The following is a 47,767-nucleotide window of genomic DNA, read 5'->3' as shown; positions in this document are numbered from 1 at the left end:
TGTCGCCTACGGCGTGTCGCGCGGAGATGGCGGACCGATCGCACGACCATCAAGCCGTCCTCCGCGGGCCATGTCCCACTTTGTCGGGACACCCAGAGGGCTGAGCCGCCCTACTGGTTGCCGATGTGCTTGTCGACGTTGTCGCGCGTCTCGTCGACTTTCGCGTGGTGCTCTTCGGGCACGACCTTCTTGATGGCATCGGCCGCGCCCGCGAGGAGCTTGTCGCTGACGTCCTCGGCCTTCTCGCTCTTCAACGCCTCTTCGATCTTGTCGCGGTTCTGCTCGAACATCTGCTTGCCCTTGTTCACGATGTCGTCAACGCCCACGGTGTCCTCCTCCGGCGCCCGATGGACGCATCACTCCCCCATTCTGCCCCCGGGGAACCCGGCCCGCGAAGCCTCGATGAAACCCGCCGAAACACGACCCTTGTAACATGAGCACATGCTGGGGGCATCTGGGGACACGAACGACCGCGCGAGAGACGAGAACGAGGACTCGACCGTTCCGCATCGATGGCGACGACCATGGCTGTTGCCCGCTGCCGTCCTCCTGTGCGGCAGCGCCATCGTGGCCGGGGGGATCTGGGTGCTCTCGCCGCTCGCCGTGCAGGCGCAATCAGACCCGGCGCCCACCGTCACCTCGATCGTGCCCCTGATCACCTCCACCGTTCCCGCGGGCACGTCGGCGGTGCTCGCGGGCCCGGGCATCGACCCCACCGGAGAAACGGTGTCAACGGACGGGGTGCGCGCCTTCATCGCCGGACTTCCCGCCGAAGGTGTGCGGGCGATAGAGGTTCCGGCGGGCAGCATCATCCAGCTGGACGGGACGATCGAGATCCCGGCCGACACGATCCTGCGCGGGGGCGGGGAGTTGCGCTTCACCGCCGGCATCGCCAACTCTGCCGCCATCAGCGTGATCGGCGACAACGTCGAGATCTCCGGCGTCACGCTGACGAACCCGAACGAGCTGGGGACCGCCGAGGGTGACCGCAATTACGGCATCGAGATCAAGGCGTCCGACGTGCGGGTCATCGGGAACCACATCGAACTGTTCCAGAACGGGATCGCCGTACGTTATGGCGGCGAGTTCCACGACATCGTGATCGCCAACAACAGGGTGAAGGATGTCGTCGGCGTGGGTGGCGGTCCCGCTTCCTCTCAGAATCTCGGTGAGGACCGCGGCGACGGGATCGTCGTCTGGGGTGCTCAGGCGACCGTCACCGGCAACATCGTCAACGCGAAGGAGGGCACCGACGCCCGGGTCGGCATCCATACCGAGAGCATCACACTCGGGAACGCGCAGGACGCCCCCCACTCCGCATCGATGGTGACGATCTCGGGCAACGTCGTGTACGGGACGTTCCGTCGCTCGATCGTGAGTGAGAACGTCGCGCACACCACCATCACGGGCAATACGGTCGCGGATGCCACGTGGTGGAACATCGCCGTGATCCTGCAGTCCCACGACAGCATCGTCAGCGGCAACACGATCCTGTACACCCGAACGGCAGACGACGAGCAGGGCCAGAACTACAGCCCGCGTCGCGCGCCCATCATGATTTACGGCGGGGTCCAGCGGGCACAGGTGACGGACAACTCGCTCGTCGTCAAGCCGAATGCCGTCGCGCGTGCTTTCGTCGTGGTCCAGGGCGAGGGCGATCAGGTGCCCACCGACATCACGATCGATGGCAACACCGGATACAACGAGGGCGGGTCCGTCGCGGACGGCCTCGCGACGGTGGGGCGTGTGGAAGGGCTGCGTGCCACGGACAACCGATTCCACGGCTTCGATGCCGTCGGGATCGCCATCGGGAATCTCGCCTCGTTCCTCATCGATCGGAACGAGCTGCGAGGCTCCGGTGCCGAGGTCGGCATCCGCGTGGGCGCTGACGCCGGTGCCGGGCGCGTGACGGACAACACGATCTCGGGCACCGAATCGGCGGTCGACGCGCCCGGCACCACGCAGGTGGATGGCAACACGGGCCCCTAGGCGCCGTCTACGACGCAGAGGTCGGACCCGAAGGTCCGACCCCGTGTACAACGAAGGGGTCGGACCCGAAGGTCCGACCCCTTGTCAGTGCGTTGCGAAGACTACTTCAGGATCTTCGTGACCGTGCCGGCGCCGACGGTGCGGCCACCCTCACGGATCGCGAAGCCGAGGCCATCCTCCAGGGCGATCGGCTGGATGAGCTCGACCGTCATGTCGGTGGTGTCACCGGGCATAACCATCTCGGTGCCCTCGGGCAGCGAGATGACGCCGGTGACGTCGGTGGTGCGGAAGTAGAACTGCGGGCGGTAGTTCGTGTAGAAGGGGTTGTGACGGCCACCCTCCTCCTTGGACAGGATGTACGCCGTGCCCTCGAAGTTGGTGTGGGGCGTAACCGAACCCGGCTTCACGATGACCTGGCCACGCTCGACGTCGTCACGCTTGGTGCCGCGCAGGAGCAGACCACAGTTCTCGCCGGCCCAGGCCTCGTCGAGCTGCTTGTGGAACATCTCGATACCGGTGACGATCGTCTTCTGCGTCGGGCGCAGACCCACGATCTCGACCTCGGAGTTGATCGCGAGGGTACCGCGCTCGGCGCGACCCGTCACAACCGTGCCACGGCCGGTGATGGTGAAGACGTCCTCGACGGGCATGAGGAACGGCTTGTCCTTGTCACGCACCGGGTCGGGGATCGACTCGTCGACGGCTTCCATGAGCTCGACGATCGCGTCGACCCACTTCTCGTCACCCTCGAGAGCCTTCAGGCCCGAGACGCGGACGACGGGAGCGTTGTCGCCATCGAAGTCCTGGCTCGAGAGCAGCTCGCGAACCTCGAGCTCGACGAGCTCCAGGATCTCTTCGTCGTCGACCATGTCCGACTTGTTCAGCGCGACCATGAGGTACGGCACGCCGACCTGCTTGGCGAGCAGAACGTGCTCACGCGTCTGGGCCATCGGGCCGTCGGTTGCGGCGACCACGAGGATTGCGCCGTCCATCTGGGCAGCACCCGTGATCATGTTCTTGATGTAGTCGGCGTGACCGGGGGCGTCGACGTGCGCGTAGTGACGCTTCGGGGTCTCGTACTCGACGTGCGAGATGTTGATCGTGATGCCGCGCTGGCGCTCCTCGGGAGCGGAGTCGATCGACGCGAAGTCACGCTGCACGTTGGTGGCCGACGGGTACTTGTCGGCGAGCACCTTCGAGATTGCGGCGGTGAGCGTGGTCTTGCCGTGGTCGACGTGACCGATCGTTCCGATGTTCACGTGCGGCTTGGTCCGCTCGAACTTGGCCTTAGCCACTGGGTCCTCCTAGGACATTCGTGTAGATCCTCCGGGCGCTGGATTGCGACCGGTTCTCTACGGGGATTGGTTCTCAGCTTAGTAGAGAGAGTTGAAGTGATTCTGTGTGAAGTTGTGGTCCGGCCCCTTCGCCCGCCGAGGGCTTGCCCTGAGCTTGTCGAAGGGACCGGAAATCGAGCTACTCGCCCTTGTTCTTCTGGACGATCTCGTCGGCCACCGCGCGGGGGACCTCGGCGTAGCTGTCGAACTCCATGGAGTAGACGGCGCGACCGGAGGTCTTCGAGCGCAGGTCACCGATGTAGCCGAACATCTCGGACAGCGGGACGTTCGCCCGCACGACCTTGACACCCGCGGCATCCTCCATCGACTGGATCTGACCACGGCGGCTGTTGAGGTCGCCGATGACGTCGCCCATGTACTCCTCGGGAGTACGCACCTCGACCGACATGATCGGCTCGAGGATGACGGGGTTCGCCTTGCGGACGGCCTCCTTGAAGCCCATCGAACCGGCGATCTTGAACGCCATTTCCGACGAGTCGACATCGTGCGACGCACCATCGAGCAGGCTCGCCTTGACACCCACCATGGGGTATCCGGCCAGTACACCGACGTTCATGGCGTCCTGGAAGCCCTGGTCGACCGGCGCGATGTACTCGCGCGGGATGCGTCCACCCGAGACCTTGTTCACGAACTCGTACGTCGTCTCGGCCGTGACCTCGAGCGGCTCGATCGCGAACTGGATCTTGGCGAACTGACCCGAACCACCGGTCTGCTTCTTGTGCGTGTAGTCGTGACGCTCGACGGCCTTCTTGATCGTCTCGCGGTACGCGACCTGCGGCTTGCCGACGTTGGCCTCGACCTTGAACTCGCGCTTCATGCGGTCGACGAGGATGTCGAGGTGGAGCTCGCCCATGCCCCGGATCACGGTCTGGCCGGTGTCGGAGTTCTGCTCGACGCGGAACGTCGGGTCCTCTTCGGCCAGCTTCTGGATCGCGGTGCCCAGCTTCTCCTGGTCGGCCTTGGTCTTCGGCTCGATGGCCACCTCGATGACCGGCTCGGGGAACGTCATCGACTCGAGCACGACCTGGTGCTGCGCGTCCGAGAGCGTGTCGCCCGTCGTCGTGTCCTTGAGGCCGATGACCGCGTAGATGTGCCCGGCGGTGACAGCGTCGACCGGGTTCTCCTTGTTCGCGTACATCTGGAAGATCTTGCCGATGCGCTCTTTCTTGCTCTTGGTCGAGTTGACCACCTGGCTACCCGAGTCGAGGTGACCCGAGTAGACGCGGATGTAGGTCAGACGACCGAAGAAGGGGTGCGTGACGATCTTGAACGCGAGGGCCGTGAAGGGCTCTTCGCGGTCGGCGTGGCGCTCGATGACGATCTCTTCGTTCTTCGGGTCGTGCGCCTCGATGGCGGGGACGTCCAGAGGAGACGGGAGGTAGTCGATCACGGCGTCGAGCATCGGCTGGACACCGCGGTTCTTGAACGCCGAACCGCAGAGCACGGGGTAGAGCTCCGAGTTGACGGTCATCTTGCGGATCGCGGCCTTGACCTCGGCGACCGTGAGCTCTTCGCCACCGAAGTACTTCTCGAGCAGCGCCTCGTCGGACTCGGCCACCGTCTCGAGCAGCATCTCGCGGTACTTCGCGACGACCTCGGCCATGTCGGCCGGGATCTCCTGCACGTCGTACTTGGCGCCCATGGTGACGTCACCCTTGGAGTCGCCGGCCCAGACGAGGGCGCGCATCTCGACGAGGTCGATCACGCCGACGAAGTCGTTCTCCGTGCCGATGGGCAGCTGGATGACGAGCGGCTTGGCCTTCAGCTTGTTGATGATCGTGTCGACCGTGAAGTAGAAGTCGGCACCGAGCTTGTCCATCTTGTTGACGAAGCAGATGCGCGGGACGTCGTACTTGTCGGCCTGGCGCCAGACCGTCTCGGACTGGGGCTCGACGCCCTCCTTGCCATCGAAGACGGCGACGGCGCCATCGAGGACGCGGAGCGAACGCTCGACCTCGACCGTGAAGTCGACGTGGCCGGGGGTGTCGATGATGTTGATCTGGTTGTTGTTCCAGAAGCAGGTCACGGCGGCGGAGGTGATCGTGATGCCACGCTCCTGCTCCTGCTCCATCCAGTCGGTCGTGGACGCACCATCGTGCGTCTCACCGATCTTGTGGTTGGTTCCCGTGTAGTACAGGATGCGCTCGGTCGTCGTCGTCTTGCCGGCATCGATGTGAGCCATGATGCCGATGTTGCGGACCTTCGTGAGGTCGGTGAGCACGTCTTGTGCCACGGGGATGTCCTTACTTCTCGACTCGGTCGGTCGGGGTGCTTGTCGCTCGGCCGAGCGACCAGGTACAGGGCCGAAGCCCGGGGACGGGCTCGGGGATCGCGGCTTTCGCCCCGGTCCCCGAGCCTGTCGAGGGGTTTACCAGCGGTAGTGCGCGAAGGCGCGGTTCGACTCGGCCATCTTGTGGGTGTCTTCGCGGCGCTTGACCGCGGCACCCAGGCCGTTCGATGCGTCCAGGATCTCGTTCTGCAGACGCTCGGTCATCGTCTTCTCACGACGACCCTTCGCGTAGCTGACGAGCCAGCGCAGCGCCAGGGTGTTGGCGCGGTGCGGCTTGACCTCGACCGGCACCTGGTAGGTCGAGCCACCGACGCGGCGGCTGCGGACCTCAAGGGTGGGACGGACGTTGTCGAGCGCCTTCTTGAGCGTCGCGACGGCGTCCTGGCTGTTCTTCGACTCGACGCCGGCGAGGGCGTTGTAGACGATCGATTCAGCGAGGGACTTCTTGCCATCGACGAGGATCTTGTTCACGAGCTGCGTGACGATCGGAGCGCCGTATACCGGGTCGTTGACGACGGGGCGCTTCGGGGCGGGGCCTTTACGAGGCATGGTGCTTAACCCTTCTTCGCGCCGTAGCGGCTACGAGCCTGCTTACGGTTCTTGACGGCCTGCGTGTCGAGAGCGCCACGCACGATCTTGTAACGCACACCGGGGAGGTCCTTCACACGACCGCCGCGCACGAGCACCATCGAGTGCTCCTGGAGGTTGTGGCCCTCGCCGGGGATGTACGCCGTGACCTCGGTGCCGTTCGACAGCTTCACACGGGCGACCTTGCGCATCGCCGAGTTGGGCTTCTTGGGGGTGGTCGTGTACACGCGCGTACAGACGCCGCGCTGCTGCGGGTTCGCCTTCAGGGCGGGAGCCTTGGTCTTTACGACCTTCGGCGTCCGTCCCTTGCGAACCAACTGCTGAATAGTTGGCACTTCTTCTCCTTGATGGTGCTGCACGGTGACAGCGAGCGTGTTCTCCGCCCGATGCGATCCGGGGATCTTCTCGGGTTCACGTCGACCCTCCGACGCGCCAGATGACTGTCACGTGTGGTGGGGGTATGCCGTGGGGGTGACCTGTTTGCAGGCCCGTCCCTGAGATGTGGCGTCGCGACCCATCACGGACCCGTGGACACGAAGCGGAGAACCGCTTCACACCCGAGGCACGTCACATGGCGCGCGCGAACGCACACCCATCCATGATACGCCCGGCGTCGGCGTGCGGTCAAACGAGGGCGACGGCACTCACACGCCGGCAGCGAACACCAGGGCGACGAGGGCGACGAGCAGCACGGCGACGAGCGCGATGATCGTCGCGACGAGGGTGACGAGCCGTCGGCGCGCGCGCGTGCGCAGCGAGCGGCGGATGCCCGAGGCATCCGGAATCGGATCGTGGATCGTCCGCTGGCCGCCCTCGGCGCGCTCTCTGATCGCCTCGGGGTGTCCTTTGCGAGATCCTCGTACGGGGGCGGCGACACGGCTGGGGAAGGCGACGACCGCACCGGCGACGGCGATCGGGGTGGGGCCGGGGGATCCTGCCGCGGTTTTCCGAGGGTGCGAAATCCGCCGGACGATGACGGTGTCGTCCGCGTGGTCCGCGGCGGCGAGGGCGACCGGATCGGGCGGTGCCGGCACGCGCGGGCGGCGCACGGTCGTGTCGACCCCGGGGATGTCCTCGGCCGATGCGCCCGACGCGTCCGGCGTGCCCGGCTCGCCGTTTGCGGTCACTCGCCCTCCCGGCGCAGTCCGAACTCGGCATCGCCGAGCAGGAACCGCGGGGTCAGCTGCTCGGGACAGCCCGCCGCGGCGTCCTTCTCGGCACCGTCCTCACCGATCAGGATCACGCCGTTGGTCGAGTCGAGATCGACGATCATCCATCCGTCGGGCGTCAGCTCCATGCGCGCGTGCGTCTTCGAGACCGTCCGTGTCTCATCCGGGATCGCGACGAGTTGCACATCGCCGTCATCGGGCTCGCGGTGCGGTCGACGTCCGATGATGACGACGTCCGCCGTCAGCGGGATCGGCGCGCCCAGGGTGGGCACGAGCGTCCAGACCGTCCGACGACGCGCGACGACGATCGTCTCGTCGAACGATTCGTCGAGCTCTTCGTTCCCGGGGATCTCCGGGCGCTTGTGCTGGGCGGACACCGACGTTCGCGCCGAACGAGGTGCACCCGATGTCGGCGCCCCCTGGACCGCGGAAACCTCCGCGGAGGACTCGTAGGTGAGTTCGGTCGATCCGAGGAACGGCTGGAAGGCGGGCGAGCGGACCGCGGCCGACGCGGGGGGAGCCCAGGTTTCATCCGTCGACCTCGCCGAGACGGGCGGCTCGGCCTGCGGTCGCGAGCCCTCGGTGTCGTCGATGTCCTCGGGAGAGAACGAGGGCCGCGGTCCCGGTACTCCGTTCGACGCGGAGGTCCCGTGCAGGAACCCCCGCGTCGGGACATCCCCGACCGCCGTGTCCGTCGGCTGCGCGAAGGCGGCGGGAGTCGTCTGCATCGTGGATCGGAAGGTGGGCACCGGGGGCGGCGGCGCGGCCTCCCGTGCGCCCTGGGCGGGCATCAGGAGCGCCCCACCCCGTCCCACCGGCGCCGGGACGACGGAGGGATACCCGTCGATCGTCGGGGGCGCGGGGCGCGGGGGCAGATCGGGGCCGCCCGCCGGCCCGTGGGCTCCGAACACCGAGCCGAGCGTGGCGCCGCCCGCGGGAGTGGCCGGCGGCGCGGGGGCCGGTGCCTCCGGTGCGCGCGAACCGTCGTCCGCCGCGGAGCGACGTCGCGCCGGGGTCGCAGCGTTTCCGGGCAGCCAACGTGCGGATCCCCAGCCGAGGATGCTCGACCACACAGGGAAGAGGAGCGCGCCGAGCACCGTCATGCCCGCGCCCAGCCCGAACGACCTGTTGATGCGATGCAGGGCGATCACCGCCACGACGAAGAACGCCAGCGTCCCGAGCACGGGCACCACCAGCAGAAGCACGAGCCAGCCGGAGAGGCCACCGAGGCGCAGGAGGACGACGGTGTTGAGGATCGGTACCCAGGCCTGCCAGGACGGCTCCCCTGCCTTGCGAAAGACGGCGGAGAGGCTCAGAGCCACCCAGACATAGAGAACAAGGGTGACGACCAGAGAGGTCGTGATGAGTTCGGTGGTGTTCATGATGAGCGCGAGTCGCCGTCGCGGCGTCGCGTTCTCCTCTCCTGACGACGTGGAGCGCCCGGAGGCGCACTCTTCGGCGAGATCTCCCGGGTGAACGATCTCAACGATACGGCTGCGATGACGGAACGCCATACGGTCTCTCGCGTCGAGAAGAAGCGGCGCTCTTCCTCGACGATGCGCCAGAACTCGTCCGACTCCGCCGGCGTGACGGCACCGGCGGCGAAAACGGCTCGATCCGCGCGATCAGCGAGCGAAAGTGCGCGGGGTGTGGCGTACTCGGCCGCCGTCTCCTCGCGCGTCTGCGTGCGGGGTGCGGGACGGCCATGGTCCACGGCCGCATCGACATATTCCTCCCAGCCCGCGACCACGCGGGCTGTCGGGTCGTCCCCGTGGCGGCGGCTTCGGCGGCGGAGTGCCTTCGCCGCCAGGACGACGACGAACGGACCGAGAAGCAGCGCCGCGATCACCACGACGATGCCGGAGACCCGCAGCACCGCCCACAATCCGCTGAGGTCCACGGGGGTCCCGTCGTCGCGGTCGTCGTTCGCCGGTGCGTCCTGCTGGACGGGATCCGGCGGGACGACCTCCTCGGCGTTCTCGGGCCGCACCTCGGTCTCGTTCTGGGGATCACGCTGACGGGTCAGATCGGTCTGGGGCGCCACCGTGCTCTGCGGCGTGACGTCGATCGCAACCCAGTCACCCGCGTCCGACTGCACCTCGGTCCAGGCGACGATGTCGCCCCCGCGACACGCGCCGGCGTCGCAGGTGCGCAGCCCGTCGTCCGAGGCCAGCCGCGCCCCCACGACAACGCGCGCCGGGAATCCGAGTTCTCGTGCGATGAGCGCCACCGCCACCGAGAACTGCTCGTCGTCGCCGACGGCCGCAACGAGGGGCAGGTCGTCCTCGCCCACCTCCGCCTCACGGTCCAGGAGGGCGCGAAAGAGGGCATCGATCCGAGCGAGCGAATGCCCCGAGGCGCTCGACTCGAACGCGTATCCCGGGATCTCCGTCAACCACGTCGGTGGCGACTCGGGATCGACCGATACGGCGTGCGAGAGATAGCCCCGCTCGCGGAGCAGTTCGACGAGACCCGCGAGGGCGGCGCCGCCGCTTCCCTCGACGTGCTCGGCTACCCAGCGCTGCAGGGACTCGGGTGATTCGACAGCGCCCGCCGGTCCCCCGGGAGCGGCGATGAGAGTCAGATCGACGGTCTGGGGCGCGACCGCGGTGATCGTGTAGACGTCACCCGCCCGCACACCACCCTCGGAGACCTGGACGCCGCCCCACGCGTCGCTGCTGTAGTAGAACGAATCGGCGAGCCCGCTCGCGCGCGTGCTCCCGAAGTCGATCGATTGCACCCGTCCGAGCGTGGGCAACCAGATCCCCGTGAGCTGGCCGATACGGATGTCCGCATTCAGCGGCGTGCCCTCGCCCGCGTCCAGACGCGCGGGCACCCGCACATAGCGGCCGGCGTCGACCTCGCCGCGAGGGTCGACGGCGCGGAACGTTTCGCCGTCGTAGTGGGACAGCGTCGCCAGTCGCACCCTCGTCGCGCCGCTTCCGCCATCGCTTGCGGAGACACCGTCACCGGTGTCCACGCGGAACAGGACCGCGTTCGAGCGAGGCTCGGTGAAGTTCGTGCGGTACTCGGTGAGCGGGCTGATGGCGCTCGTCAGGGCGGTCTCGGGACCGACGCCCGAGCGCAGGACAGTGCGCTCGGCGCCCTGAGCGACGGCGGGCACGATGGCCGCCGCAGCAGCAACGGACACCGCGATCATGCCGGCCCCGAGAGCCATTCGGCGGGCATCGGATGCTCCGCGCGAACGCGACATACGTACACCGCTCGCGGACGCCGCACGACGAAGCGCCCGCGAGCGCTCGGCATACGTCTGCCAGGAGAGCCACACGAGGCTGGCGACCAGGCTGAGCGCGCCGATCGCGGTTTCGAGGGGGGCGGCGAGTGTCAGGGGCCCGAGCTCGACCGTCGCGCTGACGTTCGTGCGACCGAAGAGAAGACCGAAGGCCACCATCCCCAACCCCACGAGCACGGCGAGAGCCGACATCGGTGGACGCCGCCACGCCAGCAGCAGCGCCGCGGTGACGCCGAACAGGAAGACGATCAGGGCCGGGACGAGCAGGTTCCGATACGCGCCGGCGGGAAGTTCGACCGTGAGCAGGTCCTTCCACGCGGTGATGCTCCCGAACAGCACTTCGCCGAGCCCGGCGACGGCATCGGGGAGGGAGGTCATCCGCGACGGCACGGCGACAGGGACGCCGAGCACCATCAGGCTGCCGAAAGCCACGAGACCCGTGAGCCATCCGGGCCAGCGGAGCGCGCGCGCCGTCGCGGCGATCGCCGCACCGGCCACGACGGCGGCGATCACGAGGATCAGGAACGCCAGTGAGCGATAGATCGGCCACGCGGCGAGGGCGGCCAGCGTCGTGATGGTGGCGACGTACAGGCTGCCCGCCGCGATCCGGGCACCGGATCGCGATACGCTCCGCCGCCGCAGCGGCCTACCCACGCTTGCCGTCATGATCCGGCTCCGCGCAGCATCAGACTCGCGAGATCGTCGAGCACGCCGATGGTGAGGACGGTGACACCGCCGACGCTCTGCATCCGCGGGTGCGCGCGCTCGTCACACACCACGGTGATCACGGCGGTGTCGGCGGCGAAGGCCAGGGCCGCGCGACGTAGCGTCGACGTGGTGACGCGTGACCCGCAGACGATGATGGCGATCGACAGGTCGTTCTTGGTCTCCGCCGTCAACCGACAGATACCCTCGATCGGCATCGTGTTCTCGAGGGCTTCGACGCTGCAGAATCCGTCCAGCAGGGCGCGCGGCGATGCCGCCGAGATGTCACGGATGGCCCGCAACCGGCCCCGCACGACGCGCGGGATCTCCGCGCCCGTCACCACGTCGAGGTCGCGTCCGTCGCGCACCGCCTGCACGCCCAGCGATGCGGCGGCACCGACGGCGAGCTCGAACTCGTCGGCGTCGGCGAACTCCTTCTCGGAGAGGCCGAGCATCACCGCCATCCGCGATCGACGCGACTCCTCGAATTGCCTCACCATGAGTTGCCCGGTCTTGGCCGTGGACTTCCAGTGGATCTGCCGGCGCGCGTCACCCGGCGCGTACTCGCGGATCGCGTGGAACGACATGTCCGCGTCCACGAGGCGGCGGGTCGGCTGGCCTTCGAGGTCGCGCACGAAACCCGCGCTCGTGGACGGCACCGGGACGGTTCGGGGGTGCACGTACACGCGACGGATGTCGTCCCAGGCGCGCTCACGGCGCAAGAGTCCGACGGGATCCGTGCGAACGGCGGTGGGCGGGCCGACCGTGATGATCCCCCGACGCAGGGCGGGAATCGTCAACGGCTGGGCGACGAAGTGTCCGGCGCGCATGAGGGGAACGCCCAGCTCCACAAGCCCGTCCCCCACGGGCAGATCGAGGCGCCCGGGCAGCGCCGTCGAGCGACCGCGATTTCGGATGACGATCTCGCCCGTCAGCTCGCCGCCCACGACAACCCGCTCGTGGGCGAGGCGCACCACGACGTCGTAGGCGCGCGCGCCGAACAGGAAGGGCACGCAGAGCACGAGCATCACGAGGGATGCGACGCCGGCGACCAGCCACTCGACCCACCCGAAAGCGGAGCCGAGAGCGAGGCCGAGGGTCGCCGCCGCCAGCACGAGCCAGCCCGCGGGCATGACCGCGCCGCCCGCGCGGTCCGCCACGGCGCGGACGCCTGCCGCGACGGCGCGGGCGGCCGTCACGATCCATACGCCGGCGCGCGCCCCGCGCTCACCCCGCGCCGTCGTCGTGACGCGCGTGCGCTCCGCAGACCCGGACGACGCCGACGTCCGGGTCACAGGTGCCTCGTTGCTCACGCTCATCCGGGCTCACGCTGGGTCGGTGGGGCGACGTCGAGCAGTACCTGCCCGATCACGGCTTCGGGGCTGACCCCGTCGAACTCGGCCTCGGGATGCAGGATCAGACGGTGCGAGAGCACCGCGACCGCGAGCGACTTGACGTCGTCGGGTGTGACGTAGGTGCGCCCGCGAGATGCCGCGCGTGTCTTGCTGACATGCGTCAACCCGAGTGCGCCGCGGATGCTGACGCCGAGGCGAACCTGGTCGGCCGTGCGGGTCGCTTCGACGAGACGCGCGATGTAGTCGAGCACGAGCGCGTCGATGTACACCTCTTTGGCGATGTCGGCCATCCCGATGAGTGCCTGCGGAGCGACGATCGCCGTCAGCTCGGAGGTCGGGACGGCGGCGCCACTCAGGATGCGCACGGTCGAGGCGTGGTCGGGGTACCCGAGGGACGTCTTCAGCAGGAACCGGTCGAGCTGCGCCTCGGGGAGGCGGTACGTCCCCGCCTGCTCGACGGGGTTCTGCGTCGCGATCACGAGGAAGGGATCGCCGACCGGGCGGCTGATGCCATCGATCGTGACACTGCCCTCTTCCATCACTTCGAGCAGTGCTGACTGGGTCTTGGGGCTCGCGCGGTTGATCTCGTCGGCCAGCACGATGTTGGCGAACACGGGGCCGGCGTGGAATTCGAAGGCGCCCGTCTTCTGGTCGTAGACCGTGATGCCCGTGATGTCGCCCGGAAGCAGGTCCGGGGTGAACTGGATGCGGGTGTTGGTGCCCTGCACCGATTGACCGAGGGCCCGCGCGAGCGACGTCTTACCGGTGCCCGGGACATCCTCGAGCAGAACGTGACCGTCGCTGATCATCGCGGTGAGCACGAGCTCGACGACGTGGCGCTTGCCGAGCACAGCGCGCTCGACGTTGTCGGCGAGCTGCGAGAAGGTCTGCGCGAACCATGTCGCCTGGTCCTGGGTCACGCTCATGAGAACGACTCTTTCGTCGGGGATCGGGTGTCGAGGATCATTGCGCGGGCACCACGGGTTCGGGATCGGCGGGTGGCGGGTCAACGGGGGCTTCGGGGACCGGGATGGGGTTGTTCGGCGTGCACGCGCCGCCGAAGGCCGCGGAAGCGGGGTCCAGGCCCCAGCCCTGCCCGTTCCACGAAGCGGTGACGCCGATGTCCCGGACCGAAACCGCACCGAAGGGGACGACTCCGACGTCGGGATCGAACACCAGGGCATTCCCGCCCGCGTCCTCGAACACGGCGGTGCGCGTGTCGAAGGTGATCCCGGCGCGCCCCTCGGTCGACGAGCCGGAGAGTTGCAACTGCTCGCCCCCGACGCAGGACACGACCTGCCAGGCGGCCTGCACCTGGAAGGGCGCGCTGCCCGAGGCGGGAGCGACGGCAGCCCACTCGCTGGATGTACCCCACTGCGTATGCGTGTACCGCACGCGGATGCCGGGGTCGGCATCGAAGACCGGGTTCGGCGGCGCGCCCTCGAACTGCGGCACGTTGAGCGTCGGCGCGTCCTCGTTCGACGTCGGCAGATCCCGGATGACCCAGCGAGCGCCGTTCGTCTCGACATCCGGTGTCGGCGACACGACGAAGGTATAGCCCTGCGGCGGCGCGGTGCTCTGCACGGCGCGCACCGACTGCTGCACGGACGCCGATCCGAAGGTCTCGCCCGCGAAGCGCGACACGGCGCAGGCGGTGAAGGCGTACTCGAGCCCGTCCGGCACGGTGAAGCTCGCCGACCCGTCGGGGCTGGTCGGCGAGCACGTCCGGTCGGCGCGCGAAACGCCCAGTCGCAGCGCGGAGCCGTCGCCACCGGAAGCCGCGGCGGCCTGTGCGCTGATCGTCGAGGTGCCGTCGCCGTTCGCGCTCGAAGTCAGCGACAGCGAGATGCCGGTCGGCGCCCCGATGCCGTTCGCCTGGATCGCGACGGACGTTCCCGATGTGGTGCCGGTGAGCCCGGGCGGCAATGGGAAGCGGGACTGCGGGGTGACGACGACGGTCGTCGAGGTGTTCGCGCCCACGCGAAAGGACGGAACCGTGAGCGTGCCACGTCCGCTCGGCAGGTTGACCACGACCGTTTCGCCTGCCGCACTGGTGATCTGCACCGAACCTGTCTTGTCCTGGTCGATCCCCTCGATCGTGAGACTGATCAGACCGCCCTCTCCCCCGGTGAGGACCGGGGCCCACGTGACCGATGCCGGGGCCGCGGGGGTGTCATACGCCCATGCGACCGTGCTGACGCTGGTACGAGACTCGCCCGTCGCGTTGACGGCGACGACCTCGTAGGTCCGTTCGACGCCGTTCGGCGCGGGGATGCTGGGGCATATCCCCTCGACCGAGCATGTCGCGACGACCGATCCGGTTCCCGATCCGGATGCCGAGGATCGGACGACGAACTCGGCGAGCGCCGGATACGCCTGGCTCGCGGCGCCCGGATCGACGCGCAGCGTCACGGCCCCGTCGGCGTAGGCCACCTGGCGGACGCTCGCCGCGGCTTGCGGATACCCCTGGAGCTCGAGCGACAGAGCACCGTCGCGCCCGCCGCCGGTTGTGCGCCCCTGGGCGTCGCGCAGGGTGAAGGAGGCTGTGCACGTCGCACCCGGGGCGTCCTCGGTCCACTCGGCGAGGACGGTTGCAGCGGACGCGACCGAGAACGTGACACCCACGCACGCACCCGTCGCCGCGACCCCGACGACCTCGAGCGGCGTGCGCGGCAGCGGATTGACCTCGCCGGCCGCCCCGACGACGGGAATCACACACGATGAACCACCCGATTGGGAGCACTGCTGGACGAGCGTCCCCCCGACCGGCAGCGACGACGGCACCGGGCCGACCCGCAGCAGCAAGCGCACGGGCTCGACACCCGTGTGGCTCGTGATCGAGACGGTGACCGCCTCCTGCGTGCCGGGCACGGCACGGTCGGTGCCCGTGATCGTCAGCCGTCCGTCTTGCGCGTCGATCGCGAACGACGAACCGGTGTAGTCGATGGCGTAGGCGATCCGGTCCCATTCATCGCGCCCCTGCCAGCTCGTCAGCGTGCGCAGATCGAAGTCGGCGCTGGCTCCGGGCGCGATCGTGAGCGCACCGCCGCGCAACTGCGGCTGGGGCGCGACCGCCAGCACGCGGATCGGGATGGCGACGACGCTCCACTCCTGCGTCCCCGCCAGACGCACCGGCACATAACACGCATCCGCCCACGGCGCAGCCAACCCCGCCTCGTAGCGGACGGTCGTGCCCGAGACGAGTTCGCAGGATCCCTGCGGACGCGCGCCCGAGGCCGCAACGTCGGGCGACACCTGCAGCCTCGTGCCATCCGGGACGGGAACGAGTGCGGCCACATCGATGTTCTTCGAGCGTCCCTCGGTCACCTCTTGGGCGCTCGCACCGCCGCGCAGGGCGAGCTTGACGTCGCGCTCGCCGGGGATGCGGAGGAATCCGTAGGTGGTGACGGGGCCGGATGAGCCCTCACCGGTGAGTTCGAACGCGACGATCCGACTCGTCACCGGAAGGGGCCCCGAGATGGTCGTGCCGTCGACCTCGAGATCGGCAGGTGCCCCCCACAGGGAGAGGGTCAGCCCGGAGATGTCCCCACCGGTCCAGCGCACCTTGCCCGAGACCACGTCGACGCCCTGCACGAAATCGTCGCGGGTCTCTGCGGTGAGCACGGTGTCGGCGACGATCGGGTAGTCGGGCACGGCCTCACGCACGACTCGGACCACGACCAGACCGCGCGCGGTGTTGCCGGAGTCGCTCTCGACGTCGTACAGGTACGACATCGTGCCCGGCTCGGAGCTTGCCGTCACGGCGATCGTGGTTTCGTCGACGGTCCGGACGAGACTTTCGAGCCGCTCGTACTCCTCGCTCGCCGTCCCGTTCTCGAGCGTGGGCGGCAGGTCGGGCTGAACGCCCGTCAGACGGAGCGTGCCGCCGGTCGGATCGATGTCGTTGGCGAGCGGGCTCACCTCGATGACGTTCTGCGTTCCCGCCTGCACCTGGACGTAGTCGGTGAAAGTGACGGGGCCCGGGTTGGACTGGCCGTCGAGGACCCCGACGCGGACAGTCCCGACCCCCGTCGCGCCCGCGGCATCCACGATCCGGTATCGGAACGAGACCTGGCCGCGGAACCCGGCGACGCTGGAGTACACGATCGACGACCCATCCGCCGAAATGGAGGCAGCGCCGGAATCCGGCTGGCTGAGGACCGCGTCCAGGGCGACCGCGTCGCCGTCGGGATCGACGCCGAAGGAGTCGAACGGGATGGTCGTGGTCTGGCCGCTCAGCACGCGCCCCTCGAGGGTCTCGGGGAGCGGATCGCGGTTGGCATCGTCGGACTGGACGGTTATGCGCACCTCGGCCGTGTCGACCAGCGCGGGTGATCCGGTCGCGTACACGCCGTACTGCACGACGTACTCGCCAGGGGCTTCGGGGGCGAGATAGCGCAGCACGCCGCCCGAGGCGAAGGCGAGCCCCTCGGCGGTCGATGACACGACCGCCGCCGGGTTCAGCGTCAGGCCTGATCCCGACGGGGCGACATCGTTCGCGAGCACCGGGATGTCGACCTGCGCGCCCTGCCGGACGACGACCGAATCGCCGACCGCGATCGGGGCGAGCTCGGGCGCCGGAGGCAACAGATAGATCGTCGCCTCACCGACGACGCGGGCCCCGGCATCCGCCGTTCCATCGCTCACGACGTACGAGACGGTGCCGAGCCGGCCAGAACCTCCCGTGGCGGTCGTCCCTGAGACGCGCATCGAGTTCTGCCCGACGACGTCGACGCTGAGCGTCGCCCCGGCCTCGATGCGCGGGACCGCGTCGCTCAGCAGCAGCACCCGACGCGTGGGGTTCGAGACCGCCGCGAAGAGATCGACGGTCACGTCCTCGCGGGGGTGCACGAACGCCACGACGGGCGCCGTCGCGAGCTGCGCGGCCGCGTCGTCGGCGAGCAGGGTGATGCGGGCCGTACCCGTGGCCTCGCTCGTCCCATCGCCGACCGAGAAGCTCACCCGGTAGGTCCCGGGCTGTTCGGCCGTGATGTCGAACGCGGTGCCGCCGGGGGTCGCGACGACACTGGCGGGCGCGTCGTCGAGGACGCGCACCGCGGTGAGCGTCAGCTGCCCCGCCGTACCGGTGACGTGCGGTGCGACATCGACCGTGAGTCCTGCGCCCACCGTGTCGACGACGGCGAAGGACTGGACCTGCAGGCGCGGCTGCGTCGAGACGCGGACCGTCAGCGGCTTCGTCGCGACCGCCCCACGCGTGTCGGCGACGGTGACCTGGAGGTCGATGAGCTGCGCGGCACCCGAGCCATCGTCCGCGTGCTGGTAGACGACCTCGCCGGAAGGGGAAGCCGTCACCACGCCCACTCCGGAGGGATTCTCGACGGACAGCAGGAGCAGCGGATCCCCGTCGGGATCGACCCAACCGGTCAGCACGGGCACCGACACCGTGCCGCCCGTCGCAACCTCGGGCGCCGGCCATTCGGTCAGGCACCCGTCGGTCCCGCACCACTCCGGTGCGGCGTTCGACGCCTCGGGCTCGACGGTGAGCGTGACGCTCGTCGGCTCGGAATACAGACCGTCGACGGCCGTGCCGTCACTGACGCGGTACGTGAACGAACCCGAGCCCCGCGCGCCGTCGGCGACCCGGACCGCGAGCCGCTGACCGCTGTCGATGATCGTGACCCCGCCGAACCCGGGGTCGAGCCCGCTGATCGATGCGGGATCGATGCTCAGCACGTCTTCATTGGGATCGTGATCGTTCAGCAGCACGGGCAGCACGACGAGCGCTCCCGAACGCACGCCGAAGGCGTCCGGCTCAGCGACGGGGGGCTTCGGGTCGAGGACGACCGGGGCCTCTTCCTGCGCGTCTTCGATCGTCGGATCGACGCGATCATCCAGCGACCAGTCCTGGCTCGTCGCCACCAGTTGACCGTCGGGGAGGGTCCACACCCATCCGGAGCGTGTCTCATTCAACGCGACGACGCCCTCGCCGAGGAGGAAGGACGGTCGACGTTGGTCATCGAGTTCGAGGCCGGCGTAGTCGAGCACGGACTCCCCCGCGCTCGAGTCCCACAGCACGCCCCCGCCCGAGGGCGCCAGCCATGCGGCGTAGGTCGTACCATCGACCGTCACGGGTCGCGCGGGAGTACCGAGCACTTCCTGTCCGGTGCCGAGCTCCCGGATCGCCGGCGCGCCGTTCACGTCCAGCCGTACCAGACGCGTCTCGTCCGCGAGGTACACGGCGTCCGCGGACGTCGACGGCCGGCTGAGCACCCGACCGCTGAGGGTGTCGGTCTCGATCGGGTCGGCCGCGTCCTTCCGCCAGGCCACCCCTGTGTCGAGGTCGACGACGAACCACACCCCCGACGCCGCCGAGATCGCCGGATCCACCGCGTCGATCACGGCATCATCGACCCCGCGAACCGTTCGCGTACCGATGTCGTAACGCAGGACGGCGCCGTCGACCTCCGAATAGCTGTACAGGATGCCGGCATCATCGACCGCGATGGCATCGGCCGCGTATTGCGGCCCCTCCTCGGACCCATCGCCCGAGCTGTCGTCCGGATCGACCTGCGTGGGCGAAGCGTCGCTCAGGCGTCCGGCCCACACCGCGCCCGTGTCGGTGAGGTACGCCACGAAGTCCCCTGCGACCGAGACATCCGTCGTCCCCTCCGGGGTTGACGGCGATTCACGCAGAGCCTCGTCGTCGAGGTCGACGGGAAGCGCCTCGTCGACCCGGGTCACCTTGCCGTAGCTTTCGGAGAAGAGATACGGCCCCGAGCCGCCTCCCTGCGCGACCAGGGTCGGATCCGTCACGGTCCGCACCGTGTCGAGCTCGCCGATCGCCGTGTTCACTCGCGCATACCGACGTCCATCGCCCGTCTGCAGCGCCCAGACGGACGTGTCGATCGACGGGGTCTCTCGGGCATCGAGTCCGGGCCAGACGATGCCGATCCCGATGACGGTCGTGAGGGCGGCGACCGCGGCGAGGCCCGTGATCAGCCTGCGCCGGCGCGCCATCAGAAGCCTCCCGCCCCGAACAGCGCACCGAGCGCGCCCGCGATGACCGCGACCGCCACGACGACCGCCGCACCCACGATCCAGGGCCACTTACGCGCGGGCGCCGCGCTGCCCGAGAAGTTCGTGCTCGAGATATCGGCGTCCTCGTCACGCGCGAGCGCCGCGACGCCGCGCCGGGACGGCGCCTTGCGCGTGGTGTCCTGGGGCACCCACGGCCGCGCGGGCCCGCGCAAACCCGCATCCGCGAAGTCGACGGATGTCGTGGGCGCCGCCCACTCGTCCACGGCGACCTCGAGCGGGGTCTGGTCGATGCCCAGCTCGGCTTGGACCGCGCGCAGCGCCTCGCCGAACGAGAGCGCGCCCGCATACCGCCGGTCGGGGTCGCGGTTCATCGCGGTCGCGAGCACCTCTTGCAAGGACCCGGGAACGTCGGCGCGGGTGAGCGGGGGGTAGTTGGCGTGCGCGATGCGGCGGCGCAGGTGCTCACGCGTGTTCTGGCCCTTCTCCCGCCGCTCGAACGGGCTGTGCCCGGCGAGCAGCGAATAGACCGTCGCGCCCAGTCCCCACACCTCGCTCGCGATCGTGCCCGAGGTCTTCTCGGTGATCACCTCGGGCGCACTCCAGGGCACACTCATCGCCAGCATCTCGTCGGCCTGGCTGCGGGCGAGCGACGACGAGATACCGAAGTCGGCCAGGACGGGTGCCCCGAAGCTCGTGACGAGGATGTTGCTCGGCTTGATGTCGCGGTGCACGAGCCCGGCGCGGTGCGCGGACTCCAGCGCGCTCGCCATCTTCACCCCGATCGCCAGAGCCTCGGCGACCGGGATCCGCTCGACGCGGTAGCGCTGCGAGAGCGAACCCGGGCAGTACTCCATCACGATGTACGGACGGCCCTCGGCCGAGACGCCCGCCTGGTAGACCGTCACGATCGACGGATGCGCGGACAGGTGCGCCAAGACATCCGCTTCCGAATTGAACATGCGCAGCAAATCGGCGTCGCGCACGTCGCTCGGAAGCACCTTGACCGCGACGTTGCGACGCGGCATGTCCTGCTCGTACAGGAACACGTCGGCGAAACCGCCCGAGCCCAACGGCCGCACGTAGGTCAGGCCGGGCAGGGTGGGGGGCGCAGACGGCAGCCTTTTGGCCACGTGCTGTCCCCCAGACTGCTCTACCCGGCGGCACTCCCGAAAGGATGCGCGCGCCGATGCCCTCAACCAACTGAGACGTTCACTGCCCCCGCACCGATGAACGCCGCCCCTGCGACCGCGAGGGTTCCACACATGCTAACAAAGTGCGACGGTGGGCCGCCCCGCCGATCCACAGCTTCCGGCTGCGACTCCAGATGGCCTAAGCGTCTGGTCCCGGCGTCGGAAACGGCGGCATACCGGGATCGAAAGGCGCATCGAGCGACTGCGACAGCTCGGCGAGCAGGGCATCGACCTGCGGTTCGACGTAGCGGGTGACAGCCGCCTGGATCCGCAGGCGATGGTGGAGCAGGATGGCGCAGACCTCACGGCCGATCAGGTTGGCGTAATCGTCGGCCAGTCCGACCTCTTGGCGCAGCGCCGCTTTCGCCGCATCGGTCAGGGCGGGCAGAGCGGGAACCTCCGCGTCGACCTCCTGCGCGAGCCCCGAGATCGTGAAGAGGAAGGGTGCGCCCGCGACGGGATCCGGATCCATCGGAAGACCCTCGTACTCGGGTTCGAGCCCTTCGGCCGGCCGGTAGCTGCGCGCCCGATTGCGGGCGGCCTGCTGGTCGAGTTCGGCCTGCAGCATCGGCAGGTTGAGGGATGTGTAGAGGGCCACAGCCTGGTCGACGATCGCCTTGATGCGGGTCGACAGTCCGTGCTGAACGGCGTGCGGAACATCCGAGCCGAGGCCCGCCGCAGACAGCACAGGGGATCCGAAACAGCGTCGACAGGGGGCGACCCTGCCGCGATGGGTGGAAGGTTCCCAGCGCGGAAGCCAGCGCAGCCAGGCATCGACCGCCCCACTGACCTGCGTCTCCAAAGACCGCTCCACGGGACCAACGGTAGTACCGGGATGCCGCGACAGGACAGACATCCGCGTATCGGCGCGCTCGTGGCGCCCTTCGACCCGCGGGTTCAGCCCTCGTCCGGCTCGTCCCGCTCCCAGGGCCAGCGTGCCCCGCCCGGGCCGGCACGCACCGCCACGAGGGCGATCGCCGCCGACACGACGCCGGCCACCACGATGACCGGCATCGGCCACGACACCGCGATTCCCGCGGCCACGCCGAATGCGCGCAGGGGATCTATGCCCGAGATGAGAGCGCCGATCGCGACGCCGACCACGTACCCGAGGGCCGCGGCAAGGCCGGCGAGCAGCGCCATCCCGATGCTCGCGCGTCGCAGGAGCGCAGGATAGGTGACGGCCATGAAGCCGATGATCGCCGTCACGGTGCCGAGGATGCCGGGAAGCTGCGTCAGACCGCGCTCCGCGATCACGGCCTCGTCGAGGGCGAGTCCGATGACGCCGAGCCCGAAGATCAGGAGCGCGACGAAGCCGACGGCTGCGAACGCCAGGATCGTGAGCGAGCGCGGCCGATCGGCCCCGCTCGCGTCCGTCATGACAGCGCCTATCTGCTCTTAACCCTGGGAGGAACGCGCCAGCGTGGGGCCCGCCTCGAGGGTCCGCTCGTACTCACGCTGCGCCTCGAGGTTCAACTCGCTCACGCGGCGACCGCGCGCTGCGACCCACGCCCCGAACCAGATCGTGAGCTCGCGCCCGATGACGAAGGCGGCAAAGGCCAGAGGTGCGACCAGCTGCGCCTCGACGAGGTCCGCGCCCTCACTCCGGGTGAGCTGCCAGAACGGTGCCTGGAAGAGCTGACCGACCACGTGTGCGCCGTAGGCGACGAACCCGATGAGCAGCCCCCAGACAACCCAATGCGCCCAGCGTCCGCGGTTGATAATCGCGCCCAGCAACCAGAAACCGATGAAGAAGACGGCGGTGGTGATCCACAGCCACCACGAGGTGAGGGCGTCAATCGCAAAATCGACGACGGTATCGAACGTGAGCGAGCGATCGATCAGGCCGATGGCGAGGGCCGCGGCCAGGTACAGCACCGCGAAGCTGACGGCCGCGAGCAGACCGATCAAACCGGCCGCGGCGCGGTTGCCACGCGGGCGGGGCGGCTCGGGAGCCTGCACGAAGATCGGCTGAGGGCTGGCGAAGGCCGCCGGGGCTGCGGCGGCCGGGGCAACGCGAGCGTCGGTTGCGGGCTCGCTCGGCGTCACCGGAGCGGGCGGGGCGAGGGGGGCAGCGAGGCCGGAGGATGTGTAGGCCGTCGTCGGAGCGTCGGAGCCGGACGCGTAGGCCGTGGTCGGCGCATCCGAGTCGGCCCTGGCTGCGTCTTCGGGCTTGGCGGACGAAGCGTCGGACGGCTCGTTCGTCGCGGCGGCTTCGTACATCGCATAGTCGATGTCCTCGCCGCGCGATGTCGTCGATTCGCCGCGCGATGTCGTCGATTCGCCACGCGATGTCGTCGGGGTGATGTCGCGCTGAGCGGCTTCGGCGTCTGCCAGGCCCTCGTGCGCGCGGCCCACGACGTCATCCACCGGCCGCGGGTCCTCGACGGGTGCGCCGGGCTCCTTGCTGGCGTCGCTCATGGGTGTGCTCCTCACGCGGGGACGGTCTGGCCGCCCAGTCTGTGCGGGGCGCTCCCCGCGGGCCTCAGGCTACCCCGGCGTCGCGGCGAGGCCGGGCAGGCATGCCGCCGTGTGTCGGATGCTTCGTAGATCAGGGCCACACGCGCTCCTCGGCGCTCGCCTGATCGAACGGGGGTCCCGGAAAAGTCCGCACGACGGCGAGCCACCGCCCGCCCCTCAGCACGTGGGATTCGGCGGCGGAGGTGTCACCGGCCGGCAGATCGCAGCGGAGGCCGTCTTCGAGGGATGTGCACACGAATCCCGTGGCGGGGAGGACGTTCTGCGCTGTCTCAACGGCGGAGGCGTCCACGTCGGCAACCGTGACCGTTGCTGTGCCCGCGCCATCCGTCCACGCGCAGCCGAGCGTGACCCGAGCACCGAGAGCCTCGGGCAGGCCCGCCACGGAAGAGGGCGGGTACTCGATCGACTCGTCGAGGGACGTCCCCTTCGCGGCCTTGAGCTGATCCCACAGCGCCCTCGGGTAGAGGTCGCCGCACGTTGTGGGCACACCGGCCTCGTCGTCGACCGGGGTCGATGGCGCAGTCGCGGTAGGAGACGACGACGGCTCGCGAACCGGCGCAGCAGGGCGGGGATCGAGGGCATTTCCCACGACCTCCCCCGTCCACGCGAGCACCACGGGCGTCATGGGCGCGGCGAGCCACACGAGTCCGGCGACCACCACGAGGCTCACGACACCGACGAACCACGCGAACGCCGTGTTGCGTCCACCGATCTTCGCCACCGCCGTCTCCCTCGCGCTTGCCCCTCAGCCCCGGAACGATCCCCGCGCCCAGAGTATGCGCCGGCCGCCGACCAACCCGGGCGCGACGCGGCCCGGCGGGCAGGGACGCGAAAAAGGGGGCCCGCCGTAGCGGACCCCCTTTTCGGTACTACTTAGTTGTAGGTGCCGGGCGTGAAGTCATCCGTCGAGAAGCTGTCGAAATCGACGAACCCGAGGTCGGCTTCGGAGTAGACACCGTCGGACGCGAATACCCGGTTCGGGTAGCGCTCGCTCTTGGCCTCTTCCGTCGCCTCGACGACGACGTTGCGGTACTTGCCGAGGCCGGTACCCGCCGGGATGAGCTTTCCGATGATGACGTTCTCCTTGAGACCCATCAGCGGATCGCTCTTGCCCTGCATGGCCGCTTCGGTCAACACGCGGGTCGTCTCCTGGAACGAGGCGGCCGACAGCCACGACTCGGTCGCCAGCGACGCCTTGGTGATACCCATCAGCTCCGGACGACCCGACGCGGGGCGCTTGCCCTCGCCGACCGTCTGGCGGTTGATGTCGATGAAGCGACGCGAGTCCACGAGCTCACCGGGCAACAGCGTCGTGTCGCCGTGGTCGACCACGGTGACCTTCCGCAGCATCTGGCGAACGATGACCTCGATGTGCTTGTCGTGGATCGGGACACCCTGCGAGCGGTACACACCCTGGACGCCGTTGACGAGGTACTTCTGCACCTCGCGGGCACCCTGGACACGCATGATGTCCTTCGGGTCACGCGTACCGACCTGCAGCGCCTCGCCGACCTCGACGTGCTGGCCGTCCTCGACCAGAAGAGTCGCGCGCTTCAGGACCGGGTAGACCTTGGGCTCGTCGCCGTCGTCGGGCGTGATGATGACCTTCTTGGCACGATCGGTCTCGTCGATCGTGATCCGTCCGGCGGCCTCCGCGATCGGCGACGCACCCTTGGGGGTACGGGCCTCGAAGAGCTCCTGCACGCGGGGCAGACCCTGCGTGATGTCATCGGCCGAGGCCGAACCACCCGTGTGGAAGGTACGCATCGTGAGCTGCGTTCCGGGCTCACCGATCGACTGGGCCGCGATGATGCCGACGGCCTCTCCGATGTCGACGAGCTTTCCGGTGGCGAGCGAACGGCCGTAGCACTTCGCGCAGACGCCGACGGCCGAGTCACAGGTGAGGACGGACCGCACCTTGATGGACTCGACGCCCAGCTCGATCAGACGATCGATCAGCACGTCGCCCACGTCGTCTCCGGCCGAGGCGACGACCTCGCCCGTGCTGTCGACGACATCCGAGGCGAGCGTGCGCGCGAACACCGAGTTCTCGACGTTCTTGTCGCGCACGAGCTGACCATCGGCGCCGGGGGCGGCGATCGTGTACTCGAGGCCCTTGCCGGTGCCGCAGTCATCCTCGCGGATGATGACGTCCTGCGAGACGTCCACCAGACGACGGGTCAGGTAACCCGAGTCGGCGGTACGCAGGGCGGTGTCGGCGAGACCCTTACGGGTACCGTGCGTCGCGATGAAGTACTCGGCGACCGACAGCCCCTCGCGGTACGACGAGATGATCGGACGCGGGATGATCTCACCCTTGGGGTTGTTCACCAGGCCTCGCATACCCGCGATGTTGCGGATCTGCAGCCAGTTACCACGAGCACCCGACGACACCATGCGGTTGATGGTGTTGTCTTCCGGGAAGTTCTCGCGCATCGCGACCTGCACCTCGTCGGTGGCCTTGGTCCAGATGTCGATGAGTTCCTTGCGGCGTGCGGAGTCGTCGATGAAGCCCATGTCGAAGTCGTCCTGGACCTTCGCGGCGTCCTTCTCGTACCGTCCGACGATCTCCGCCTTGTTGGGCGGCGTCAGGATGTCGGAGAGGGCGACCGTGACACCCGAACGGGTGGCCCAGTAGAAACCGGCGTCCTTGATGCGGTCCAGCGTCGCCGCAACCTCGGCCGGGTATTCCTCGGCGAGCTTGTTGACGATCTGCGACAGCTTGTTCTTGTCGGCGACGTCGCGCACGAAGGGGTAGCCCTTCGGGAGCGTGTCGTTGAAGATCGCCTGTCCGAGCGACGACTCGACCAGCCCGTGACGCTCGTAGCCCTCGGGCGCTTCGCCCTCGAGGAACGACAGTCCCGGGATGCGGATGCGCACGACGGCCTGCAGGTCGAGGGTTCCCTCGTCCTTGGCGAGGATCGCCTCGGAGACCGAACCGAACGCGCGTCCCTCGCCGGCAGCACCCTTCTTGACCGTGGTCAGGTGGTGCAGGCCGATGATCATGTCCTGCGAAGGCAGGGTGACCGGGCGACCGTCGGAGGGCTTCAGGATGTTGTTCGAGGCGAGCATCAGGATGCGTGCCTCGGCCTGGGCCTCGACCGACAGGGGCAGGTGGACGGCCATCTGGTCACCGTCGAAGTCCGCGTTGAACGCGGCACAGACGAGCGGGTGCAGCTGGATCGCCTTGCCCTCCACGAGCTGCGGCTCGAACGCCTGGATACCCAGACGGTGGAGCGTGGGCGCGCGGTTGAGCAGCACGGGGCGCTCGCGGATGATCTCTTCGAGCACGTCCCAGACCTCGGGGCGCGTGCGCTCGACGGCGCGCTTGGCGGCCTTGATGTTCTGCGAGTGACCGAGGTCGATGAGGCGCTTGATGACGAACGGCTTGAAGAGCTCCAGCGCCATCTGCTTGGGCAGACCACACTGGTGCAGCTTCAGCTGCGGGCCGACGACGATGACCGAACGGCCGGAGTAGTCGACGCGCTTTCCCAGCAGGTTCTGACGGAACCGACCCTGCTTACCCTTCAGCATGTCGCTGAGGGACTTCAGGGCACGGTTGCCCGTACCGGTCACGGGGCGACCACGGCGGCCGTTGTCGAACAGTGCGTCGACGGCCTCCTGCAGCATCCGCTTCTCGTTGTTGACGATGATCTCGGGGGCACCGAGGTCGATCAGGCGACGAAGACGGTTGTTGCGGTTGATCACGCGACGGTAGAGGTCGTTGAGATCGGATGTCGCGAAGCGGCCACCGTCGAGCTGCACCATGGGGCGGAGCTCCGGCGGGATCACCGGGACGACGTCGAGCACCATCGCGGCGGGGCTCATGCCCGTCGAGAGGAACGCGTTGACGACCTTGAGGCGCTTGATCGCACGGATCTTGCGCTGACCCTTGCCCTCCGAGATCTGCAGGTGCAGGTTCTCGGCCTCGGCGGCCAGGTCGAACGCCGCGAGGCGACGCTGGATCGACTCGGCGCCCATGTGGGCCTCGAAGTACAGGCTGTAGCGATCCTGCAGCTCCTGGAAGACGTCGTCCTCGGGCTTGAGGTCGCCGACCTTCAGGTTGCGGAAGTCTTCCCAGACGCGCTCGAGACGGGTGATCTGCTCGTCGAAGCCCTTACGGACCTGACCCATCTCCTTCTCGGCGGCGTCCTTGAGCTTCTTCTTCTGGTCGGCCTTGGCACCCTCGGCCTCGAGAGCAGCAAGCTCCGTCTCGAGGGTCTGCAGGCGCGTCGCGATGCGGGAGTCCCGCTGGTCGCCCAGCGTCTTCAGCTCGAGGCGAAGTTCGTTCTCCAGCTGCGGCATGTCGGCGTGACGAGCGTCGTCGTCGACCGAGATGACCATGTAGGCCGCGAAGTAGATGACCTTCTCGAGGTCCTTCGGCGCCATGTCGAGCAGGTAGCCGAGACGCGAGGGGACACCCTTGAAGTACCAGATGTGCGTGACGGGCGCGGCGAGCTCGATGTGGCCCATGCGCTCGCGACGGACCGAGGACTTGGTGACCTCGACGCCGCAGCGCTCGCAGACGATGCCCTTGAAGCGAACCCGCTTGTACTTTCCGCAGGCACACTCCCAGTCACGGCTGGGTCCGAAGATCTGCTCTCCGAAGAGGCCGTCCTTCTCGGGCTTCAGCGTGCGGTAGTTGATGGTTTCGGGCTTCTTGACCTCGCCGAAGGACCAACGACGGATGTCGTCGGCGGTGGCGAGACCAATGCGAAGCTCGTCAAAAGTTGTTACGTCGAGCACGTGTTCTCCTGTGTCGAAATCTTTAGTCGGTTATGAGTCGGGGGTTAGATCTCGTCGATGGACGACGACTCAAACCGGCTGGAGATGTTGATGCCGAGCTCTTCCGCGGCGCGGAAAGCCTCGTCATCCGTGTCGCGGAGGTTGACCGCCGTACCGTCCGCCGAGAGGACCTCGACGTTCAGGCAGAGCGACTGCATCTCCTTGATGAGCACCTTGAAGGACTCGGGGATGCCGGGCTCCTGGATGTTCTCGCCCTTGACGATGGCCTCGTACACCTTGACGCGACCGAGGATGTCGTCGGACTTGATCGTGAGGAGCTCCTGCAGTGCGTAGGCGGCGCCATAGGCCTCGAGGGCCCAGACCTCCATCTCACCGAATCGCTGACCACCGAACTGCGCCTTACCACCCAGCGGCTGCTGCGTGATCATCGAGTACGGGCCCGTCGAACGTGCGTGGATCTTGTCGTCGACGAGGTGGTGCAGCTTCAGGATGTACATGTAACCGACCGAGACCGGCGCGGGGAACGGGTCGCCCGAGCGGCCGTCGAACAACAGCGCCTTACCGGTGCCGTCGATCAGGCGGTCGCCATCGCGGGTCGGGATCGTGACGTCGAGCAGGCCCTGGATCTCGGCCTCGCTCGCACCGTCGAACACCGGGGTCGCGACCTTGGTGCCGGGGGCGGCCTCGAAGGCCTCCTGCGGCAGCTTGGCGGCCCACTCCGGGGTGCCCTCGACCTTCCAGCCCTGCTTCGCGATCCACCCGAGGTGGGTCTCGAGAACCTGGCCGAAGTTCATGCGGCCGGGGATACCGAGCGGGTTGAGCACGACGTCGACGGGGGTGCCGTCGGCCATGAAGGGCATGTCCTCGACGGGCAGGATCTTCGCGATGACACCCTTGTTGCCGTGACGGCCGGCGAGCTTGTCACCCTCGGTGATCTTGCGCTTCTGGGCGATGTAGACCACGACGCGGCGGTTGACGCCCGAGCCGAGCTCGTCGTCGCCGTCCTCCGCGTTGAACTCCTTGACGGCGATGATCGTGCCCTGCTCGCCGTGGGGAACCTTCAGCGACGTGTCGCGAACCTCGCGGCTCTTCTCGTTGAAGATCGCGCGCAGCAGTCGCTCCTCGGCCGACAGCTCGGTCTCGCCCTTGGGCGTGACCTTGCCGACGAGGATGTCGCCGGGGCGGACCTCGGCGCCGATGCGGACGATGCCGCGCTCGTCGAGGTCCTTCAGCAGGTCGGGCGCGACGTTGGGGAGGTCACGGGTGATCTCCTCCTTGCCGAGCTTGGTGTCGCGCGAGTCGACCTCATACTCCTCGATGTGGATCGAGGAGAGGGTGTCGTCCTTCACCAGGTTCTGGTTCAGGATGATCGCGTCCTCGAAGTTGTGACCCTCCCAGGGCATGAACGCCACGAGCAGGTTCTTGCCGAGCGCGAGCTCGCCGTTCTCCGTCGCGGGACCGTCTGCGATGACCGCACCGACCTCGACACGGTCGCCGGCCGACACGATGACGCGCTGGTTGTAGCTGGTGCCCTGGTTGGAGCGGTCGAACTTCCGCAGGTAGTACTCCTGCGTTCCGCCCTCGTCCAGCTGGAGCGTGACGACATCCGCCGACACCTCGATGACGACACCGGCCTTCTCGGCCGTGACGACGTCACCGGCGTCGATGGCTGCGTAGCCCTCCATACCGGTACCGACGAGCGGCGAGTCGCTGCGCAGGAGCGGCACGGCCTGACGCTGCATGTTGGCACCCATGAGGGCGCGCTGTGCGTCGTCGTGCTCGAGGAAGGGGACGAGGGATGTTGCGACCGACACCATCTGGCGCGGCGAGACATCCATGTACCCGATCTCTTCGGGGTGGAAGAGGTCGACCTCGCCGCCGGTCTTACGGGCGAGAACGCGCTCTTCGACGAAGTGACCATCGCCCTTGAGGGGCGCGTTGGCCTGGGCGACGATGAAGTCTTCCTCTTCGCTGGCCGTGAGGTAGTCGATCTGCTCGGTGACGCGACCGTCGACGACCTTGCGGTACGGGGTCTCGATGAATCCGAACGCGTTGATGCGCGCGAACGATGCGAGGGATCCGATCAGGCCGATGTTCGGGCCTTCCGGGGTCTCGATCGGGCACATGCGGCCGTAGTGCGAGGGGTGGACGTCACGGACCTCGACGCCGGCGCGCTCGCGCGACAGACCACCGGGTCCGAGCGCCGAGAGGCGACGCTTGTGGGTCAGACCCGCGAGCGGGTTGTTCTGGTCCATGAACTGCGAGAGCTGCGACGTTCCGAAGAACTCCTTGATCGCGGCGACGACGGGGCGCACGTTGATCAGGGTCTGCGGCGTGATGGCCTCGATGTCCTGCGTGGTCATGCGCTCGCGGACGACGCGCTCCATGCGGGACAGACCCGTGCGGACCTGGTTCTGGATGAGCTCGCCGACGGCGCGGATGCGACGGTTACCGAAGTTGTCGATGTCATCGGTAGCCATACGGATCTCGGCCGGCTTGCCGCCACGCAGACCCGGGAAGGTCGCGTCGCCGCGGTGCAGGCGGACGAGGTACTTGATCGTCGCGACGACGTCCTCGACGGTCAGGACCGAGGCCGAGAGCGGCTCGTCGAGACCGAGCTTCTGGTTGATCTTGTACCGACCGACCTTGGCCAGGTCGTAGCGCTTCGGGTTGAAGTAGAAGTTGTCGAGCAGCGCACGCGCGGCCTCGGCGGCGACCTGCTCGCCCGGACGGAGCTTGCGGTAGATGTCGCGGAGCGCATCTTCCTTCGTGACGATCGTGTCCTTCGCGAGGGTCTCTTCGATGGAGTCGAAGCCCGCGAACTCGGTCATGATGTCTTCGCTCGTGAGGCCCAGGGCCTTGAGGAACACGGTGACCGACTGCTTGCGCTTGCGGTCGATGCGAACGCCGACCTGGTCGCGCTTGTCGATCTCGAACTCGAGCCAGGCGCCACGGCTCGGGATGACGCGCGCCGAGACGATGTCCTTGTCGGACGTCTTGTCGGGGGTCTTGTCGAAGTACACGCCGGGCGAGCGGACGAGCTGCGAGACGACGACACGCTCGGTGCCGTTGATGATGAACGTGCCCTTGCCGGTCTGCAGGGGGAAGTCGCCCATGAACACGGTCTGGGTCTTGATCTCACCGGTCTGGTGATTCATGAACTCGGCCTCGACGTACAGCGGGGCGGCATACGTCTTGCCGCGCTCCTTGCACTCCTCGATCGAGTACTTCTCGGGCTCGAGGTACGGGTTCGTGAACGACAGCTGCATCGTCTCGGACAGGTCCTCGATCGGCGAGATCTCTTCGAAGATCTCCTCGAGGCCGCTGATCTCGGGAACGTCGGTGCGACCGATGCTCTGGGCCTCGGCGACGCGGGCCTTCCAGGCCTCGTTGCCGACGAGCCAGTCGAAGGACTCGGTCTGCAACGCGAGAAGGTCGGGGACCGTCAACGTGTCAGAGATCTTCGCGAACGAGAGGCGGGATGCTCCGCGACCGGTCTTGGGGGTGGTGGTGGATGCGTTGCGCGCAGCGGCCAAGGGAAAAACCTCCATGGGCCCCGAAGGGCTCGTGTTTCCTCGTCGTGGGTGGATTGCTCGCCTTCCCCGAAACCAGAGGGCCGCACGCCGCTTTCGCGGGGGGCACACAGGCACAGCCGACCACCATATGAGGGCAGGGGGAATCTAGGAGCGCAAACAACAACTATACGTCGCGAATGGCCGACTGTCCAGTCGGATTCTTGACGAGTGTTGGTTCCTGCGGTATAACCGCGCGCGCCCCTTCTTATTCCCCACGCTCCGGCGCTCTCCCGTCTGCCGCGAGCACCCATTCGCACGCACCTGACCTCTGGACGCGGCGTCCGCGCGGGGCCACAATGTGCGCATGACGGTCGAGCACGACGCTGCGCCGCGGATCCGGACCCCGGATCAGCGACTGCGCGTCTTCGTCTCATCGACCCTGCGCGAACTCGAGACCGAACGGCGCGCCGCACGGGGCTCGATCGAGCGGCTGCGGCTCGCGCCCGTGATGTTCGAACTGGGTGCCCGACCCCACCCGCCGCAGGATCTGTACCGCGCCTACCTCGAGCAGAGCGACGTGTTCGTCGGGATCTACGGCGAGAGCTACGGCTGGGTCGCGCCCGGCGAGGAGATCTCGGGGCTCGAGGACGAATACCGTCTCGCGCCGCGCGGGATGCCGCGGCTCATCTACATCCGTCAGTCCGGCAAGCGGGAAGAACGCCTCGACGCGCTGATCGACCGCATCCGCTCGGACGACACGGCCTCGTACAAGTCGTTCACCTCACCGGAAGAGCTCGCGGAGCTGGTCGAGTCGGATCTCGCGACCCTTCTCGCGGAGCGGTTCGACTCGTCGCGCACGGGTGCCGGCGCGATCATGAACGCGTCGCAGGTCCTGAGCCGCGTGCCCGCCGCCTTCACCCGGCTGATCGGCCGGGATCGCGAGGTCGCGGACGTGTCGGCCCGGCTCGCCGAGGGACAGACGCGCCTGCTCACCCTGCTCGGCCCCGGCGGCATCGGCAAGAGCCGCCTGGCCATCGCGGTCGCCGAGGCCGCGTCGGAGTTCTTCCCCGACGGAACCGTCTTCGTGCCCCTCGAGAACGTGCTCGAGCCCGACCTGCTGCTGCCCACGATCGGCTACGCGCTCGGCATCCGGGACACCGCCGAGGTCCCACTCGAGACGCGCCTGTCCCTCGCGCTCGACGGCAGGCGCATGCTGATCGTGCTCGACAACTTCGAGCAGCTCGTCGAGGCCGCCCCCGTGCTCGTGGGCCTGTACTCCATCGCGCCGCAGGCGACCTTCCTCGTCACGAGCCGAGCGGTGCTGCGCATCCGCGGCGAGCGCGTCTTCGAGGTCCCCACGCTGGCCACGCACGATCCCGCCTCGCCCGACTCGGTGCCGCGTTCCCTGGACTCGCCCGCCGTGGAGCTGTTCACCGAGCGCGCCCGCGCCGTGAAACCGGACTTCGAGGTGACCGAGACGAACGGCGCCGCGGTCGCGGGGATCTGCCGGGTCCTGCAGGGACTGCCGCTCGCGATCGAGTTGGCGGCGGCACGGATGCGTGTGCTCACGCCCTCCGCCATCCTGCAGCGACTCGACAAGCAGCTGCCGCTGCTGGTGGACTCCTCGCGGGATCTGCCCGAGCGCCAGCGGACCCTCCGCTCCACGATCGAGTGGTCGACCGGCCTGCTGCGCGAGTCCGAGCGCCTGCTCCTGTTCGATCTCGGGGTCTTCTCGCACGGGTTCACCCTGGACTCGGTGGAGAAGATCGGCGTGGGCCGACCGTGGCACGGCACGGCCGTCGACGGACTCGCCGCACTGGTGGACTCGTCGCTGGCCGCGCAGCAGGACATCGACGGGGAATCGGTGTTCTCCCTCCTCGCGACCGTGCGCGAATACGCCATCGGGCAGCTCCAGGCCCGCGGCGACGAGGACCGGATGCGTGCCGCGCACGCTCGCCTGTACGTCCAGCTCGCCCTCCGTGAGGCACCACGGCTGGGCGGCCCCGACCAGCGCAGTGCGGTCGCGCGGCTGAACCTCGAACGCAGCAACCTCCGAAGCGGCGTGCGATACCTCATCGATGTCGGGGATTTCGCCACGGCAGCGGACGTCGCCTGGAAGCTGTACCTGTTCTGGTGGATCGGGGGCTACCTGTCCGAGATCGCGCTTTGGATGCAGGAGCTCCTGGATCTCGGCGGGGACAAGGAACCGTACCCCCGCGCCGTCGCGCTGTACTACGTGCTCTGGAAGCGGATGTTCGGGACGCAGAACCCGGAGACGATCGAGGGGTTCTGCGAGGCATCCGAACTCTTCGCGCGGGTGGGCGACGACATGGGGTCCTCGATGGCTCTCGCGACCGCCGGGCTGGCGCAGGTGACGACCGGCGATTCCGACCTGGATCTCGCCGCCGAACGCCTCTGGCGCGGGGCGGAGGGGTTCCGCCAGGCCGGCGCCCGCTGGGGCGAAGTGCTGATCCTCGTCGCCCTCGGGCGGCTGGAGTGGATCCGCGGACACGACGCCGACGCCCTGAGCATGTTCCGCCGCGCCCTGGACGCCTCGGTCGCCGGCGGGGAGGAGTTCACCTCGACGATCGCCACGCACCACCTGGCCCGAGCCCTGCTCACCTCCGGACAGGTGGACGACGCCCGGCGGGTGTTCGCCGAGGGGATGGCGGTGTCGCTGTCACTCGATCACGACGAGGGCATCGCCTACAGCCTGGAGGGCCTCTGCGCGATCGCGGCGATCGACGGGGATGTCGATCGGGCGGGCGTTCTGGCCGGTGCGGCCGCCGCCATCCGCAAGCGCACGGGCCAGCACGACGCGCCCGCGTTCGTGTTCCACACCCGCTTCCTCGACGACCTCACGAACGCGGGGAACGCCACGGCTCTGCGCGCGGCCATCGACCGCGGGACCGAATACGGCACGCGTGAGGCCGCCGACTACGCGCTCTCCGGCGTGGGGATGACCGTCCGCGAGCGCGGCGCCCGCTCAGCCGACGCGGCGGCTCTCGGCGCCGGTTTCACGCGTACGGACGCGCGTGCCGGAAACGGATGACGGTGCCCGGGCGCGCCCGTCCGAGGGCATCGAGCGAGGCATCCGTCACGACCGCGATCACGGGGTAGCCGCCCGTCACGGGTCCATCGGCGAGCAGAACGGTCGGGCGCCCACCCGGCGGCACCTGCAGGGCGCCCGGCACCATGCCTTCGCTCGGCAGCTCGCCCGCGACGGAGCGCACGAGCTCGGGCCCGTCCAGTCGGGCGCCCACGCGGTCGGCGTCGCGCGACACCGTCCAGATGGACTCGAACAGCGCGCGCAGGGCGGATGGCTCGAACCAGTCCGCGCGCGGACCCGGCGCGAGTTCGAGCTCGAGGTGGTCGGGCGGCGCGCCCCAGGGTGCGATATCGAGCGGAGGGACGGGGGCGTGCGGCGACCGCCCCACCGAGAGTGTTCCGCCGGCTCGGAGCGGGCCAGGACCCAGCCCCGCGAGGGTGTCGGTCGATCGCGATCCGAGCACCGCGTCCGCGACGATGCCGCCGCGGACGGCCAGGTAGGCGCGCGCGCCGTGCTCGAGCCATCCGATCCGCACCTCCGACCCCGCGGGCCAGGGATGCGCGACGTGTATGCCGATCGGGCGGCCGTCGATCGTGAGCGGACCCGAGCCGCCCGCCACGGCGATCCAGAGATCGCGTGCCGCGACCGCCCGGAAGCCCCCGAGCGTGACCTCGATCCCGGCGTGTCCCTCGGGATTGCCCACAAGACGGTTGGCGATGCGGAGCGATTCGCGGTCCAGGGCACCCGACCGGGCCACCCCGATCGAGGCATGGCCGGGACGCCCGAGATCCTGCACCGTCGCGAGCAGGCCGGGCTCGACCACCCGGATCGCCGGGGGTTCGACCTCGCCCGCGGTTCGTGCGGGGACGACAGATGCGGCGGGCGCCGCGTGGCCGACGTTCCGGAAGCGGACGCGGTCGCCCGGCCCGAGCAGCGCCGGGCGTGCGGCGGCCGGATCGAACAGGGGTGCAGCGGTCGTGCCGATCACGCGCCAACCGCCGGGGGTCTCGCGCGGGTAGGCGCCCGAGAAGGCGCCGGCGATGCCCACGGCACCCGCCGGCACGCGGGTGCGCGGTACGTCGAGGCGCGGCACGTCGAAGGTCCACGCGGGGCTGGTCAGGTATCCGAACCCCGGCGCGAAACCCGTGAACGCGACGATCCACTCGGCGCGCTCATGCCGTTCGGCCAGCTCGCCGGGCCCGACCCCGAGCATCTCGGCCACCTCGGCGAGGTCGGGGCCGTCGTACGCGACGTCGAGCGTGATCGGGTCGGCGCGCGACGGGGGTGCCGCGGCATCCGTCGCCCGCGACCACGCGCGCTCGATCACGTCCCGCACCGCCGCCGCGGAGATCCGGCCGGGGTCGAACGGCACGAGCACCGTGCGGGCGGCGGGCACGAGGTCGACGATCCCGGCATGGGCGGCGGGGGCGGGGGCGGGAGCGGAGAGCGCGGCGTGCAGGGCCAGGACGTCGGCGAGGTCGCCGACCTCGGCCAGCAGCGCCCGCTCCCCCATCGGCAGGATCCGCAGGGTCCGCGCCGCACTCACCACGGTGCGCAGACCTCGACCCCGGCGGCATCGAGGGCGGCACGGACGGCCCGGGCCATCGCGACCGCCTCGGGCGTGTCGCCGTGCAGGCACAGCGAGGCCGCGTCCGCCACGACGGGCGTCCCGTCGATCGCCTCGACGATTCCGTCGCGCGCGAGTCGCACGGCACGCTCGGCCACGACCGAGGGATCGTGCAGCAACGCCCCCGGCATCCCCCGCGGCACGAGCTCGCCGCCCGGCGCATAGCCCCGATCGAGGAAAGCCTCGCGGACGAAGGGCAGCCCGGCGGCGGCGCATGCCTCGGACGCCGCTGCGCCCAGAGCGAGCAGCGGCACCCCGCGGCCGAGATCGTCCGAGAGCGCGAGCACCGCCCGCACGAGCGCCCGCGCCGCATCCGCGTCCGCGCCGACCGCGTGGTACAGCGCGCCGTGCGGCTTGACGTAGCGGATGTCGGCCCCCGCCGCGCGCAGGGCGGCGAGCTGGCCCGAGACGACGGCGGTCAGATCCGCAGGCTGAAGGTCCATCGCCGTGCGCCCGAACCCCGCGCGATCCGGATACGAGGGGTGGGCGCCGATCGCGACGCCGTGCCGCGCGGCGCGCTCGACCGCCAGGCGCATGGATGCGGCATCCCCCGCGTGCCCGCCCGCGGCGATGCTCGCGCTCGAGATGACCGCGAACATCGCCTCGTCGTCGGCCGTGGCCACGCCGTCGACGCTCTCGCCGAGGTCGGCGTTCAGGTCGACGGATGCGGTGGCCACGGGGTGCACGCCACCATTCTCGCGCGGGCCCGCGCCTTCTGGCCCGCGGATCCCGGCCTCTCGGTCGATTCGGGTCGCCGCTGTGGATCAGATCCGCCGAGGCAGCCCAGATCGGCCGAGTCGTCGCGGCGCTCGGCTCGGCTAGCGTGAGCGGGTGAGCAGAAAGCGAGAGGGCGACGCCGAGGCATCCGCTCCCTCGACCCGTCTGTCGGACGGCACGATCGCACGCGTCGTGCCGTCGCCGTACACGACGGGATGGGAACTGGATGTCGCGGGCACACCGCAGTCGCACGTCGATCTCGACGACCCGACGCACCTGCACTTCGAGTACATCGCCCGCATGGGCGCGGTCATCGACCGGCTGAAGCTGCCGGGGCAGCCCCTGACCGCCGTGCACCTCGGCGCCGGAGCGCTGACCCTCCCCCGCTACATCGCGTGGACGCGGCCGGGCTCGCGCCAGCAGGTCGTCGACATCGAACCCGCGCTCGTGGATCTCGTGCGCGCCGAACTGCCGCTGCCCCACGGTGCATCGATCCGCGTCCGAATCGGCGACGCGCGGGCCGTGCTCGGGCGGCTCCCCGCGGGGCTCGTCGGCACCGTGGACCTGCTCATCTCGGACGTCTTCGCCGGGGCGCAGACCCCCGCCCACCTCACGTCGGTCGAGTTCTACCGCGCGGCCGCCGCCGTGCTCGCCCCCGACGGTGTGCTGCTGGTCAACATCGCCGACGGACCCGGTCTGCGTTACGCACGCCGCCAGGTCGCGACGGTGCGCGAGGTTCTGCCCAACGTCATCGTGCTCGCCGAGGTGCAGGTCCTCAAGGGCCGCCGCTTCGGCAACCTGGTGATCGCCGCATCCGCCGCCAAGCTCCCCACGGCCTGGTTGCCGCGCTTGATGGCCGCCGGCCCGCACCCGGCCAAGGTCGCCGAGGGCGCGGAGCTCGACGCATTCGTCGGTGGCGTCGCCGTCACGACGGATGCCGACGCCACCGATTCTCCGGCCCCGTCGTCGTCGCTGTTCGACCGCTGAGAAAACAACGTGAAGCGAGCAGCGGCGCGCCCGGCGCGGCTCGGCCGGTTGTGCGCCGCGGCGTTGCACACTGGAAGAGCGAATTACGCGGTGAGGAGGTCACGGTGAGCTATATCCACGGGTACGACCCCGAAACACTGCGCGAAATCGTGGACGTGAACGAGTGCCGAGAGCGCTTGCTGGAACTCGGCGACCAGCGGAGCCTGCCCGCGCTGCTCGAACGCGTCTGGCTGCTGAAGGTGCTGGACCGCCTGGAAGAGGCGAACGTGATCTCGGACGAGTCGGTGCGGGTCGCCCGCATGGCCGGCACCCGGAAGGATCTGCTGCGCGCACGCATCCTGCACGCGACGGTCCAGCAATGGCGCGGAGCCTACGCCGCCGCCGAACACGAACTGTCCACGTGCGCGGGCGAGGCGGAAGGCCAGAACTGGTCTGCCATCGCGGCGTTCTCGTACCAGCACCGCGGCAAGGTGCACTACGACGCCGGCGACTACGAGGCCGCGCGACGCGACTTCAAACGCGCACTGTTCCTGCGCCAGGAGGCGGGCGCCCCGGATGAGCAGCTCGAAGCGACGCTCCTCGCCGTCGACGCCGCGGACCGCCGCCGCGCCCGCTCGTCCGTCGCGAGCTGACGACACCTTTCACGGGCCCCGGCCAGTCGTCCGCGGCCGATGTCGTAGGGACGGTTTAGGTTTTTCGACATGTCCGATCTGCAACGCGTGCGAACGTGGGCCGATGCCCTCATCTCGCTGCATCTGGATGCTTCGTGGTCGTTCGGGTTCGACAATGCCAAGCGCCGCGCGGGCCTGTGCGATTACACGCGCAAGCGCATCAGCGTTTCGCGCTACCTCTCGGCGCGATACGACGACGATACGAATCACCAGACCCTGCTGCACGAAGTCGCGCACGCGATCGCGGGTCCGGCCGCCGGACACGGGGCACAGTGGAAGCAGGTCGCCCGCGAGCTGGGCTACGTGGGTGGCACGACCCACGCGGGCGAGACGGCGATCGAGCTCGCCCCCTGGGTCGGGGTGTGTCCCGCCGGGCACCTCGCCTACCGGCATCGCCGACCGACGCGACCCGCCTCGTGCGTGAAGTGCGCGCCCCGGTTCGATGATCGCCATCTGTTCCGGTGGGAGAAGCGCGAGATCACGCCCGCCGAGCGACTCGCCGCGATGCAGGAGCGCTGAGCGCGCGCCCCCGCCCGAGCCGCCCTCAGGCGTACACCCGCAGGTCGCTCGGGACCATCGTGAAGCGGATCTCGTGCCGACCGGCGGCGTCCTCATCGAGGCGCGTTTCGAGTTCGCCGTCGTGCACGAAGACCGGGACCGAACCATCCTGAGGCAAGACCGCCAGCGTGAGCTCCGGCACCAGCCGACGCTCGATGTCCGACGAGCGCGGCATCAGGTGCAGCGCCCGGGCGACAGCGGCGGTTCGTCGGCCGAATGCGAGCGAGGCGACCGCGCGGTACCGCGGCCCACGGGCGTGCAACACGCGGACATCGAGTACGTCGTCGTCGACACTCCAGCGGCGCATCGTCGCGACCCGCTGCGGGTCGTTGCGGCCGACGCTCGCGAAAACCGACCAGACGCGCATGCTCTCGCCGTCGAGCTCGATCTCGATCGGTTCGGCCTCACGCAGCACACCCCAGGCCGCGACGACGCCGCCGAGCCACTTACCCAGCCGGTCCCGGTAACCCTCGCGCCGCGCGACGAAGTCCGGATAGATGCCCACCGAACCGGCGTTGAGAACCGTCACGGGCGGTCCGCCCGTCGACAGCTCGGCGACGGCGACGCGCATCCCGCGACCGTCGCGGAGAGCCTCGATGCCGTGTTCCACCGTGTCAGCACCGATGGCGCGGGCGAAATGGTTGAAGGTCCCGCCCGGCAGCACCAGCAGAGGAAGACCGGCCTCGCGCGCGACAGCGGCTAGTGCGGAGACCGTCCCATCCCCGCCGCAGACCCCGAGGACGCGCGGAGGGGAGGTGCTCACCAAGGCGCGGGCGACGACGGCGGACGGCGGGTCGTCCGAGTCGAGCTCGCTCAGCCGTGCACCCGGCAACTCCTTCTCGATTTCGCTCCGGGGGTCGGTGCGGATGACCTCCACGCCCGAGGAGGGATTCACGAAGATGAGTGCGCCCGAACCGTCGGGGGACGACGGGAGGTCGATGCGCTCGCCGCGCTCGGGCGCCGGCCCCTCGACCGAGGGACGTGCCGGGAGCAGGACGCGACCGAGGAGCGCCACTCCCGCGCCGATCGCGAAGCCCCCGACGACATCCGAGAGCCAATGGGCGCCCACGTGCATGCGGGAGTATCCGACGGCGGCCGCGAGGGGCGCCACCACGGCGCCTGCGACGGGCGCTTCCACAGCGACCCCGGTGGCGAACGCTGCAGCGCTCGCGGAATGGCCGGAGGGGAACGACGCAGACGTCGGGTAGGCGGCGAGACGTCGGCCGACGGGGATGTCCTTCAAGATCGGGCGGGAGCCGCCGAACACCTTCTTGCCGATGAGGTTGGCGATGATGCTCGCCACCGTGAGCGAGGCGACACCGCGAAGCGCGGCCCGCGAACGTCCGGAGACGACGAGGACGCCGGCCAGAACGAACCAGAGTCGTCCGTGATCGGCCGCGTGCGAGAGGCGGCGGTACGCGCTGTCGCGCGCGCGCACGTCGTGCCGGGCGTTCACACGACGGTTGGCGGACCGATCGGCCCGGCGCACCCACCGCGGCATGACGGTCGTCCGGCGGTGGGCGATGAACGGATGCCGCAGGGTGCCGAAACGCATCCCCCGAGGCTACGCTCCCCGCCCCGCACTGCGGGAGTGCTCGGGCTGGTGTACATCCACGAGGAAGAACGGGCACTCGAAGGGATCGCCGCAGGACGATCCACCCGCGCGGGTGCGACACTGGGGAGATGCGCATCCTGCTCAAGCTCGTGATCGACTGCGACGCGGATGCCGCGTGGCGGGCCCTGCACTCGCCCCGCGCGGTGGCGGAGCTGTACGGCTCGCTCGTCCGCCTCGAATCCGCCGAGCCGGGCGGCCTGCCGACGCGCTGGGAGCCGGGAACGGATGCCGTCGTCGACATGTCGATCGGCGGGATCGTCCCGATGGGCCGGCAACTCATCCACGCGAGCGACCGGATCACCCAGGACTCGCGGGGAGAGGTGCGCATCTTCCGGGACAGCGGCATCCCCCTCACCGGACCGCTCGCCTCGCTGGATGTCTGGGACCATCAGCTCGCGGTCTCGCCGGCACCGGGCGACCCCGCGCGAACCCTGTGGCGCGAGCGCCTGACGATCGGCGGTCGCACCGCCCCCCTGCTCTGGCCCGGGCTCTGGGCGGCATGGCAGTGGCGGGCGCTGCGCATCCGTGCCCTCGCACCCACATGGGCGCACGACACCGCGCCCACGGTCTGAGCGCGGAGCGCCCCAGAACCGCAACCCAGCACAGGCCGACGGCGGCACAACGACCTATCAGCGGTCGGCGAACTCCCGCGCGGTCGTCGTCCGGGCAAGGACCGCCTTGATCCGCCCGCGGGCGAGACGTCGGACCTCTGCGACATCTGCACGCGCGCGGTCCAGCGCCTGGGTCAGGGGCGGCGCCGGGCGGCCGGCTGCGGCGGCGAGGGCGGATGTCAGGGCCGCGACATCCATTCCGGTGCTGTCGACGCTGACATCGTCGATGCCCACCCATGAGAAATGCGAGTCCACCTTGCCGCTCGGAGCATCAACCAGCTCGAGCGGCTTCGCTCCCTGAATGGTCGCGAGGACCAGCACGTGGAGGCGGTCCGAGATGACCAGGCGAGCGCGGGCGTAGAGCATCATGAGACGGTGCTCCTGGGAGAGTTCGGGGATCGCGCGCCATCCGAAGTCCTCGGCGCCGAGAGCGCGGGCCAGCTCGGCGGCGCGGTCCTCGTCGTCGCGTACCTGCGCAGCGGCGACGATACGCAGTCCCCGCGCCTCGGCGAACGAGCGGACGGCCTCTATCCACTCCGCCGAGTGCGCTCGACGCTTGCCGCGCAGGCTCACGACGAGCGTGTCCCGTGGCCCAGCCTGCCCCGTGGGGATGCCTTCGCGACCGAACGCTATGTCGGGGCTGCGGATGCTGCCGCCGACCAGCGCGAGGGATTCCCGGTTGCGCATCGGCACGACGTCGGCCGCGCGAGCGCCGAGACGGAAGAGCAGGAGCGGAAGGACGCCCGGGCGGGCGACCGCGCGAGGCGCGTAGACGACGGTTCCCCGTTTGACCTTCACGAGGACGATCACCGCCAGGAAGACGAGCTCGCGGACGGCGTGACGTGACTCGAGCTGCACCTCGCCGGGTTCGAACAGCAGTACGGGCCTCTTGGCGACGACGAGCGCACGCATCCACTCTTTGCTGCCCGCACCGCGGTGGTAAACCGGGCCGAGCTCGGCCGCGCCGATCTGGTCTATCCAGGCGTCGGGCGCGCGCCCCACATAGGTGTGCACGGGGCCGAGCCCCGACACCCACTCGAGCGCTTCGCGCCGAATGATCGCGTCGCCGATATTCGGGTAGTCGCCGGTCATCGAGGCGAAGATGACCGCAGGCGCAGCCGCGCCACGGTCAGCGTCCGCGTGCTCGCGATCGAACGACCGGGCGGCCGCGAAAACGAAGACCAGAGACATGACGTAGGCGACCGCCCATGCGATCGAGAACGCGAGCACGACCAGCGCGAGATCACTCGTGACCGCGGCGGTTACGAGTCCCGCCGTCCACGTCAGGGTGGCGCGCGAAGCCTGGAGGGCGAGAAGTCGCCGCTCCCGCCTGAGCATGACGAAGAGGAAGTCTGTGGGCGAGACCGCCACCTGCAGCGCTGCGGGTAGGGCGAGGATGGCGATGAGCGTGCCCGCGGGCGCCCACTCCGGGCCGAGCACGGGGACTGCCAGCAACGGCCCGCCGATGGCCAGGGCGATGCCGAGGGCGACGCCGAGCACGAGGAAGACCTTGACGTGCACCGCGAGCGAAGCCGTGAGCGCTGGCCGCTGCTCACGGATGATGCGGCTGAAACTCAGCTGCGTCGTCTGGGCGAGCGCCTGTCCCACGAGCGAGATCGGTGTCGATGACACCCGCTGCGCGATCCCGACCTGACCGGCGGCGGCGGGGCCGACCGTCGCACCCGCGATGACGGTGAGTCCCTGGATCGTGAGCCCCGACAGAGCACCGGCCCCGATCGTCGGGATGGCACGGGCGAGTGTGTACCGTTCGTCCCGCGCGTCGGCCGTCTGGCCGCCAGCTGTCGTCACGGCAAGCGCGGATGTCGGCGCCCCCGGATCATCGACCATGCGCGAGGCGATGATGCCGAGAATGCGGCCGAGCAGCAGCGCGACGGGGAGGAGCATGACGTCGCCGCCGCCGAGGGCGAACACGGCCTGAAGAGAGGCGCCCGCGACGCCGCCCACCAGATTGCGCACGGCGAGCGCGCGTCGAGCACCCAGACGCACCAGACGGGCGCTGTCGAGCAGCGGTAGTCCGAGCGCAGGGATCAGCAGACCCGTCATCAGAAGGATGTCGGCCACTTCGGTGAGTCCGTTGAGCTTGTCGATGACTCCCGTTGCCAGCACGAGCACGCTGATGCCGAGAACCACGATCGTCCCGAGCCGCAGTCGTCGTTGGACCAGCGCCGCGGAGTGCGTCGTCGGCACGATGTACTCGAGGCGCAGGGTGGCGAGGGGAAGCGCGATGAACGCGATCGCGAACGCGAACTGATAGATTCCGAGCTCGGCAGGCAGGTAGACCCGTGTGAGCACGGGAATGACGGCGACCAGCGCGAGTTGCCCGAGCAGTTGACTGCCCACGAGCGCGACGGGACCTCTCAAGCGCCTTCCGATATTGTTCCCCAAACTTCTACTCCCCATGTCTACGTGTCGGGGGAGCTACGTCGATCCCACGGGTTTGCCATGTTCGCACGGCAAGCGCACATTCCCGGCCGTTCGCACATGAGAGTGCTTTCACACTGCGGAAACGCCGCTGAATAATCCGTCTGGGATGTCTGTCGCCGGCGACCCGAAGTCCCATCCCTCCGCCTGAGCCGCCGAGCCCGGCGCCTTACCCGGCGAGCGCCTCGACGGGCGCTACCCGCGTCGCCAGCCGCGTCGGCACGACCGCGGCGATCAGCGTCAGGATGGCCGTTGCCACGACGACCACCGCGAGGGGCACGAGCGGCACCGTCGGCAGCACGAAGGTGCCCGCCGTCCCGCCGGGCACGACCGGTACGGATCCGAGCAGTGATTGCGCGCCCGCCCAGCCGTAAGCGACGCCGAGCACGAGGCCGAGCGCGAGGGCCGCGACGCTCACGTCGACAGCCAGTTGGTAAGGCTTGAGGGGGCGGAACACCCGTTTCACGCTACGGGAGCGTGCGGGCCGAGGCATCCGTCTGTGGATGTATCTATCGCGGACCTCCCTACGCGGGCAGGATCGGCCGGTTCTCGTAGAACGTCTGCAGCACGACGGTCGTGCGCGTGCTCACCGACGCGACGCCCCGGATGCGCCGGATCAGCGTCTCGAGCGCGCGCGGCGACGCGACCCGCACGAAGAGCATGTACGCCGCGTTGCCCGCGATCGAGTGGCAGGACTCGATCTCGGTGATGTGCTCGAGCAGCTCCGGCGCATCGTCGGGCTGGGCGGGGTCGAGCGGGGTGATCTCGATGAACGCCGCCAGGGGCTTGCCGACGGCTTCGACGTCCACGATCGCGCGATACCCGGCGATGACACCCCGGGTCTCGAGTCGCCGCATCCGCGCCTGCACGGCCGAGACCGACAGTCCGACGGCCTCCGAGAGCTGCGCGAGGGTGGCGCGGGCATCGCGCGAGATCTCACGCACGATCAACAGATCCACCGGGTCATCCACAGCGGCAGGATGACGGGGCGCTTCTTGATCTTCCATGTTCCGAGGATATCAACAGGAATATTTCCGGCTGACAAGCGGTTGGACCATATGACTTCCTACAATTCTCGAAATGGTGCTCTTGCGGGGGTGCAGCACGAGAACGGAGACGGACATGACGATCGACACGACCCTGGACGGCGACATCGCCGCGGGCCTCGTCGGCGACGTCGAAACGAGCGCCGCCTGGATCTCGCTCCGTGACGCCGCGATCGACCTGCGGGCGCTGCAGGCGCAGGATGGCTCGATTCCCGATGCCGCACAGCGCGCCGATGCCGCCGAGCTCGTACACGCGATCGTGCACGGCATCCGCGAGCTGGCCCCGCTCTTCCCCCACGACGCGGCCTACCTCGAGACATCCGTCACCGATTTCGAACGCTGGGCGGCGGGCGACTTCGGTGTTCCCGACTTCCTCGACTCGCTCGTCGCGTTTCAGCCCCAGCAGCACCGCATCGATGGGCTACGGCACCTGGTGGTGTTCCCGATGTACACGCAGAACGGATCGAGCAACCGGTACGTCGAGGCCCTCATCGTGGAGACGATCTGGCCCGAGTTCATCGCCCGGCTCGAGGCCGGCGACTACACGAACCGGCTGTTCGTCTCGTTGCGCCTGATCGATTTCACGCCCGGATACGACACGAACTCGGCGGTGCTCTTTCCCGAGACGGTCGCGGTACGCGCGATTCCGACCTTCACGTGGGGCGCGATCTTCCAAGACCGCGAGGCCGCCCGCTATCGCCGGGTCGTCCGCGCCGCCGCGGAGATCACGCGCCTCGAACTGCCCGAAGAGGCCGCGCGACTGCTCGAAGACCAGGCTCTCGCCGAGCGGACGTTCGTGATGTGGGACATCATCCACGACCGCACCCACATGCGCGGCGACCTGCCGTTCGACCCGTTCATGATCAAGCAACGGATGCCGTATTTCCTCTACTCGCTCGAGGAGTTGCGGTGCGACCTGACCGCCTTCCGGGAGTGCGTCGCGATCGAGAAGCGCCTGACCGGCGCGGTAGAGACCGACGCCGAGACGCTCGAGCACGCGAAGCTCGTGCAGTACGCGGTGATCTTCGATCGCATCTTCCGCTTCGCGATCACGGGGTCGCGGGTGCGCAACTACGACGGGCTCGGCGGCCAGCTGCTGTTCGCGTGGCTGCACCAGCGCGGAGTGCTGCACTGGACCGACACCTCATTGAGCCTCGACTGGGCGGAGGTGCCGGCAGCCGTCGTCGCCCTCGGCGACGCGATCGACGAGCTGTACTGGCGCTCGATCGATCGCCCGAAAACCGCCCATTGGCTCGCGGCGTACGACCTGATCCGGGGCGTGCTGGAGCCCCACCCGGGCTCGACCTGGGCCGCGGGGCTGCCGCGCGACATCCTGATCGGTCCGCCGAAGGGCTTCACGGATGCCGTCATGGACGACGAATTTCCTCTGTCGATGTTCTACGAGGCCCTGGACCGCAAGCTGGCGCCGGTCATCGCCTCGACGACAGGCATCCGCGGGGATGCTTGACCACGGCCTGGCGGCCGCATCCCCCGATCTAGGCTGAGAGCGTGACCCGACTCCACGACGCCGCCGTGCGCGGCTTCGCCTCCGACAACTACTCCGGCATCCACCCCGAGGTGCTCGCGGCGATCGCCACCGCGAACGAGGGCCACGAGGTCGCCTACGGCGAGGACGCGTACACCGCACGCCTGAACGAGGTCATCGCCGACCAGTTCGGCGAGGGCGCCGAGGCATTCCCCGTCTTCAACGGCACGGGCGCGAACGTCGTGGGGCTGCAGTCGATGCTGCCGCGGTGGGGCGCCGTGGTCGCGGCCTCGAGCGCACACATCAACGTCGACGAGGGCGGCGCGCCCGAGCGGGTCGCCGGAATCAAGCTCCTGACCGTCCCGACCGAGGACGGAAAGCTCACGCCCGAACTCGTCGATCGCGAGGCCTGGGGCTGGGGCGACGAGCACCGCGCCCAGCCGCTCGTCGTCTCGATCACGCAGTCGACCGAGCTCGGCACCGTGTACACGCCGGACGAGGTCCGTGCGCTCGCAGAACACGCACACGGCCTCGGCATGCGCCTGCACATGGACGGCGCCCGGCTGTCGAACGCCGCCGCGTCACTCAACCTGCCGCTGCGCGCCTTCACGCGCGACGCGGGCGTCGATGTGCTGAGCCTCGGCGGCACGAAGAACGGGGCGATGCTCGCGGAGGCGATCGTGGTGCTCGATCCCGAGGCATCCGAGGGTCTGAAGTTCTTGCGCAAGCTCAACATGCAGCTGGCGTCGAAGATGCGGTTCGTGTCGGCGCAGCTGATCGCCCTGTACGAGGGCGATCTGTGGCTGCGGAACGCCGCGCACGCCAACGCGATGGCGGCGCGGCTGCGCGCGGGCATCGAGGCGGGGATCGCGGATGGTTCGATCCGGGGTGTGGCGTTCAGCCAGCCGACGCAGGCGAACGGCATCTTCGCAACGCTGCCCGCCGGGGTCGCCGACCAGCTCCGCGAGCGCGTGCGATTCTACGATTGGGGCCCCGCCTCCGGAGGCTCGGAGCATCGCGCCAGCGATGGTTCGAGTGGAGGTGGGGAGGACGCAACGCTCAGCGAGGTGCGTTGGGTGTGCTCGTTCGACACGCACGAGGACGACATCGACGCGTTCGTCGCCGACATCGCGCGGGTCACGAGCGCGGTCTAGCGCTCCGTCGTCTGGACGACCCGCCCCGTATCAGCGCCCGACCGAACGCCCCGCGGGCTGCCCCGTCACGAGCGACGCCAGAGTCGGTCGCCAATGGCGTGAGACATACTCGACCGCCTCGTCCACACCGAGCGCACGGGTGGAGTTGCCGACGCGCACCCACAGGTCG

33 protein-coding genes (1 of these 33 only partly in view) are annotated in these 47,767 nt (G+C 69.2%); 8 read left to right on the top strand and 25 right to left on the bottom strand.

Annotated elements, in window-relative coordinates; all coding sequences use genetic code 11:
• Positions 1–110 precede the first annotated feature (110 nt).
• Positions 111–326 (bottom strand): hypothetical protein, encoded by a 216-nt coding sequence (locus ACIQ0W_RS08590; protein ID WP_036299946.1) that lies wholly within the window; start codon positions 324–326, stop codon positions 111–113.
• Between the two features lie 115 nt (positions 327–441).
• On the opposite strand from ACIQ0W_RS08590, the gene ACIQ0W_RS08585 reads away from it, so the two are divergent.
• Positions 442–1,989 carry a hypothetical protein gene (locus tag ACIQ0W_RS08585; protein WP_396642353.1) on the top strand — a complete coding sequence of 516 codons (1,548 nt, stop codon included), beginning with the start codon at positions 442–444 and terminating at the stop codon, positions 1,987–1,989.
• 101 nt (positions 1,990–2,090) lie between these two features.
• Here ACIQ0W_RS08585 and tuf read toward each other — a convergent pair whose 3' ends face one another.
• From tuf to rpoB, 17 genes are all read right to left on the bottom strand, one after another.
• On the bottom strand, positions 2,091–3,284 hold the full coding sequence (gene tuf, locus ACIQ0W_RS08580) for an elongation factor Tu (RefSeq protein WP_396642352.1): 1,194 nt from the start codon (positions 3,282–3,284) through the stop codon (positions 2,091–2,093).
• Positions 3,285–3,462: 178 nt separating this feature from the next.
• Positions 3,463–5,577 carry an elongation factor G gene (gene fusA / locus ACIQ0W_RS08575; RefSeq protein WP_396642351.1) on the bottom strand — a complete coding sequence of 705 codons (2,115 nt, stop codon included), beginning with the start codon at positions 5,575–5,577 and terminating at the stop codon, positions 3,463–3,465.
• Between the two features lie 135 nt (positions 5,578–5,712).
• Positions 5,713–6,183: a 30S ribosomal protein S7 gene (rpsG, locus tag ACIQ0W_RS08570; protein WP_036299940.1), complete on the bottom strand. Its 471-nt coding sequence runs from the start codon at positions 6,181–6,183 to the stop codon at positions 5,713–5,715.
• A gap of 5 nt (positions 6,184–6,188) precedes the next feature.
• Positions 6,189–6,557 (bottom strand): 30S ribosomal protein S12, encoded by a 369-nt coding sequence (gene rpsL, locus ACIQ0W_RS08565; RefSeq protein ID WP_036299939.1) that lies wholly within the window; start codon positions 6,555–6,557, stop codon positions 6,189–6,191.
• Between the two features lie 309 nt (positions 6,558–6,866).
• A complete protein-coding gene (locus tag ACIQ0W_RS08560) occupies positions 6,867–7,349 on the bottom strand; it encodes a hypothetical protein (protein WP_396642349.1) in 483 nt (160 codons plus the stop codon).
• A complete protein-coding gene (locus ACIQ0W_RS08555) occupies positions 7,346–8,773 on the bottom strand; it encodes a DUF5684 domain-containing protein (RefSeq protein ID WP_396642348.1) in 1,428 nt (475 codons plus the stop codon). The genes ACIQ0W_RS08560 and ACIQ0W_RS08555 overlap by 4 nt, the downstream gene beginning before the upstream one ends.
• Entirely contained in the window at positions 8,770–11,310 is a 2,541-nt protein-coding gene (locus ACIQ0W_RS08550; RefSeq protein ID WP_396642347.1) for a transglutaminase domain-containing protein, read from the bottom strand. Before ACIQ0W_RS08550 ends, ACIQ0W_RS08555 begins: the two co-directional genes overlap by 4 nt.
• On the bottom strand, positions 11,307–12,668 hold the full coding sequence (locus ACIQ0W_RS08545; RefSeq protein ID WP_396642346.1) for a DUF58 domain-containing protein: 1,362 nt from the start codon (positions 12,666–12,668) through the stop codon (positions 11,307–11,309). Before ACIQ0W_RS08545 ends, ACIQ0W_RS08550 begins: the two co-directional genes overlap by 4 nt.
• Positions 12,665–13,630, bottom strand: coding sequence for an AAA family ATPase (locus ACIQ0W_RS08540; protein ID WP_396642345.1), 966 nt, complete (start codon positions 13,628–13,630; stop codon positions 12,665–12,667). The genes ACIQ0W_RS08545 and ACIQ0W_RS08540 overlap by 4 nt, the downstream gene beginning before the upstream one ends.
• A 37-nt stretch (positions 13,631–13,667) precedes the next feature.
• Positions 13,668–19,682 carry an Ig-like domain-containing protein gene (locus tag ACIQ0W_RS08535; protein ID WP_396642344.1) on the bottom strand — a complete coding sequence of 2,005 codons (6,015 nt, stop codon included), beginning with the start codon at positions 19,680–19,682 and terminating at the stop codon, positions 13,668–13,670.
• Positions 19,682–20,833, bottom strand: a complete 1,152-nt coding sequence (locus ACIQ0W_RS08530) for a serine/threonine-protein kinase (protein ID WP_396642343.1) — start codon at positions 20,831–20,833, stop codon at positions 19,682–19,684. Before ACIQ0W_RS08530 ends, ACIQ0W_RS08535 begins: the two co-directional genes overlap by 1 nt.
• Positions 20,834–21,032: 199 nt before the next feature.
• Positions 21,033–21,707 (bottom strand): spermidine/putrescine ABC transporter substrate-binding protein, encoded by a 675-nt coding sequence (locus ACIQ0W_RS08525; protein ID WP_396642342.1) that lies wholly within the window; start codon positions 21,705–21,707, stop codon positions 21,033–21,035.
• Between the two features lie 83 nt (positions 21,708–21,790).
• The gene (locus tag ACIQ0W_RS08520) at positions 21,791–22,273 is read right to left on the bottom strand and encodes a hypothetical protein (RefSeq protein ID WP_396642341.1); all 483 of its coding nucleotides are present in this window, start codon (positions 22,271–22,273) and stop codon (positions 21,791–21,793) included.
• A gap of 18 nt (positions 22,274–22,291) precedes the next feature.
• Positions 22,292–23,314 (bottom strand): ABC transporter, encoded by a 1,023-nt coding sequence (locus ACIQ0W_RS08515; protein WP_396642340.1) that lies wholly within the window; start codon positions 23,312–23,314, stop codon positions 22,292–22,294.
• 130 nt (positions 23,315–23,444) lie between these two features.
• On the bottom strand, positions 23,445–24,095 hold the full coding sequence (locus ACIQ0W_RS08510) for a hypothetical protein (protein ID WP_396642338.1): 651 nt from the start codon (positions 24,093–24,095) through the stop codon (positions 23,445–23,447).
• Positions 24,096–24,247: 152 nt separating this feature from the next.
• Positions 24,248–28,120, bottom strand: coding sequence for a DNA-directed RNA polymerase subunit beta' (locus ACIQ0W_RS08505; protein WP_396642337.1), 3,873 nt, complete (start codon positions 28,118–28,120; stop codon positions 24,248–24,250).
• A gap of 44 nt (positions 28,121–28,164) precedes the next feature.
• A complete protein-coding gene (gene rpoB / locus ACIQ0W_RS08500) occupies positions 28,165–31,656 on the bottom strand; it encodes a DNA-directed RNA polymerase subunit beta (RefSeq protein WP_396642336.1) in 3,492 nt (1,163 codons plus the stop codon).
• Between the two features lie 343 nt (positions 31,657–31,999).
• Here rpoB and ACIQ0W_RS08495 point away from each other — a divergent pair, with 343 nt between their 5' ends.
• Positions 32,000–34,687: an ATP-binding protein gene (locus ACIQ0W_RS08495; RefSeq protein WP_396642335.1), complete on the top strand. Its 2,688-nt coding sequence runs from the start codon at positions 32,000–32,002 to the stop codon at positions 34,685–34,687.
• Here the strand turns inward: ACIQ0W_RS08495 and ACIQ0W_RS08490 are convergent.
• On the bottom strand, positions 34,653–36,233 hold the full coding sequence (locus tag ACIQ0W_RS08490) for a 5-oxoprolinase/urea amidolyase family protein (RefSeq protein WP_396642334.1): 1,581 nt from the start codon (positions 36,231–36,233) through the stop codon (positions 34,653–34,655). The two genes, ACIQ0W_RS08495 and ACIQ0W_RS08490, sit on opposite strands and share 35 nt — an antisense overlap.
• Positions 36,227–36,997, bottom strand: a complete 771-nt coding sequence (gene pxpA / locus ACIQ0W_RS08485; protein ID WP_396642332.1) for a 5-oxoprolinase subunit PxpA — start codon at positions 36,995–36,997, stop codon at positions 36,227–36,229. Before pxpA ends, ACIQ0W_RS08490 begins: the two co-directional genes overlap by 7 nt.
• 145 nt (positions 36,998–37,142) lie before the next feature.
• Between pxpA and ACIQ0W_RS08480 the strand changes: the two genes are divergently transcribed.
• The 3 genes from ACIQ0W_RS08480 to ACIQ0W_RS08470 all read left to right on the top strand — a co-directional run bounded on the left by ACIQ0W_RS08480 (position 37,143) and on the right by ACIQ0W_RS08470 (position 39,205).
• A complete protein-coding gene (locus ACIQ0W_RS08480) occupies positions 37,143–38,015 on the top strand; it encodes a spermidine synthase (RefSeq protein ID WP_396642331.1) in 873 nt (290 codons plus the stop codon).
• A gap of 104 nt (positions 38,016–38,119) precedes the next feature.
• Positions 38,120–38,647 (top strand): hypothetical protein, encoded by a 528-nt coding sequence (locus ACIQ0W_RS08475; RefSeq protein ID WP_304688214.1) that lies wholly within the window; start codon positions 38,120–38,122, stop codon positions 38,645–38,647.
• A 69-nt stretch (positions 38,648–38,716) separates the two neighbouring features.
• On the top strand, positions 38,717–39,205 hold the full coding sequence (locus ACIQ0W_RS08470; protein WP_304688212.1) for a SprT-like domain-containing protein: 489 nt from the start codon (positions 38,717–38,719) through the stop codon (positions 39,203–39,205).
• A 25-nt stretch (positions 39,206–39,230) separates the two neighbouring features.
• On the opposite strand, the gene ACIQ0W_RS08465 is transcribed toward ACIQ0W_RS08470, so the two are convergent.
• On the bottom strand, positions 39,231–40,799 hold the full coding sequence (locus tag ACIQ0W_RS08465; RefSeq protein WP_396642330.1) for a bifunctional phosphatase PAP2/diacylglycerol kinase family protein: 1,569 nt from the start codon (positions 40,797–40,799) through the stop codon (positions 39,231–39,233).
• Positions 40,800–40,927: 128 nt separating this feature from the next.
• Between ACIQ0W_RS08465 and ACIQ0W_RS08460 the strand changes: the two genes are divergently transcribed.
• A complete protein-coding gene (locus tag ACIQ0W_RS08460) occupies positions 40,928–41,431 on the top strand; it encodes a hypothetical protein (RefSeq protein ID WP_396642329.1) in 504 nt (167 codons plus the stop codon).
• Positions 41,432–41,488: 57 nt separating this feature from the next.
• On the opposite strand, the gene ACIQ0W_RS08455 is transcribed toward ACIQ0W_RS08460, so the two are convergent.
• The 3 genes from ACIQ0W_RS08455 to ACIQ0W_RS08445 all read right to left on the bottom strand — a co-directional run bounded on the left by ACIQ0W_RS08455 (position 41,489) and on the right by ACIQ0W_RS08445 (position 44,883).
• Positions 41,489–43,852, bottom strand: a complete 2,364-nt coding sequence (locus ACIQ0W_RS08455; protein WP_396642327.1) for a polysaccharide pyruvyl transferase family protein — start codon at positions 43,850–43,852, stop codon at positions 41,489–41,491.
• Positions 43,853–44,081: 229 nt separating this feature from the next.
• On the bottom strand, positions 44,082–44,369 hold the full coding sequence (locus ACIQ0W_RS08450; RefSeq protein ID WP_396642326.1) for a hypothetical protein: 288 nt from the start codon (positions 44,367–44,369) through the stop codon (positions 44,082–44,084).
• 67 nt (positions 44,370–44,436) lie between these two features.
• A complete protein-coding gene (locus ACIQ0W_RS08445) occupies positions 44,437–44,883 on the bottom strand; it encodes an Lrp/AsnC family transcriptional regulator (protein WP_396642355.1) in 447 nt (148 codons plus the stop codon).
• A 151-nt stretch (positions 44,884–45,034) separates the two neighbouring features.
• On the opposite strand from ACIQ0W_RS08445, the gene ACIQ0W_RS08440 reads away from it, so the two are divergent.
• Together ACIQ0W_RS08440 and ACIQ0W_RS08435 are read left to right on the top strand one after the other, a co-directional pair.
• The gene (locus ACIQ0W_RS08440) at positions 45,035–46,426 is read left to right on the top strand and encodes a DUF6421 family protein (RefSeq protein WP_396642325.1); all 1,392 of its coding nucleotides are present in this window, start codon (positions 45,035–45,037) and stop codon (positions 46,424–46,426) included.
• 41 nt (positions 46,427–46,467) lie between these two features.
• Complete coding sequence (locus ACIQ0W_RS08435; RefSeq protein ID WP_396642324.1) at positions 46,468–47,598, top strand: threonine aldolase family protein; 1,131 nt, start codon at positions 46,468–46,470, stop codon at positions 47,596–47,598.
• 30 nt (positions 47,599–47,628) lie between these two features.
• On the opposite strand, the gene ACIQ0W_RS08430 is transcribed toward ACIQ0W_RS08435, so the two are convergent.
• Positions 47,629–47,767 carry the final stretch of a helix-turn-helix domain-containing protein gene (locus ACIQ0W_RS08430; protein WP_396642323.1) on the bottom strand. 713 nt of this gene lie beyond the right edge of the window, so 139 of the gene's 852 nt are visible here — the last part of the coding sequence; its start codon lies beyond the right edge, outside the window; its stop codon occupies positions 47,629–47,631.

Source organism: Microbacterium sp. (assembly GCF_044340635.1).
GTDB lineage: Bacteria > Actinomycetota > Actinomycetes > Actinomycetales > Microbacteriaceae > Microbacterium.
This window is presented reverse-complemented; position numbering and strand designations above follow the sequence as displayed.

What these genes read in the sequence shown, in the direction of transcription:
- ACIQ0W_RS08585 (WP_396642353.1), top strand. Translation starts at nt 442, where the DNA reads ATGCTGGGGGCATCTGGGGACACGAACGACCGCGCGAGAGACGAGAAC.
- rpsG (WP_036299940.1), bottom strand. Translation starts at nt 6,183, where the DNA reads ATGCCTCGTAAAGGCCCCGCCCCGAAGCGCCCCGTCGTCAACGACCCG.
- ACIQ0W_RS08555 (WP_396642348.1), bottom strand. Translation starts at nt 8,773, where the DNA reads ATGAACACCACCGAACTCATCACGACCTCTCTGGTCGTCACCCTTGTT.
- ACIQ0W_RS08550 (WP_396642347.1), bottom strand. Translation starts at nt 11,310, where the DNA reads ATGACGGCAAGCGTGGGTAGGCCGCTGCGGCGGCGGAGCGTATCGCGA.
- ACIQ0W_RS08545 (WP_396642346.1), bottom strand. Translation starts at nt 12,668, where the DNA reads ATGAGCGTGAGCAACGAGGCACCTGTGACCCGGACGTCGGCGTCGTCC.
- ACIQ0W_RS08540 (WP_396642345.1), bottom strand. Translation starts at nt 13,630, where the DNA reads ATGAGCGTGACCCAGGACCAGGCGACATGGTTCGCGCAGACCTTCTCG.
- ACIQ0W_RS08535 (WP_396642344.1), bottom strand. Translation starts at nt 19,682, where the DNA reads ATGGCGCGCCGGCGCAGGCTGATCACGGGCCTCGCCGCGGTCGCCGCC.
- ACIQ0W_RS08520 (WP_396642341.1), bottom strand. Translation starts at nt 22,273, where the DNA reads ATGACGGACGCGAGCGGGGCCGATCGGCCGCGCTCGCTCACGATCCTG.
- ACIQ0W_RS08515 (WP_396642340.1), bottom strand. Translation starts at nt 23,314, where the DNA reads ATGAGCGACGCCAGCAAGGAGCCCGGCGCACCCGTCGAGGACCCGCGG.
- ACIQ0W_RS08495 (WP_396642335.1), top strand. Translation starts at nt 32,000, where the DNA reads ATGACGGTCGAGCACGACGCTGCGCCGCGGATCCGGACCCCGGATCAG.
- ACIQ0W_RS08470 (WP_304688212.1), top strand. Translation starts at nt 38,717, where the DNA reads ATGTCCGATCTGCAACGCGTGCGAACGTGGGCCGATGCCCTCATCTCG.
- ACIQ0W_RS08465 (WP_396642330.1), bottom strand. Translation starts at nt 40,799, where the DNA reads ATGCGTTTCGGCACCCTGCGGCATCCGTTCATCGCCCACCGCCGGACG.
- ACIQ0W_RS08460 (WP_396642329.1), top strand. Translation starts at nt 40,928, where the DNA reads ATGCGCATCCTGCTCAAGCTCGTGATCGACTGCGACGCGGATGCCGCG.
- ACIQ0W_RS08440 (WP_396642325.1), top strand. Translation starts at nt 45,035, where the DNA reads ATGACGATCGACACGACCCTGGACGGCGACATCGCCGCGGGCCTCGTC.